Below are 56009 nucleotides of genomic sequence, written 5' to 3'. Positions count from 1 at the left end.
CAACGCTACGGCGACCACGACGCCGGCGATCCACAGCGCCCGGTGCCCGTACACGAGATCGAGCACCGCGGCCACGACCGCCACCGTGACCACAGTGGCCCCGGTGACCTTCCACCGGAACAACGTCAGTTCCCGAATGTCGGTGAACTTGTCGGCGAGCTTCTCCGACTGCTCGGCTGCCTCCCGGTAGTCCCGCACGGTGACCCACGAACGCCACCACCGGACCGCGACCACCAGACCACGCACAACCGCACCCGTGAACCGGAACGGTGAACGCACCACAGCCACCACGAGATCCTTCGCGGCCTGCACCGCGTGAACGCGATCCTTCGCCCACAACGGCACACGCGGTGAACGCCGCCACCAGTTCACCACCTGTCGACGCCACGGAGTCCTCTCGACCGGCGGCGCGTCGTTCACGAACTCGCCTTCGAGCACCGCCCGCACCGGCAGAGAGGAGTCCACACCGACGAGTTCCCGATCACGCTCGCTCATCGCCGTCACCTCCCCGCACCTCGGCGGCGAGCGTCGCAGCGAGCCGTGACGAGAGGCCGCGTGAGCAACTGGTGACCTCACGGACCCACGCCGGACTCACCACGACACCAGGCGACCAGGCTTCACGCGCGATCCTCAGGTAGTCGTGGAAGGACACTCGTCTGCTGCCGCGGTTGTCGTTACGCGGCTTGGGCTTCACGGGTTCATGAACCGTCTTGGTAGGCAAGTCCGCGGTTACCGCTGCCACGCGTGCGGACGCTTCCGTGAACGCTGCTGATACCGCTTCGGTGAGCTTGTCCCGCAAGTCCGTCACGGCCTCTGCGGCGACGAACACCACGAGGGGCGGCACGGAGTGCAGCACGACACCCGAGACCGAACCTGTAGCCCATGAATGCCAGGTGTTCATGACGTAGGTGGCGGCGAGCGTGAACCACTTCGCCCGTCGCGTCCACGCCCCCGTGCGCACCTGATACCGCGCGGTCACCTGCTCGGCTCGCAGGATCGCCAGCAACACCAACGACACCGTGGGATCAAGCAACCACGCCGCCAGCCACGGCAACGACCACGCCGGCGTGCCCGCTGCCGCAAACGACTGCACGTTGGTCATCGTGAAGCCGAGTCCCAGCACGATCCCCGCCCAGCAGAGACGATCGACTTGAGCCCGCACCTTCTCGACCCGCAACGCGATCACGTCCGGGTGCGTCGCGTACGCGCGCAGCTCGGCCGCCTCTGCCGCATCGGCGGCGAGCCGCTCGGCTGCCGGAGCGGCGGGCGGCCGCCCGAAGGCGGCCACCCCTTCCTTCACCCTCGTGAGCGTGTTCATCGCCGACCACCCCGCCGGGGCGAGTCGTCCCACGCCGTGATCGTCAGGGCACGGGTCAACGTGTACGCGGCGAACAACGCGGGCAGACCCAGCACTACGAGCAACAACACCACGTCGCCCTGGTGCGTGATCACGACCCACTGCACACTCACGATGACCGCGGCCATCACCAGCACCCGCCCGGTCAGCGAGAGCAGATGGGCACCCTTCCGTGCCGCGTCCGCGGCCGCCTTCGCCCGACGGGAACTCGCCCGCCAGACCCACACCAGCATCACGACCACGCCCAGAGCGGCGAGCAGCTGCGTAGGCGTCACGTCGATCGTCACGGCTGCTGCCCTCCGCCCTGGTCCTCGTTCATCTGGTCGCGGCGAGCCCGCCACACCGGGTACAGCGCGCGTCGGTCATCTCCTGTCAGTCCGCAGCACACGCCGAACTGGTGCTCACCAGCAAGGCGCAGCTCCCACTCAAGGCAGAGCTTCCGAACCGGGCACGACTCACACAGACGTGCCGCCAACTGCCGATCGGTGATCTCCTCGTCCTGCCACTCCGGGCCGTCCTCGCCAGCCCACAACCACATGCACGTGCAGTCGCGTGTGACGATCTCCATCAGCACGTCATCCGGGACGTTGGCGTAGCGATCGAGCTCGGCCGCGAGCAGCTCGTAGTCCTCCGGGTTCACCACGCACCCCCGGACTTCTGCTCGAACTCGCGGGCCGCGCGACGCTTCGCCGCAATCCGCGAGGGGTCGACCAGACCGCCGGTCTCCGTCGCTTCGGCGAGCAACTGGTCGAGCGCCACAGCGGGAACGACGTAGCGCGTGCGGAGCTGAACCGCGGGGAAGTCGCCTTCCCTGATCACTCGGTAGAGGGTGGAAGGCGCAACCCGCAGAATCCGGGCGGCCTCTCTGACTGTGTAGAACGCCGGGCGGGCGTTCTCGATCTTCTCGTTCATGGGATATAGGCCCTTCTGTGCAATGCTGGATGATTTCGACCAAGGATTCGGGATGCTTTCATCCCGTCCAGTTGCAAAGGGAGCCAAACTCGCAGCCACGCTGTCGTTATGCGGACCGCGGAATTGCCTCCGCGCTACGCTCGGCAGCGAGGCGGAGCGCGGAGGAATACGTGGCGGACGACTGGAGTGCGGTCGCAAGGGCGATCAACCAGCGCATGACCGAACTCGGCATGAATCAGCGAGAACTCACGGAGCGCTCGCAGGTGTCGAAGGCGATCGTTGGCGAACTCCAGAACAACACCGTTCAGCGCCGACGCAGTGAACGAACGCTCGAAGCGCTCTCCGTAGCGCTCGACTGGCACCCCAACCACTTGCAGGCTGTCCTCGGCGGCCGCATCCCGCCGCAGGTCGGAGAGCCTGTTGCCCGCGACGACGACGTTCTCGGCCGGCTCGCCGTGATCGAGCACCAGTTGCGCGAAATCGTCGCCCGACTCGGCGGAATCGATGCTTTGACCGATCAGGTTCGAGAGGTCAGCGAGAACGTCGAAAAGCTCTCCGGAAGTCTTGGGATCGACCGAAAACAACTCGGGCGGTGAGGGGTTCGAATGGCTGTTTCTCATGCCAATGAGTCAACGCTGAAAACCGCGCACCAACCATGCACGTTCACTGCAAGAGCAGTGCAAGTTCCATGCAACTCCACTGCACTTCGACAGCGAGCGGCGGTGTAGACCGTGGATCTGGTGCGCGAGTGGACCGGCCGCACAGCGACCGCGCTCCAGCGCGCACTACGCGAGTCGAACGAAAACTTCGCCGCCAAGCTCGGCATCTCCCCGCGCGCGGTCGCGAAGTGGCACGCAGAGCCGCACAGCCGGCCGCGCCATGAGACCCAGCAGCTCCTAGACCGTGTGCTTGAGCGAGCGTCGGCTACAGAACGAGCGCGCTTCGCCGTCGAGCTTCAACCGCAGGAACCGCCCCACGAGCCTCCGACCACATCAGACAGCGGCCACGTCCTACGCGTGGCGATCGCGGTGGTTGTAGATGACGGAAATGTCCTTCTCGTCCAGCGCCGAGAAGACAACGGCTCCACTTCGTGGCAGTTCCCCGCAGGAATGATCAAGCCCCGCGCGTCCGCGGAGACCACGGCCATCCGCGAAACATTCTCCGAAACTGGCGTTCATTGTCGCGTGACACGGCACATCGGTAGCCGGTTGCATCCAATCACCCAGGTGTACTGTGAGTACCTTCTCTGCGAGTACCTAGGTGGAGAGGCACAGAACATGGACGTAGTGGAGAATGTCAGCGTGATCTGGACTCCCGGCGACCGACTCACCCGGTTTATCCCCGCAGAGACCGTCTTTCCTCCGATATTGGATGCCCTGGAGGTACGAAACAGTGAGTGAACAGGCACCTGACGATCAGCGGCCACCGATTGCGGCCGCCGTGATCACCCGGGATGGTGCGGTACTACTCGTCAGGCGTCGAGTCAAGGAAGGCAGTCTATCCTGGCAGTTCCCGGCTGGCGAGGTCGAAGTAGGAGAAACGCCTGAAAAAGCGGCCGCCCGTGAAGCAAGCGAGGAGACCGGCATCCAGGTTGCCAATGGCAAATCACTGGGCGAGCGAGTTCATCCGAACACGGGGCGGACCATGATTTATGTCGCATTCGACTCTGTCGAGGGTCAGGCCAGTGTCGTCGACGACGATGAACTCGACTCCTTCGCATGGGTCAGGCACAGCGAGCTGACCAGCTATGTTCCGTACCCATTCTTTGCGCCAGTGCAAGAGCATCTGGATACTGCACTACGAGGGTGAACTCACGGCGTGAATGGCTCCGGCGTACCTACGCATCGGAGCCTTCATGTCTGTACGCGTCGAGCAGCGCTCGAAAACTCCACAATCCTACGGGGCACCGATGCCTGAGCCATACGACGGTAACGAAGATCCTTCCCGCGAGACAGAACGCACCGAACTCCTCGAAATTCACGCGAAGTACCGTGAAATGCTAGGCAGGTTTCACCACGAGTACAGCACATGGCATTTCGGTCGCGGGCGCCTTCAAATAAAGGCGGCGCTCGGCAGCCAACACTTCGCACTCATATTCACCTGCTGGCACGGGCTAACAACAGTAGCTGGCGGATTAGTTATTCTTCTCTGGGATTCCGGGCGACCACTTGGCATAGCCCTTGTCGTCGGATCGCTTTTCGGAGTAGGTAGTTTCATCTCGCAGGTCTGGGCGCAAGCGATGACCAGGGAACGCGAACTTAATAACAAGCTATGGCAAGAAGAACAGATTCAGTTCATGCGAGAGATCACAAATGAAATGATCGATATTGAGGAACGTATCGAAAAGCTAGACAAAAATCTTCACGATGGCGACTAGGCTTTATAACACACAGGCGCGGCCCTGCTATCGGCATGACTCCTGGTTGTGAATCACTGTATGTAAGTAACGAGAAGCCGCATCGGTGCGATACTCCGACATCGAAGTGAACCAGAAGGAAAGTAAATGACCAGCCCCTCGTTCGATTACGACGTTTGCCTTTCATTTGCCGGAGAACAACGGTCGTACGTCGAACGCGTAGCAATATCTCTCACGAGCAGAAATGTCCGGGTATTCTACGACCTGAACGAGCAGGCAACTCTGTGGGGACGAGATCTTTACGAACACCTAGATGATGTGTATCGCAAGAAGGCTCGTTACTGCATCATCTTCATCTCGCAGGACTACGTACGCAAGGTTTGGACCAACCATGAGCGTGTAAGCGCTCAAGCCCGTGCGATCGAGCTTGGTTCCGAGTACATACTTCCCGCTCGTTTCGATGACAGCGAAGTTCCCGGAATCCGATCTACGGTAGGCTATATCGATCTTAATGTCACCAGCCCCGAAGACCTTGCAGCACTCGCGGTACAGAAGATATCGGCGTCTACACCCGGCATTCTGCCAGCGCCAGCCCCTCACGTGCCGTATTCGACCGCGCCAGCAACGAAAGCCGAGCAAGAACATCTGATTGCACTGTCGCCCGACTGTTGGGAGTACTTTCTATTTGCGGGTACATTGATTCAAGGCAAGGAAAACCTCAGCACGAAACGGCGAGACTACGGCCTGGGGTTCGCTAGACATGTTCGGGTAATCGATGACCCCTTACAAGCAATCGCCTACATCAGCGAGAGCATGCGGAAAGCTGAGCTGATCAACGATAATCTTATGCGGATAATTTCCCCAGAGGCCCAAGAGTGGGCATTTGGCGCACCTGGGGTTCCAGGAAGCGTTGAGAACATCACTCACCTCGGCAATCGGTTTGTCGACTGCTACGGCGACTATATGGATTGGGCAGCAGACCTACGCGGAACAGTTACGCACGACGACCTCAAGCAGCTTTATCACCTCGCATCCCTCTTTGTCGATCTGCCTATCAAGCGAACCGAGGAGTTCATCGAGGGATACGCAAGCAAGGCCTCCGCCATCCCGGACATCCTAGCTACGAATGGGCGCGGCGACCTAAGCATGGAACTTGTTCTCGATATAGATCCCGAAGTGGTGCGGCAGTACAACAAGGAGTTCAAACGGGTAAAGAGGATCGTTCGCCGCTAGCGAGCTCCTTACATAGGAACCGTGGTACGGTCGCCGGCCGCAAGAATCTAGGCGAACATGGCCACGTTCACCACAGGGCCGGACGTACTTCTAGTGGCCGTACTCGGCGCGTCGGCGGTATTCTTCTTCGTACTGCTCCTCCATGATTGCATCGGCCTCATCAACAGCGTCAGCAAAAGCCTTGACAACGCCGTCATCTTCAGGAAGCTTTTTGTCGTGAAGGTGTGCCTCAAACAGTACCTCTGAGTGCCGACATAGAGCCCACACGGCAGAAGTCTCCGTATATGAAGTAAATGCCTGAATCGCAGATGTAGCACCGAGGCACCTGATTACCACCGCCATCCTCTCGCGAATGTCCTCACCTTTGACCGAACTGAGCGCCAACCTGAGTGCGTCAACCTTCCGCTCATATTCATAATCGAGCCGGACATCGCTGCCGCCGTTAACCCGGTAATCGACCGCATGCCGGATCGCATATATTGCCTCCAAGCAATTCCTTGCAGCAACACGCTCGGCAACCTTCACTTCACGGCGAGCAGTAAGCCAGGACGCCACAAACTGGCTAGCTACGGCCAGGGTACCACCGACCGCTCCGCCAATGATCGGCTCAACGTTAATAGCAGGCTCCTTCAACTTTCACATATCTGGCGCTTTTGGAATTCAGATCAATACATCAGCGAGCCTGTGTCGAACTACGCCTGAATGCAGGAGATCTGGCAACGCAACTCCGCCCAGCGTTGGTCGCGTACTGACAATCTCACTAAGGTGCTCGGACGGAAGCGAGTCAAGCAGGACAATGGCGCGATTAGCCCAAACCTTTGCCAGGTCGAAGCGTCGTCGCCCGTCGACATCCTGTTCCCTGTAACGAAACGCGAGAACATACGCAGCCTCGGCAGCCGCTCGCTTGTCTAAGCCAACCTCCCGATCGAACAAGAGTTGGAGTTCGTCAAGCGACAATCCGCCTTGTTTCGCGTCAGCCACAGCACCGACCAATCGTCAGTATGCGAATTTCTCCGCAAGCGTTTCGTACTCGAACTGTTCAGATTCCGGAAACCACAGCTCGACCTCATACTTCGCTTCCTCAGAGTTTCCTGAGGCATGCACTAGATTCATTACAGCCTTCCCACTAACCTCAGACGATGCCTTCGTTTGATGAGCGAAGTCGCCGCGAACGGTGCCGGGGGACGCCTGGTCAGGGAACGTGCTACCGATGATCTTTCGAACTTTCGCAACAACGTCAACACCTTGCAGCGCAAGGGCAATAACAGGGCCACTTTGCATGAACCTAGCCGTAGTGTTATACACATCCATCCCGGCGCGTTCCTCAAGATCGAAGTAGTGCTTGCGTGTGAACTCTTCGTCCATGAGTTTCATCTTCACGCCGACAATCTTCAGTGCAGCTTCCTCAAATCGAGTGATTACACGCCCGACCAAACCGCGCGCCAAAGCATCAGGCTTAAGCAGGACGAGCGTCTTTTCCAAGCCAAGATCTGAAGTACTCATTGCCACCCTTTCATCATGCTTGCTTGTTCACCCTATTAGCAGAGTTGCCGAGTTTTGCTGGCGACCACGGCTATCGTCCCATTGAACCGTGCACAGCGCCCGGGACGCGCTGGCGAAAGTTACAGCCATGTGGAACTTTGCTTCACCTCCCGGCGCAAGTATTTCCACGTCAGGCTCATCTGGATTTTCAGAGTTGCGCATTACGTGCCAAGTATTCTCATCGTCAAGACTGAAGTACACATTGTTGGCGGGCGCACTTCCTGTATTGTGAAGAACCAATCGCCAGTCCCGCGTCGATCGATTTCCGATCTGACGTTCGTACGATTCAATTCTCGGCCAAACCTCAGCGATAGGAGCAGGCGGAGCAGTATCTTCTTGCCGCTGCAAATCAGCACGGGCTTGATCGCGAGAGACCGCCTGAACAAGAATGTTGTTGACGTGCCGAGCAAGCTCGGCGTCGGAGGAGTACGAAAGGATTAGCGCCTGCCCCGTAATGCTGTTCAGGTAGTCATCAAGTCTTGCAGCCTGAATGTGGTCTATCGTGCCTGGTTTCACGTCTCGCCGGCATCGTAGGATGCCAACATATTTGCCAGATTCAGCAAGTCGGTGAATTTCCTCGGCCGTGCCTGATGCAGCGACTGCTGTCGGAGTGCCCATACGATTTGCGAAGATCGCGATGCAGCCATCGCAGCTATCAACGATCTGCCTATTCAGGATCGCCTGAGGTGGCTGCCCAAACTCGGCTGCCGCATGCTCGCTCCACGAGATCGGCAGCACCACGGCACCAAAGTTCTCGCCATAGACTCCGTTCCAATGGTTGATCTCTTGGCGGATGATCGCTAGATCGTGTTCAGGAACGTCGCCAGGGCACGACACAAGAATTCGGCGTACAACTGCACTAAACGACACCTATCGGCCCCCAGTCTGCGGACGGATGTGTCGCAGATTACACCGGACCGGGGCTTCCCTCTCGTCATCAACACACTCTCGCGTCGCCGTCGCGGCAGCTTCCCATGCACCACCATCGCGTGGAGCCACTCGTGGAGCCAACTGCGCGAAATCATGCCCACGGATGGACACATCGGACGCGACTCCACATCAACCATGCAGGTAGAGCCCGTAGATGATAACGATTGCGTCACTTCTAATCCCGAGGTCGCAGGTTCGAATCCTGCCAGGGGCGCTGGAACGAGGGCTGGCCGTTGCAACGGCCAGCCCTCGTCGTGTCTAGACCGCGGCCGCCTCACGCTCCCGCAGCTTCTCCTCCAGCACGGCTTGAACGCTCTGGTCAGCGGCGTACCTCAGTTCCGCATCCAGCTGCCGCTCCTCCATGGCCTCGAAGCACACGAAAGGCGCGAGCCGGAGCAGGCGCTTGAGGAAGTCGCGCAGAACGGCTCGCTCAGGAGCGCCTCTACGGTCCAGGTCGCCCCACACTCTCAGGATCGCCTTGACCAGGAACGGACTTCCGCCCAACGCTTTGCGGCGGCTGTAGATCTGGTCGAACGCGGCCTCGCCCAGAATCGCCAGTGCCGAGTACGGATCCTCCTCGGCCGGATCGTGGACGAGGTGCGCTCGCCACCACAGCCGGCCGAACACGTGGCGTGTGATGTCGGTGGCCTGCACGTTGTCCGAACCTGACTTCGGGTTGCGCCAATAGGCGACGTCCGGGAGCAGCACCAGCGAGAGGAACGCCCAGATGTCCCCCGCCGCCGCTTCCGCCGGCACCAGGCCCATCTCGCTGTGCAGCATGCCTGCCAAGGCGAGGTCGAACGTCGTTCGAGCGGCTTGGTCCGACTCGCCCGGGAAGCCTGCCTCGGTGGCCAGGACGACCACCTTCGCACGCAGCTCGGCGAGATCGGAGGGACTGACTCGATCGCCTCCTGTCGCCACGAACACGGCAGACACGTGAGTGGTGTCGTGACGAGCCGTGAGCTCAGGGAGATCCAGGTCTCGATACTCCTCGAAGAGCGCCTTGGCGTGCCAGGGCAGCAGGCGGGGGTACAGGCGGCTCATCACGCCTCCTCGAAGACGCCGACGGCGGCCTGGACCTCTGTCGCGAAGAGGTTCGGGGATTGATCGCGTCGCTGGCGCAGGTGCTGAACGGACGTGTACGGGAAGAGGTTGGCCAGCAGGCTCTGGAGCGTCGCGCCCAAGCTGTCCTCCGCGTAGTCGCTCTCCTCGTTGAAGTCCGGGTCCGCGAGCGCGTGTTCGACCATGGTTCTGGCAATGTCGGCGTATGCCGCGGACAGGTACACCTTGTCGATCGGACGGGGTGACGCCGCGTTCTGGAAAGCGGTCACCACCTGCTTCTTCCGCTCGTTGACGAGCAGGAGCAAGGCGCCCATCGTGGCCGTGTTCATCTCTCCGCTGAGCTGCACGTGCCAGGCGGACTCGGCGGGGAGCTGCGTGGACGCGAAGTCGACGACCGCGATGGGGAACTGCGGTGCGTCGCCCTGCAGGTGCAGCGTGCGCCTGTCGGTCCACAGCACCGATCCACCACGACGGGGAGCGGCGACCACACCGGTCTCCCTCGACTCCGCGAGGACCAACTGCGTGTCCAGGGTGAGCAGACCTCCCAGCTGCGTGCCCGACAGCTCGATGTCGAGCTCGACGGTGTGAGTGCCTCCCCCGGAGAGTGAGATGCGCTGCGCCGTTCCACGCAAGCCTGATCCCGTGGCCGTCCACACGACCACGAGCGACAGCTTCGCGTCGGGCGTCAGCCCGGTCGACGTGTACACGGAGTCGAGATCGACGTGAACCTCGTTCCGGAGGTGCAGACTCGTCTGGTAGTCCCAGTCCGGCAACGCGTCCGGCAGTTCGAAGCCCTGTCCGTCGACGACCAGGACCCACTGCTGGGCCTTGACGGCCTCATCGCCGGGTGTGCGGTACGGAAGCGCTCTGCGACTCACCTGGCCACCTCCGCTCGCTTCACCGCTACTCCGATTTCAGTGACCGTGTCAGGCGCGGGAACGACCAGCAGACGCCAGATGTCCGGACCGCCGGAGACGACGAGGGTGTTCGTCCGGTCGAGTGAGCCGTGCGCGTTCTCCCATCCGAAGAACTCGGGCCGCGCCGCACCGATGGGCGGATCGGTCTCACGCACTCCGTTTCCCGGCAACAGGATCGACAGTTGAGGCGAGACCTGCTGCACACCCACCACCGGGAGCCGGAACTCCTGCACCAGGACGACCTGTCCATCGCGGGACTCGTAATAGGGCTCGGAGACGTACTGCACCTTCGGGCGGGCAGCCGGCGCCTGCGGGGGACGCGCGGCAGGAAGCGTGCCGGCAAGCGATTGCCACCCAGGCCGCTCCTCCTGCGACGTCATCTCCGGTCGAGCGTCGGTCCGATCGTCAAGAACGCCGTGGTCACGAGGCTGCTGACCGCTTCCCCAAGAAGGAGTGTCAGGCATGGGGATCGGATCCCCCGACAAGGGACCGGCCGTGAACGTCTCACGTTCGTCGGCTTCCCACTCGAAGTCCTCGCCTTCATCGGGTGTCGCCTGATTGGTCCCGGACTTCGGCTTCCCGAATCGGACGCCTCCACCGATTCCCCAGGAGCCGGTCACCAGATTGGAGAACTGCCTGCTCGCAGCCCCCAGCGGCACCTCGGCCCCTGGCGACTTGACCTTGTCGTTGATCTCGACCAGTGCGTCCAGCTTTTCCTTCAGACGGGTGAAGGCGACCTTGACGAACGTCTTGTCGTGTCCTTCCAGGGATTGCCACGCCCAGGCATCGTGAGTCGGCGGCTCGGAGGCGGCGAACGTCGCGTCCATGTCCGCCGTCACCCGGAACACGCCGGCGTAGGACATGTACTCCGCAGGCGGTTTCGGACCTTGGTGGTAGGTCACGACCAGCTCGGCGGTTCGCATCAGGCAGACGTGGTGCACCGCCTTCTCGATCCCCATGCCCGTGGCCGCCGCGGTGGGCTCCAGGGGAAGGGCGAGTCGTTTCTCCAGGCCCAGTCTGCCGAGCACACGTTTCGGCTTGTAAGACTCGATCTGGTGGCCCTTGTCCGAGGAGCACATGTTCTCGTAGGCCTCGACGAAGATGTCGATCGGCCGAGTGGTTCTGGGATCGGGCACAGGAACGTCGGTGCCCTGGTGACGCACGGAGAACGTCATGGGGAGGCGCCCTGCCGCATCGGGCAGCATCTTCGGCCACAGGTTCCAGAGGATCGTGTCGGCGAGGTAGCCCGTCGCCTCGTGCGGGTCACGATCACCCAGTTCGGGATCGATCACCACGATGCTGGTTCCGGTCTCGTCCGCTTCGAACGCGCGCAGCCCGAGCCGGTGAGCCATCACCTCCGCTTCCGGCCCGGTCAGAGGTTCCACCACCTCTCCTCGGTTGTTCCCCCACCAGTGACGGCCGGTGTAGCGAATCGCTTTGGCGCCCTTGCCCTTGACGTGGCTCTGCCAAAGAGCACAACCGATGAGACGAGTCTCGAAGCCCTCCTTGACACGACAGCGGGTGTGCACCAACACCGTGCCGGACTTCGCGATCAGGTAGAAGATGCCCTTGCCGAATCCGTAGGTGCCACCACCGAGCGCGGTGTCCCGTGGCTCTCCGATGTTGCGGACGAAGGAAACGAAGTCGTGGTCCTGGGTGACGGCGCTGTCCGCCCGTGTCGGGCCGCCCAACCCGCTCGTCCCTCGATCCGAGATCGTCAGGATGGTGATCGTCGGGGCCGACACCGATGCCCTGAGCGGGAGATGTTCCGTCTGAGGTGCCTCCCGGAGGAGTTCATCACGCCAGACCGGCGCGTGAGCCGCGCTGACGGTCTGGTAGTCGATCCGGTAGTCGACCGTGCGGTTCGGCAGTCGGGCGTCCCAGCTGTTCTGCGCGGACTCCCGCACCAGAACCGTCAGGAGGTCCAGCTCCGGTCGGCCGAGCTGATTGCGGATCCCTTCGGCCGCACTCGCGCCCTCGGGCGGAAAGGACTGTGAGTACCACGCGGCGTTGTTCATCAGTTCTCCCGAAGGATCTCGGCGAGGCGATCGTCGATCTGCGACTTGTCCAGCGGCTGTGCCACGACGGTGTCCAGGTCGACTGTGTAGTGGACGTCTCGGACCGACTCCGGAACCGAGTCGGAGCGAACTCGGGGGAAGGAGTCGGTGATCTCGTACCACCGCTCTTCGTGAACGGTGAACCGCACATCGCGGTAGAGGTCGGCGTCGACCGGCCGGTAGCCGACCATGGCGAGCTTGGCGAAGAGTGTGCTTTCGTCATCGGCGAGACGCCGAATCTCGTCGAGCAGTTCCACCAATCCCAGGCCCTGGCCCTGCGATCGCGAAAGTCTGAACCAGACCAGGTGGAGGTCACCTCCCTCGGGTGCCTCCAACTGCGCGACACCGTGGACGCGGAACTTGCGTTCTTCTTGCGCGACTGAGGCTTTGACTTCGATCGCGTGCGTCCCGGCGACCAAGTCGTGCTTGAAGCCGCTGGGCCCGACCCACCAGTCCGTGGCGGTCGGCCACGACTCCAACAACCGGCGCAGCACGAGGAGCTCACCGAACAACCCGGCCAGCTGTTCGGCGCCCAGCTCGGAGGACGACTTCTGGAACAGGGCTCGCCACCGGTCGAGGACGGAGTACAACGCCTTCAACGGCCGATCCGGTGCCGCCTCGACAGCCCGGAGAACGTCCACGCACAGCCCTGTGAACACGTCGTTGAGATCGGTTCGCGCGCAGCACAAGTCGGCGTACCGCATGTACGACTCATCGTCCTCGAGTGGCCGCTCTCGTAGACGCAGAGCCGATCCTTCTCCTCGTGTCCGCACGTGTTGCGTCGAAGACAGAGGTACGAGCAGGTGACGACGTCCTTCGTGGTCCACGGCGACGTTGAGGCATCCTTCACCGGAGGTGGAGGGAAGTTCGGACGTCCGCAGCTTGTTCGACGCGGAAGCCACCTCTTTCTCCAGCTCTTTCCAATGCCCGTCCAGCAGGTCTCGGAGGTGGTCGACCATCACCTCTCCTCTTCGTCCAGGCCCGTGAGGTCCTCTTCCTCGATGTCGACCTTGGACAGGTCCGCGCTCACGTACGTCCACTTGATCGCGTTGTCCTGCCCCCTCGGCTTCGGGAACACGAGTCCGACCCCGACGGCATCCTCTTCCAGGCCCAGCGGAGCACGGTTCGTCTTGTGAGGGGTGGAGTCCTTGTCAATGGCGTAGAGGACGAGAAGGCCGGTCGAGGGCAGCTGGGCATGCCGTAGCTCTTCGATCTCTCCCTCGGAGAGATCGCTCTTGCTCACGGTTGTCCGCAGGTCGATGGCAGCGTCTCTGCGGCTCATCAACGTCTTGATGTCGACGGTTCCGTCGGTGATGGATCCAGGCAAGCGAGCGCGCGTGTTCTGCCCGACCCGAACGCCGGGTGCGAACTCGAAAGGCCTGGTGTGCGGCCTGTCCAACGGGTTCCCCACGATCGCCACGTTCCACCGCCGCAACGCGGAGGCCGCCGCCACCCGCTTCTCGATGTAGGCGGTGATCAACTCCGCGTCGCACTCCTGCGACCTCTTGTGGAACTCGTAGTTCGCCAGGAACTCCAGCACGCGCTCATGAGAGACGTCGCGGAACAGGAATCGCCCGTCGGGCACACTGGGATCCCTGGGAGCGCCGTCGGCGATCGAATCCGCGATGAGACGCCTGGCCGCCTGCTGGTTGTTCAGCAACCACTTGGGGTCCGTCTTGAAGTACCTGGTCTGGATGCGCTGCCCACCGTAGGCGAACTCCGCCTTCACCGCGTCCTTCATCTTCGCAGCGGCGGTGACCCTCAACTTCGGATGGGTCCTCAGGCGCACCGCGAACTGCAGCGGTGTCTTGTCCTCGACCATGTAGACGTCGATGTCGCGCCGCATCTCGTTCTCCACCGTGGCGAGATGGCGGAACCAGTCACGAAGCTCGTCGGTCATCCAGATCCGCGGCAGGTCGGCGTATCCGTTGCGGTACCCGAACCAGCGCCCCATCTGCAGGAGCGTGTCGTAAGCGGACACCGCGCGCACGAAGTAACTCACCGCCAGGCCTTCGAGCGTGAGGCCGCGGGACAACGTGTTCCCGCCGACCGCGATGGCGGTGACCGGACCGCTTTCGTAGTCGAGCCTGTCCTTGCTGCTCGAGTTGTCCATGACGATCCGGCAGGACCGGATGGCTTCCGCCAACATCGGCTCGAGCTCGCTGAACTCCAGCGCACGCTCGCCGAACTGCCGGGCGTCGACCTTGCCGGTCTCCTTCTCCCAGATCTCGCGGAACTCGTCGAGCAGGTCGCGGTCTCCCGCCTCGACCGCTCGCAGGCACTTCTCCCGCAGCCATTGAAGTGGCGGGCCGAAGCTGTTGTGCACCGAAGTGTTCACACTCGTGTGGATCAGCATCGTGCAGTGCGCCTTGCCCGTGCCGCGCACGCGTCGAGCCGCTGTGGTGAGCCAGAAGTACAGAATCGCTTGGCGAAGTGTCCCCGAAATGGTGGGGGTGAAGCCGTCGACCTCCGTCTTCGAGACAGGCCGGACCAGGTGCACCTCGTCATCGGGCACGTCGCGGATCATGTCGTGCCCGTCGAAGACGTCCTCGGGATCCTCTCCGTCCAACGCGTCCCGACCGAACAACACCTCGGTGCCGAAGTGTCCTTCCGGTTGGGGGAGGTTGACGATGAAGTCCTTGGGATAGAGGTCCTCGGGTACCGAGGGGTCGATCAGGAGGTTCGCGAACGGCGTGGCCGTGTAACCGACGTAGGCCGACTTCGGCAGGCGCTTCAGGATCCGGCAGATCAACGGGTTGATCGTGCCCGTGGCCACGGTGGCCTGGTCCGCCTCGTCGTCGATGATGAGCGCCGGACTGTCGCGCAGGTGGTCCTTCGCGGACGCGAGCCACTGGTCGAACTTCTCCAGCACCGTCCGGTTCTTCTTGATGACGCACAGCACGTGCTGCTTGTTGGCCGTGGCGAAGTACGCGGCGGCGTTGGCCGGCGGGTAGAAGTCCTTGTCGGGGTCGGTGAGCTGCATCCACCCCGACGGGTTGGGCCTGACCAGTTGCTGCTCGAGCCGCAACTGCGTCTGCCTGCGCAAACCGTTGTGGATACCCGCCAACACGATGAACAACTTGTATCCGCGGTCGGCCGCTTTGGCCATGACGGCGGTGAAGTTGGTGGTTTTACCTGATTGCACGTACCCGACCACCAGCCCGCGGGTGGAGAACGCCTTTTCCTTGGGGTGGCTGAGCATCGAGACGACCTTGGTCGACGCCGCGTCGAGATTCTCGATCGAGGAGTCGGACCAGCCGTCTTTCTCCAGCAAGCCCTTGATCGCGGGCCAGCTCTTGTCCTTGGGACGAGGGCCGGTGTACCAGGTGAAGCGGTTGCCGAGGACCACCGACCTCGGCTCCTCGCGCTCTTTGATCTTGATGGTCTCCCGCTCGTGTCGATCTCTGACCTGCTGCAACAGCTCCTGCCCGACGCTGAGTATCTCCATCTTCTTGATCGCCTCGTCTGGGGTCCCGGACTCCAGCAAATCCAAGAAGACGTCGTACACCTGATCGAGCTTGGACGACACAGATCCTCCACCGGTGCGGGCAGAACGCGATTCTGGCGGCACTTTCGAGCGAATTCGCTCCAGGCCCCTCATCTGCCAGGTAACACTTACGATCGCACAAGTGGAGTCATTCGTTACTCGAATGACCACTATCCGACGGAACCGGCCTCCGATGGAGTACAAGTGGACATGGCGCACGATCTGACACCGCTCCGGCGTGAGTGCTTCGAGCAGTGCGGATGGCAGGCCGACAGGTGAACACAGGTTCGATCAGCAGGTGGAACGAGGACTTCGGCACTCAGGACGCGCCTTCGAGCACCCCTGAATAATCGGGTCGTGGACAAGACGCGGTTGGGCATCGGGCTGGTCGTTGGCGTTCTCGTGCTGCAGACGGTGGCAGGTCTGGTCTGGAGCGCCGACGCCACGCTGACCGGGATCGGGCTCGCCTTCAACGCCGTGGCCGCGGTGTCGGTGGTGTTGCTGGCGCGGCGGGGCGGGCGGGCTGCCTGGGCCGTTGCCGGGTGGTGTGCCGGGTTCTTCGGGTGGCACGTGGTGGGGCTCGGTGAGCTGGCCGGCTGGTGGACGACCGGGCTGGACGCCGCGTTCCTCGTGGGTGGCGGGTACCAGGTCTCGGTCGTCTACCAGGCGGTGCTGGCGACGGCGGCGGGGTTTGCCGTGCACCTGTTGTTGCCCCGTCAGGACCAGGTTTCCGCCACGTAGGTGTCGAAGCTGGTGGCCGGGCGGCCCAGGAGGGTTTCGAGATCGGTGGTCGGGGTGGCCAGCACGCCTGCTCGCATGCCCTCGTAGAGCATGTTCAGTTCGGTGACCACCTCGTCGGGGACGCCCTGGGCGCGCAGGTGCTGCGCGTACTCGTCCGGGGTCAGGCGGGTCAGGGTGGTGGTGCGGCCGGTGGCCGCGGAGATCTTGGCCAGCGCGGTGTCGAACGTGACGGGTTCCGGGCCGCTGAGGTTGTAGGTCCGGCCGTGGTGGTCGTCGGTGGTGAGGGCCAGGGCGGCCGCCTCGGCGATGTCGGCCACGTCGACGAACGGCTCCGGGGTGTCGTCGACCGGGAGGGACAGGGTGCCGGCCTCGACCTCGGCCTGCCAGACCTCTTCGGAGAAGTTCTGGGTGAAGTTGTTGGCCCGCAGGATGGTCCACGTCGCCGTACTGGCGCGGAGCGCCGCTTCGGCGGCTCGCATGCCTTCGAAGAGGGCCGGTGGTGTCTCGTCGAGGCCCCGGCCGGAGAGCAGGACCAGGCGGCGGACGCCCGCGGTGGTGGCCAGGTCGGTGAACGGGGCCGCCGCGGCCGGGTCTTCCGGGGCGATCAGGTAGACGGCGTCGGCGCCTTCGAGGAACGGCTTCCACGTGGTGGTGTCGTTCCAGTCGAAACCGGTGGAGCGGGAGGCCTTGCGGACGGTGATGCCGCGGGTCTCCAGGCTGCGGACCACCCGGCGGCCCGTCTTGCCGGTGGCGCCCACGACCAGGATCTCTTGTGTCATGGGGACAGCCAACCTCCACGGCCGGGGCCGCGACATGGGCGAGAGTTCATCGATGATGTTCGATCGTTCAGGCCGTATCTTGAGGAGCATGGAGCCGTTCGACGAACTGCTGCGCGGGATGCGCGCGGAGGGCGCCGGGGTGCGCCGGACCGAGGTGGACGGGGCGGAGGTGTTCGGCGGGCTCACGTTGTGCGCTGTGGCTTCGGGTGAGGTCGAGGTGCGCGGTGAGGTCGCGAAGGCCGGGGATATCGTCGTGGTGCAGGGCGCTGTTGCCGTCGAGGGGCGGGCAACGGTCGTCAGTGGCACGTACGACGCCATGGGAGCGGTGGCACGGCGCCTCGTCTCGATCCTGCCCGGAGCGCTGGTGGTGCCCGGGACCGAGGAGTGCGCGGCTTTCTACGGGAACATCGGCCTGGGTGGGCCCGGTGTGGTGGCGGACCGGTTCCTCGACTGGTTGATGGTGTGCGCCCTGCGGGACTGGTTCGACCGCGAGCACGGTGACGGGTGGCCGGCCGCCCTCGCCGACGAGGTGGTCGGGCCGGTCCTCCACTCGATGCACTCCGATCCGGGACGGGCGTGGACGCTCGCCCTGCTGGCCAGGGAGGCCGGGGTGGCGCGGACGACGCTGGCCGGGCGGTTCGCCCGGCTGGTCGGGGTGCCGCCGCTGACCTACCTGACGCGGTGGCGGATGGCGTTGGCGGCCGACCTGCTGGCCGAGTCGGGGGCGACGGTGGCCTCGGTGGCGCGCAGGGTGGGGTACGCGGACGCGTTCGGGTTCAGCGCCGCTTTCAAGCGCGTGCACGGGTTCAGCCCGAGCGAGTGCCGCAGCCGGTGCGCCGCGAGCGCGTGACGTCCGGGTGCGCGGGTCGGTGAAGACGGACCTCGACCACTGCCGCACACACCGGATCACGGGTACGGCCAGCCGTTCGGCGCGCACACCTTCCCGTCCTGCGGGATGACGGCGCCCTGCGGCACGCCGCCGGTGATGCGGACGATCTCGTCGTTGGCGACGCTGAACGTCTGCTGCATCATCACCGGCGCCGGTCCGCCGGCCACGCCGCACGGCTGGTGCCCGTACCCGAACGCGTGGCCGACCTCGTGGTTGACCACGTACCTCCGGTAGGAGTCGAGGTCCGGCAGGAACGCGACCGCGCCGCGGAACCAGCGCGCGGCGCTCAGGAAGACCAAGTTGCCGTCACGGCACGAGACGTCGACCGGGATCTCGAAGCCGCACACGGCCCGCGCGGTCCGCTGCGACGTCAGCCTGATGCGCAGCGAGGCGGCTCCCGAGCCGCGTTGCACCGAACGGGCGCCGCGGGCCGTCCAGCCGCGCGGGTCGGCGAGCGTGGCGTCCACGAACGCCGAGAAGGCCTGCTCGTCCACGGTGATGCCGTTCTCCACCTCGACGGCGTAGGTGCGGAGCGGGCCCGTGCCGACGACCGGGCCGTTTCCCGGCACGACGTGGAACGTGCCCGCGCCGGCCACCGGGAACTCGGGGCCGTCGGGCAGGTCCGCGCTGGACGTGTACACACGCGGCGGCGGTGGCGGCGAAGAGGACGAGGCAACGGTGACGGGCGGGGCGGGCGACGTCGGCGCGGCCGCGGGGGACGTCACCCCGGCCGGCTGGGCCGTCGTCAGCAGGATCGCGGTCAACGCGACCGCCGCCAGCACCAGGTGCGCCTTCATGGCGGCCACGCTGGCCGGAACTGATGAAGAACCTGTTTGCGTTCCGCTTGCCTGTCGTGAAGACCTGCATACTGCGCACCGTGTGTGCCCACATCCTCGTCGCCGAGGACAACGTTCACCAGGCTGAACTCGTCCGCCGGTACCTCGAGCACGACGGGCACTCCGTGGTGGTCGTCCACGATGGACGGGCGGCGATCGACGAGACGCGGCGCCGCAACCCCGACCTGCTGGTGCTGGACGTGATGATGCCGCTGGTCGACGGCATCGACGTGCTGCGCGCGGTCCGCACCGGGTCGGACGTGCCGATCGTGCTGCTCACCGCGCGGTCCACCGAGGACGACGTGCTGCTCGGCTTCGACCTGGGCGCGGACGACTACATCACCAAGCCGTTCCGGCCGAGGCAGATGGTGGCGCGGGTGCGGACGATCCTGCGGCGCACCGGACGTGCGCGCGAGACGAATGCGACGGTGCTCAAGGTCGGCGATCTGACCGTCGACCCGATCCGGCACGAAGTGCGCATCAAGGACGAGCTGGTGAGCCTCACGCCCGCCGAGTTCCGCCTGCTGGCCAAGATGGCCGCGCAGCCGCAACGGGTGTTCACGCGCGAACAGCTGCTGGAGGACGGGTTCATCACCGCGCGCACGGTCGACGTGCACATGATGAAGCTGCGCCGCAAGATCGAGCAGGACTCGCGCCGGCCGGAACGCCTGCTGACCGTCTACGGCATAGGGTACAAGCTCGTATGAAGAGCCTGCTCGTCCGCTTCTTCCTGTTCTCGCTGGTGATCGCGGCCTGGTCGATCGCGGTCACGGCGTGGCTCGCGAGCCAGGCGACGACGGGCACGATCCGCCAGGAGCAGGGCGAGGCGCTCGTGACGGATGCGCAGATCCTGGACGAGCTGGTGCGCTACTCGGCCACGCACGAGGACTGGACGCGCTCGAAGGACGTCGTGGAGGTCATCGCGGAGAAGCACGGCCGCCGCATCGCCCTGACCGACGGCAACGGCAAGACCCTGGTGGACACGGGCCGGGAAAACGCGCCGCAGCTGCCGATCACCCCCAAGGCGCTCGTGGACCCGTTGAACGTCAACGGGAGGATCGACCCGAGAGCGGTGGGCCCGTTCAAGCTCACCGACGAGGAGCGCAGGAAGCTGCGGAGCTACGCGGACGAGCTCCTCGCGTGCACCAACAACAGGATCAACATCGTCATCGCGCCCAACGGCCGGCCGCGGTTGCCGAACCTCCGTCCCGGGGAGCTCTCGCTCTGGGAGGACTGCACGGTCGGCGACCGGCTGTACGTCCTCACCGCCACGGAGCTCACCGCGTACGCGGAGCTGCACCGGTTGTTCTCGGCGTGCGCCGACGCGCTGCCCGGGCGCCTGCGGCTCGGGTACAAGGCTCCCGCTCCGAAGTCGTTCGACTGGGAGGTGACCACCGTCAGCGGCGAGCCGCCGGAGGTCGTGGAGTGCATGGACGGCGCGCGGCGCGAGCAGCTCAGACCGCACGTCGCCGCACCGGTGCAGCTCTTCCTCACGGCGACCACCGGCGACGAGCCGCAGACGATCGACCTGTCCACGACCGGCACCACCCGGATCACGGTGGTGGCACTGGGGATTCTCACGATCGCGGGCTTCGCGTCGTGGGTCACGGCGACGCAGCTCGTGCGTCCGATCCGCGCTCTCACCGCCGCCACCAAGCGCACGGCCGAAGGCGACCGCACGGCACGTGTGGACGGTGGCGCGGGTGAGATCGGTGAGCTGGCGCGGTCGTTCAACGCCATGTCCGAGAAGCTCGCCGAGACCGAACGGCAGCGGCAGGCGATGGTGAGCGATGTCGCGCACGAGCTGCGCACGCCGTTGGGCAACATCACCGGCTGGCTGGAGGCGACGCAGGACGGGCTCGCCGACCCGGACCCGCACCTGATCGGCATGCTGCTGGAGGAATCCCTTCTGCTGCAACGACTCGTGGACGACCTGCACGACCTCGCGCAGGCCGACGCGGGCACCCTGAAGCTGCACCCCGAGCCGATCGCGCTCGACGACGTCGTGGACCAGGTCGTCAACGCCCAGCGGAACCGCGAGGTCCTGCTGCGGGCCGAGACGACGCCGGTGCACCTCACCGCGGACCCGGTGCGACTGCGGCAGGCGCTCGGCAACCTCGTGGCGAACGCCGTCCGCTACACCCCGCCCGGTGGTGAGGTGGTCGTGAGGCTCTTCCGGTCGCAGGACAGCGCGGTCCTCGAGGTCGCGGACACCGGCACCGGCATCGCTCCCGGCGACCTGCCGCACGTGTTCGACCGCTTCTGGCGAGCCGACAGGTCCCGCAGCCGCACCACGGGCGGCAGCGGACTCGGGCTCGCCATCACGCGGCACCTGGTCGAGGCGCACGGCGGCGCGGTGTCGGTGACGAGCGAGCCCGGCCGGGGTTCGACGTTCCGGATCAGCCTGCCGGCATGAGGCCCAGCAGGTCGACGTTGATCATCCCGGCCGCCTGGGCGCCCTGCGCGGCGGCGACGATCACGATGGCCGCCGGGTCCGTGACGTTGCCGGCCGCGTAGACGCCGGGAACGCTCGTGCGGCCCTTGGCGTCCGTGCGCACGAACTGGCCGGCCGGTGTTTCCACGGTTTCGGCGCCCAACGCCAGAAGGAACTCGTCGCGCGGTTTCACCGGTGCGGAGTACACCAGCGCGTCGGCCGGTACCCGCCGGTCTCCCGAGATCACCGCGACGAGCCGGTCGTCCTCGACCTCGACGCCGTCGACGGACGGGACGTGCGTGACGTCGTCCGACCACTGCCGGACCAGGGCGACCTTCATCTCCTCGCCGAAGACCACGAGCTTCTGGTCGCGGACCTCGTAGCCGTGGCAGTACGGGCAGCCGAAGACGTCACGGCCCCAGCGGTCGCGCAGGTTCTCCGGCACCTCGTCGACCAGGCCGGTCGCGAACAGCAGGCGTTGAGCCCGCACCGTGCGGCCGGTCAGTTCGACGGCGAACCCGTCATCGGTCCTGGTGACGCCGCGAACTTCGTCGTTGACGATCTCGCCGCCGTAGCCCTCGACCTCGGCACGCCCGTGCTTGAGCAGTTCCAACGGCGAGAAGCCGTCGCGAGAGAGGTAGTTGTGCATGTGCGCGGCCAGCGCGTTGCGCGGCTCGGCACCGTCGACCACGAGCACGCTGCGACGGGCCCGGGTCAGCATCAGGGCGGCGCTCAGCCCGGCCGCTCCCCCACCAATGATCACCACTTCGTAGTCCATGCTCCGAGGGTGCGGTCGACAGCCCGGTTTTGGCAAAGTAAGTTGCTGTTATGGCAACAACCTTGGGCCAGCGCCTGGCCGCCCTGCGCGCCGAGCACGACCTGACGCTGGCGGCGTTGTCCGAGATGACGGGCATTTCGAAGTCGACGCTGTCGCGGCTGGAGACCGACCAGCGCAAGCCGACGCTCGAGCTGTTGCTCCCGTTGTCGCGGACCTACCAGGTGACGCTGGACGACCTGGTCGGCGCGCCCGAGGTCGGCGATCCGCGCGTCGCGATGAAGCCGCGCCAGCTCGACCACGGCCGCGTCGGCATCCCGCTGACCCGCTCCATCGGGCCCCTGCAGGCGTGGAAGATGATCATCACGGACTCGGAGCTGCACGAACCGCGCGTGCACGAGGGTTACGAGTGGTTCTACGTGCTGAGCGGGCGGATCCGGATGCGGCTCGGCGACAAGGAGATCGTGCTGCGCGCGGGCGAGGTGGCCGAGTTCGACTGCCGGCAGCCGCACAGCTTCAGCAGCGCGGACGGCAGGCCCGCCGAGATCATCAGCCTGTTCGGCAAGCAGGGAGAACGCATCCACACCCGCGCGGCGCCGCCGGACAGGTCATAGTGGGGGCATGTGCCGAAACATCCGGGTGCTCCACAACTTCGAACCGCCGGCCACCTCCGACGAGGTGCAGGCCGCGGCGCTGCAGTACGTGCGGAAGGTGAGCGGGGCGGCCAAGCCGTCCGTGGCGAACCAGGCCGCGTTCGACCAGGCGGTCGCGGCCGTGGCGGCGGCGACGCGGGAACTGCTGGACGCGCTGGTCACGACGGCTCCGCCCAAGGACCGCGAGGTGGAGGCCGCGAAGGCGAAGGCCAGGGCGGCCGAGCGCTACGCGCGTTAACGGCGGACGCGGGTGTCGAGGTACATGCAGATCAGCTTGGCCGCGACGCCCGCGGAGCCGACGATGAAGGCCTGGTCGGGCCCGAGAGTCACGGCGATGGCCCACAACAGCAGCGCGATCAGCACGAGGATGACAGTCACCTGCGCCGCGTGCGGCCAGCTTCCCAGGTGGGCGAGCCACCTCGCCGACTGCCGCGGCTGCGGAACCTCCACGTCACCCGCTCTATCGGGTGAACGCTCCGCTTTGACCGCCATCGTGCTCCTCCGCCGTGATTCCTCCGGACGGATCCATTCTCCTGAGTTGATCTTCTACGGAGTGTCACTCCACCGGGTCATGCGGTGAGCGTTGGGTGAGCGTCGGCGAACGGCAGACGAACGGTCGTTCGCGTGATCGGTTGCCAGCCCATCACCGTCCGTTCACCGATTGCGACCCAGGTCGCAACGGTACGTATCCCCCAACCGAGTGATCCTCAACTCTGCGTAGCGGATGGGCCGTTCGGAGCAGGCCCGTTTTTGTCAGACCTCTCGGATAACGTCAGGTGAAGCTCGCGGTACGAGGGGAGAAAACGTTGCCGGACAACAACGTCAGCGTCACCGCACTGTCGTTCACCGAGTACGTCATGAGCGGTCAGCGTGGACGCATCAACATCGTGTCGGAACAGCGGGGGATGTACCTGGCCTCCGACACGCGGGTGTGCGGGTTCTACAACCCGATCCGCGACGCCATGCGCCGAGCGGTCAACTCGACCGAGCCGGAGATCGAGCTCGAGAAGGCGGTCATGAGCGCCAACCGCACGGGCCAGCCGCGGGCGTTCGAGGAGATCGCCGAAGGCTTCCTGCCCTGGCTGGCGTCGTTCAAGGCGACCGGTGTGCCGGTGGAGGGGGCCACCTACCGCGCCGGTGAGCTGACCCTGAAGGTGCGGCCGCACCTCGGGCTGCGCAAGAAGGACGGGTCGACCTACGCGGTGCTCGTGCACACCAAGGAGGCCCCGCTGACCAGGGAGGCGGCGAACGTGGCGCTGCGGATCCTGCAGCACACGGTCGCGGACACGCTGCCCGGCGCCACGCCGATGGTGCTCGACGTGCGGCGCGGCAAGGCCTACCAGATGCCGGCGCGGACGAACCTCGGCAAGCTCGACGTGCTGATCGCCGCCGAGGCCGTGGGGTACGTGACGCACTGGAAGCTGTCCGGCCTGTTCGAGTCCGTCCAGGTCGGCTAGGGAGACACCGTGTCGCGGAGCGCGGACCTCGTCGCGTTGCCGGGTGGGAGCAGCGGCGCGAGCAGGAGCTGACCTGGGCCGAGGCCGAGGACCACGTGGGGTTCGCGTTCCCGGCCGACTACAAAGAAACTCCTGTCGGCGGCGCGGTCTTCGACCACGTCGTCTCGGTGATCTCGCCGATCGCCGACGAGGACTCGCTCGACGACTTCACGACCGACGTGCACGCCGCCCCGGAAGGCCTCGTCCCGCGGGGGACGGCGGCCGAGGGCGGCTGCACCCCGCACTGGCGGGCCGACGGCCCACCCGGCCGGTGGACGATCACGTTGTGCGACAGCGAGTTCTCCGAACAGGAGGACCACGACGGGCCGGTGTCCGCGTTCCTCCACGACCTGCTCACCGGGGAGGTCGTGAGCGGGCTCGTCGCGGTCACCCCGGCCCGCAAGCCCGCTCTCTGGCCCGTGACTCCCATCTCACGGGACACGGCTCAGCAGGTCGCGAGCAACCCGGCGAGCGCGTCGTGCTCCGCCTGGTCGGCGGTGAGCTTGTAGTTGATCTTCACCGCGATCCAGTGCCGCGCGTACGTGCAGCCGTACGCGGCGACCGGAGGCTTCCACTTCGCCGGGTCCTGGTCGCCCTTGGAGCGGTTGGACTTCGCGGTCACCGCGATCAGCTGGATCCCGCCGAGGTCGTTGGCGAACGCCTTGCGCTGCTCGTCGGTCCACTTGTCGGCGCCGGAGCGCCAGGCCTCGGCGAGCGGCACGGTGTGGTCGATGTCGACCTCGCCACCGTCCTTGATCACCACGCCGTCGTAGGCGCTGGTCCAGGTTCCCGACGTGGCCTTGCAGTCCTTGTCCGACTTCACGTCGACGCCCTGGCGCTGCAGCACGATCTCCCTGGTGTCGCAGGAGTTCCCCTGCGAGGCCCAGTGCGGGAAGCGGTCGCGGCTGTAGCCGGCCATCTTGCCCTCGGGCGCGATGACCAGTGCGGCTAGGTCGGACGAACCGGTCGGGGCGGACCCCGTGGGCGCGGGGGTGGCAGGCGGGTTCTCCTGCGGGGACTGGAGTTTCGTGAGGTACCAGCCCACCGCCACGAGCAGCAGGAAGACCACCAGTGACGTCACCGCCGCGCGATTCATGCGGCAATGATTAACCATGCGAATCACGGACCGATCACCCGGCCCGTGATCCGCATGGCGCGGTCACGGGCGCGAGGTGAGGTAGCCGCCCATGTTCTTGAAGTACTCGTGCGCCCCGAGCTCCACGCCGTCGGCGGTGCGAACCTTCTTGACCAGCAACGCCTTGCTGCGGCCGCGGCGGGCCTCGGCTCCCGCGACGACCGCGACACCGTCACCCTCGCGGTAGAAGATCCGGCCGGGGGTGCCGCCGTAGACCGCGGAGGAGACGTCCGCCTCGATGATCTCCAGCCGCCGGCCGCGGTGGAAGCAGAACGCGCTCGGGTACGGCGCGCACTGCGCACGCACCAGGCGGTCCAGCTCCTCGGCCGTCCAGGTGAAGTCGATGCGCAGGTCCTCCTCCGCGCGCTTGTGGAAGAACGAGGCCTGCGAACGGTCCTGCTTGGTGAAGTCCGTGCGGCCGGAGGCGATCTCGGCGAGGCCGTCGACGGTGATCGGGCCGAAGAGCTCCAGCGTCTTCTCGAACAGGACCGCGGTCGTGTCGCGCGGGCCGACCGGGACCGAGCGCTGCAGCACGATGTCGCCGGCGTCGAGCGTGTCGTCCATCATGTGGGCCGTCACGCCGACTTCCTTCTCGTCGTTGAGAAGCGCCCAGATCAACGGCGAGAAGCCCGCGTACTTCGGCAGCAGCGAGTCGTGCACGTTCAACGTGCCGTGCTTGGGCAGGGCGAAGACCTGCGGCGGGATCCAGGTGCGCCAGTTGCACGCGACGATCACGTCCGGCTCCGCGGCCTTGAGGGCGTCGAGCAACTCCTGGTCCTCGGGACGCTCGCGGACGAGGACGTCGACACCGTTCTCGCGCGCCAGGTCCTCGACCGAATCGCTCCAGACCTTCTCGTACGCACCCTCACCCTTCGGGTGGGTCACCACCAGGACGACCTCGTGCTCGGACGCCAAAAGTGCCTGCAGGGTGCGATGACCCCAGGTCTGGAACCCGAACATGACGACCCTCATGGGGGTGTCCTCCTTCACTCCGGTGCGTTACGGTCAGGCTAACCTAACTGACGGCTTGCCAAGATAGCTTAGGCTGCCCTAAGTTCGGTGCTCATGCATCCGATCTACGACATCGTCGGTATCGGGTTCGGTCCCTCGAACCTGGCGCTCGCCATCGCGCTGACCGAGCACAACGAGCAGGCCGAAACCCCCGTCACCGCGGTGTTCCTGGAACGCCAGCAGGCGTTCGGCTGGCATCGGGGCATGCTGCTCGACGACGCCACCATGCAGGTGTCGTTCCTCAAGGACCTGGTCACGATGAGGAACCCGGCCAGCCGCTTCTCGTTCCTGTGCTACCTGCGCGACCGCGGCCGGCTGATCGACTTCGTCAACCACAAGAACCTGTTCCCGCTGCGCGTCGAGTTCCACGACTACTTCGAGTGGGCGGCCGCGCAGGTCGACGACGTGGTCTCCTACGGCACCGAAGCCGTTGGCGTGGAAGCGATCCAGGACGACCTGTTCGAGGTGACGACGGCCACGGGTGACGTGTACCACGCCCGCAACCTCGTCTTCGCCACCGGACTGCGCCCGACCGTGCCCGAAGGCGTCGCGCTGTCGGACCGCGTGTGGCACAACAGCGAGTTCCTGCACCGCGTCGGCGAGCTCACCGACCCGAAGCGCTGCGTCGTCGTGGGCGCCGGGCAGAGCGCGGCGGAGGCCGTGGCGTACCTGCACCGCGAGTTCCCGCGTACCGAGGTGTGCTCGGTGTTCTCCCGTTACGGCTACTCCCCCGCGGACGACAGCTCGTTCGCGAACCGGATCTTCGACCCCGAGGCCGTCGACCACTACTTCGACGCGCCGGACGCGGTGAAGCGGCGGCTGATGGAGTACCACCGCAACACCAACTACTCCGTCGTGGACGTCGACCTGATCGCGCAGCTCTACCGCACCACGTACCGGGAGAAGGTGCTCGGCACCGAGCGCCTGAAGATGATGAAGATGACCCGGCTCGTCGCGGTCGAGGAGACCCGGGACGGCGCCCGCGCGGTGATCCAGTCGCTGGTCACCGGCGAGCAGGAGTTCGTCGACACCGACCTCGTGCTGCTCGCGACCGGGTACGACGAGGCCATGCCGATGCTCGGCTCGCTGGACGAGATGTGCGCACGGGACGAGGCCGGCCGCCTGGTCGTGGGCCGCGACTACCGCCTCCAGTCGTCGCTCAAGGGCGGCATCTACCTGCAGGGTGGCACCGAGCACTCGCACGGCATCACGTCGTCGTTGCTGTCGAACGTCGCGGTTCGATCGGGTGAAATCCTGGCTTCGGTGCTCACCCACACCCCTGTGCCGGTCCTCGCGACCGCGTAAGACTCACCGGGTGGAACTCGACCTGAAGCTGACGGGCTGCCGGGCCATCACGATGGACCCGGCACGCCCCGCCGCGCACACCATCGGCATCTGGCAGGGCCGCATCGCCGGACTGGACGAGCAGGTCGCGGACCTGCCGGCCGCCGAGACCGTGGACCTCGGCGGCGCCGTGGTGCTCCCCGGTTTCATCGACGCCCACACGCACCTCGCGTGGAACGGCCGTCGCACGATCGACATCACCGGCCTGGCGACCGCGGCCGCCGTCCTCGACCGCCTCGCCGGCGCTCCCGGCACCGGCTGGATCGAGGCGTCCGGCTACGACCGGCGGATCATGGACTCCCCGCTCACGGCCGCCGACCTCGACCGGATCAGCGGCGACAGGCCCGTCTACGTCGCCGACCTGTCCGGGCACGCGTGCGTCGTGAACTCCGCGGTGCTGCGGCGGCTGCCGGAGATCACGAGCGACGGCTGGCTCACCGAGAACGAGCAGCTGGCCGCGCGCACGTTGCGCCTGCCGTACTCGCTCGACGAGATCACCGCCGAGCTGCACGAGAGCGCACGGCAGGTGCTCGCCGAGGGCGTCACGATGTGCGCGGAGGCGGGCATCGGCGCGGGCCTGATCGCCAGCAGCCCGCTGGAGGCCGCCGCGTACCAGCGCGCCCGGCTGCCGATCCGCGTGCAGCTCATGGTGTCCGCGCACGTCCTGCACGACGTCGCCGCCGATCCGGCCGACCGGATCCCCCGCGCGATCGACCTGGGCCTGCACACCGGGTTCGGCGACGACATGCTGTCGTTGGGCGCCATGAAGCTGTGGACCGACGGCGGCATGATCGCGCGCACGGCCGCGTTGACGGAGCCGTACGCGGGCACGGACAACTCGGGTCAGCTCGCCGAGTCCGAGGAGCTCATGCGGGCGGCGATCGTCGACGGGCACCACGCGGGCTGGCAGCTCGCGATCCACGCGATCGGCGACCGCGCCATCGACTTCACCCTGGACGCCGTGGCCGAGGCGCAACGGCAGCGGCCACGCCCGGACGCTCGGCACCGCGTCGAGCACTGCGGCCTGGTCCGTCCCGACCAGCTCGACCGGATCGCGGCCCTGGGGCTGGTTCCCGTCGTGCAGCCGACGTTCCTGCACGCGTACGGCGACGACTACAGCGAGATCATGGGCGAGGAGCGGGCGCCGTGGCTGTACCGCGGCAGGTCGTTCCTCGACCGCGGGATCACCGTCGCGGGCAGCTCGGACCGGCCGGTGGCGGACGGGGCGCCGTTGCGCGCCATCGAGTTCATGGTGCGGCGGCGGTCGTCCGGCGGCCGCGCGGTCGGGCCGGACGAGGCGATCACCGTCGAGGAGGCGATCCACGCCTACACCCTCGGCAGCGCCTACGCGTGCCGCAAGGAGCACGTGCTGGGCAGCCTCACGCCCGGCAAGCTCGCGGACCTCGTGGTGCTCGGCGACGACCCGCGCACGAGCGACGCGATCGCGGACATCCCCGTGCTGGCCACGGTGGTCGGCGGCGCCTTCAGCTTTCAGCGATCTTCTTGATGGCCGCCAGCCTCGCGTCCCACTGGGAGGCGAGGCCGGCCATCCAGGTGGCCGTGGCGTCCAGCGCGCCGGACCGGACGGAGAAGTTGTTCTCCCGGCCTGCGCGTTCGGACGCCACCAGCTCCGCCCTCTCCAGCACGGCCAGGTGCTTCACGATCGCCTGCCTGCTCACCGGCAGCTCGGTCGCGAGCGCCGACGCCGACACGGCGCCCTTCGCGGCGACCAGGTCGAGGATCCGTCGGCGCATCGGATCGGCGAGCGCGGCCAGCACGTCATCGACCTGACTCACTTCTCCAGGTGCTCCCGCAGCTCGTCGAGTTCGTGGCCCCAGCCGTCGACGTTGCCGGACGCGTACCGCTCCTGCTCCTCCGACGGCAGGTCGAGCTGCGTGAACCCGCTCTCCACGACCCGCAGCAGCGTGCCGCCGTCCTGCGGGACGAGCGTGAACTCGACCAGCGTCGCGTTGCCGGGCACCGGGTCCGGCCCGAGCGGACCCGACCAGCGCCACGAGAAGAACGTCTCGGGCTCGACCGCCTCGATGATCGCACGCCCGGTGCCGTGCTCGGTCCACGTGAGGGTGACCTCTCCGCCGGGCGCCAGCTCCGACACCGTGGCCCCCGCGTCGCCGAACCACGTGCCGAGGTGCTCGGCCGAGGTCAGCGCGTTCCAGACGCGCGCGGGCGACGCGTTGACCAGCACGTCGCGTTCGATCCGGTCCACCCGCCACCTCCTGCAACCAAGCGGTTGCAAAACAGGCTACTGCAGGTGGAACGTGGCTGCCAGCGTGGTGAGGCGGTCGGTGATGTCGGCGTGGACGTTGGTGCGGCGGACCCAGTTCTCACTGCCCGACGCCGCCGACGGTGCCGCCCCCAGAGGCGAGACGGCGTCCGTGACGCCGTACTCGAGCCGGTACGCGAGCACCGCGATCGCCGACTCCAGCCAGAACGACGGGTCCGGCGTGGGGATCTCGCCCAGGCCGACCCGGAACCACACGGGCATCCGCGCGTACTGCCCGAGCGCAGCGGAGATCCGCCGCGCCGCCGCTTCCCTGATCTCGCCCCGGGCCTTGCCGCCCGCGAGCACGGCCTCGGTGCGCCACTGCTCCCCCGTGGCGTCCTCGTCGGCCGCGAGCCGCTCGGCCGCCCGCCGCGCGCCGGCCTCGTTCGCGTTGATCAGCCACTCCATCTGGCGCACCTCGTGCGACAGCGCGTCCCGTTCGAACCGGGGCACCCGCCCACCGTCCAACCTGGACCGGGCCTCGTCCCGCCGGGCCTTGAGCCCGGCGAACTCGAGCACCTGCTGCCTCAGCTCGACCCGCGCGGGGTCGGCGAGGATCTCCTGCTCGGCGTCCCACGCCTTGCGCAACGCCTCGACCAGCGGCGCGATGTCGCCGGCCACCGCGTCGAGGTCGGCCAGCGGCCCGTCCCCGGCACCGGACAACCGCCGCTCGAGCACCGTGAGCCGGGCCGTGACGCGCTCGAGCTCCGCCGTGAGCTGACCGACGTGGCTGATCAGGGTCGCGACCTGCGGCTCGACCGCGTCGAGCCGTTCCTTCTCCGTGGGCACTCGACCAGCGAACCCGACCGCGGCGACCCCGCCAAGGCGGTGACCACCTTTTGCACGCATTAGAGACGCACTTCCGCCCGACCGAGGAACCCAGCTCTCACGCACCGTCACGACCATGCGTGAACTGGCGCAAAACGAGGTATTAATGACAAATGGCGACCTCTACGACGGAGACCGAACGCAAGTACGAGGCCCCATCGGACGCGAGTCTGCCGGACCTCACCGAGATCACCGGCGTGGCCGCCGGCCCGGAGGAGTTCGACCTCGAAGCCACGTACTTCGACACGGACGACTACCGGCTGGCCCGCGCCGGCGTCACCCTGCGCAGGCGCGTCGGCGGCCCGGACGAGGGCTGGCACCTGAAGCTCCCGGCAGGTGAGGACTCCCGCGAGGAGCTCCACGTCCCCCTGGGCCGCGCGACGAAGAAACCCCCGAAAGACCTCACCTCCCTGGTCCGCGCCCACACGAGGGGCAACGACCTCACCCCGGTCGCCGAGATCCGCACCAACCGCCGCCGCTGGCAGCTGACCAACGGCAACGGCGACATGCTCGCCGAGGTCGTCGACGACGTCGTCACCGCGCAATCCCTGGGTTCCTCGACCACCACCAGCTCGTGGCGCGAGATCGAGGTCGAACTCGGCGAGAGCGGCGACCGCGAACTCCTCGACACCGTGGAACGCCACTTGGGCGACGCGGGCATCGTCCCGTCGTCCTCGAAGTCCAAGCTCTCCCAGGTGATCGGCGTCCGGCGCGACTCCGGCCCCACCCTCGGCAAGAAGCCGACGGCGGGCGACGTGGTCCTCGCCTACCTCTACGAACAACGCGCGGCCCTGCAGAACCAGGACCCGCGAGTCCGCCGCAACGAACACGACGCCGTCCACCAGATGCGGGTGGCGACCCGCCGCATGCGCTCGGCGCTGCAGGCCTTCGGCAAGATCGTGGACCGGGAACGAACCCGAGCCCTCACCGACGAACTGAAGTGGCTCGCCGGGGTCCTCGGCACCTCCCGAGACCTGGAAGTGCTCCGCAAGCGCTTCGAAGAGGGCCTCCACGCCCTCCCGCCGGAACTGGTGCTGGGCGACGTCGCGGCCCGCCTGACGCGACACTTCGCCCCGCTGGAAGCCAAGGCGCACAACGACTCCGTGGCGGCGCTCGACAGCAAGCGCTACTTCGCGCTCCTCGCGAGCATCGACACCCTCCTGACCGAGCCACCCCTGACCGCCAAGGCCTCGGGCAAGGCCAAGGACGTCCTCCCCGGCCTGGTGGAAAAGGCCCGCCACCGCCTCGACGTCCGCGTGGAAGCGGCCCTCGCCACCACCGACAGCGACGAACCCCTGCACGAGGCCCGCAAGGCGGCCAAACGCCTCCGCTACTCGGCCGAGGTGGCCGAACCGGCCCTGGGCAAGCACGCCGAGGCCCTCCGCAAGCGGGCCAAGGACGTCACCACCCTGCTGGGCGACCACCAGGACTCGGTGGTGGCCCGCCCGGTGCTCCTGGACCTGGGCAGGGGCGACGAGAACGGCTTCACCTTCGGCCTGCTGTACGGCAAAGAGGTGGAGCTGGCACACAAGACGGAAGCAGACCTCCCGGCCTTGTGGCGCAAGCTGTCCAAGGAACATCTCTAGCCAAGAGCAGCCCCGCGATGCCGAAGGCGAGCCCAAGCGAAGGCGAAGCCGAGCAGTCTTCCCGAGGCACTCCGGTGGGGTGGCTTCGTCACGAGTCGTGACACAGCTCCTGCTGCATCTGAGAAGGGGTGTCAAACCGCCACGCTCTTCGGCGGTTTGACACCCCTTCTCAGATGTGGCCCGCTCCTGGCTCGACTCGTGACGAAGCCACCCCACCAACGCAACCACCAACGCAACAGCAAGCCGCCCAACGCACCAGGCGTGCCATCAACCCGCCAACGGCGCCGGCCCGGCTTCAGATCAGATCGGCGGGGTCCGGGGCGGAGCCCCGAGCGGTAAACAGGACCCACCAACGCAACACAACCCCAACAGGAGCGCCCAAGGTGACCGAGAACCCCCTGCAACACCTGGTCCCCCACCCGGTGAAGGTCACCCCATCCCCAGGCACCCACACGCTCACACCGGACACCACCATCCAGGCCACCGCAGCCGCCCGGGAACCGGCAGAGCGCCTGGCGGAGATCCTCCGCCGCTCAACGGGTTTCGCACTACCGGTCAACGACGCCACCGGTCGCATCCGCTTCACCGACGGCGCAGCCGAGGACCAGGGCACCGAGGGCTACCAGCTGGACGTGACCCCGGATGCAGTCACCATCAGGGCCAACTCCCCGGCCGGCCACTTCAACGCGATAGCCACCCTGCGCCAACTCTTCGATCCCAGAATCGAAGCCCAGTCACCACAGCGAGGCCCCTGGCAGATCCCCGCGGTCAGCATCCGGGACCACCCCAGGTACCACCACAGGGGCGCGATGCTGGACGTGGCAAGGCACTTCTTCACCCCCGCCGAGGTCAAGCGCTACATCGACCAGATCGCCGCCTACAAGATCAACTACTTCCACCTGCACCTGACCGACGACCAGGGCTGGCGCCTGGAGATCAAGAGCTGGCCCGACCTGACCAGGACGGGCGGCTCGACGGAGGTGGGCGGGCGAACCGGCGACCTCCACTACACGCAGGCCGAGTACGAGGACCTGGTCGAGTACGCGGCGAACCGCGGCATCACGGTGATCCCGGAGATCGACGTGCCGGGCCACACCAACGCGGCCCAGGCCAGCTACCCGGAACTGAACGACGACGACAGGGCCAAGCCCCACTACACCGGCACGGACGTGGGCTTCTCCTCCCTGGCCATCCACAAGGACGTCACCTACACCTTCGTGGAGGACGTCATCCGGGAAGTAGCCGCGCTGACCCCGGGCCCGTACCTCCACATCGGCGGCGACGAAGCTCTTTCCACCTCGGAGGAGGACTACGCGACCTTCATGACGCGAGTGCTCCCGCTGGTCAAGAAGTACGGCAAGACGGCCATCGGCTGGCACGAGTTCATCAAGACCAGCGACGACCCGGCGACGATCCCGCAGTTCTGGGGCACCACGACGACCGACGACGACGTGGCCGCGGCAGTGCGACGCGGCCACAAGGTCCTGATGTCCCCGGCCAACCACGTCTACCTGGACATCAAGTACGACGACACCACGACGCTGGGCCTCGTCTGGGCGGGCCTGGTCGACGTCAGGGACACCTACGACTGGAACCCCGGCGCCCACCTGGAGGGCGTGTCCGAGGAACACGTCCACGGCATCGAAGCTCCACTGTGGACGGAAACCGTCACCACCTCGGCGGACGTCGAGCACATGGCGTTCCCCAGGCTCGCCGCGGCGGCCGAGCTCGCCTGGGCCCCGGCCGAGGTCCACGACTGGGAGGCGTTCGCCCCGCGCCTGGCCGCCCAGGCCGAGCGCTGGCGGGTCCAGGGCGTCCGCTTCCACCCCAGTCCCCAGGTGCCCTGGCCCGGCCAGGACTAGAAGTAGCCCCGCCCGCGGTCGGAGTAGCTGACGACCAGGTGCTTGATGCGGCGGTACTCGGCGAGCGCGTTGGTGCTCGCCGGGTACGCGTAGTAGTTGTTGACCCACACCCGCTCGGCGCGCAGGTCCCTGCCCACGTTGTGCGCCAACGCGATGTCACGGCACCAGATGCCGGCGCCGAGCTGGGAGGCGGCGTCGTTGGCGATCTTCAGGGCGTCGTCGCGGTCGTCGAACCTCGTCACGGACACGACGGGGCCGAGCACGTCGTCGGCGAACACGGACGAGCGGTGGTCGCCCTCGAAGATCGTCGGCTGGACGTAGTGGCCGTCGGCCTCGCCGCCGGTCACCAGGCGGGCGCCCTCCGCCTTGCCGCGCTCGACGTACGCGAGCACCCGATCGCGCTGCGCGAGGCTCACGACGGCGCCGACCACGGTGTCCGTGTCGAGCGGGTCACCCAGCTTCAACGCCTGCGTGCGTTCGGTGGCGAGGTGCAGGAACTCCTCGTGGACGGCGGACTGGAGCAACGCGCGCGACGGGGCCGTGGCGGTCTCGCCCTGGTTGGCCGCGAACATCGCGAAGCCCTCGAGGGCCTTGTCGAGGAAGCCGTCGCGGCGCGCGGTCACGTCGGAGAAGAAGATGTTCGGGCAGCGGCCGGACGTCGCGGGGTGGTCGGCTGAGCCGGTGACGACGTTGACGACGCCGGGTGGCAGCAGGTCGGCGATCACGTCGATCAGGACGTGGACGGACGCCGGCGTCTGCAGGGCGGGTTCCAGGACGACGGCGTTGCCGGCGGCCAGGGCGGGTGCGAGGACGCGGCAGGCGTTCAGCAGCGGGAACGTCCACGAGACGCGTTCGTGGACGACGCCGAGCGGCTGGAACGAGCGGTAGTCGCAGGTGTCGCGGCCGAGCTGCTCGACCTCGCCGACCTCGGCGCGGACGACGGCGGCGTACTGGCGGAAGAGCTCGATCAGCATCGGCACGTCGGCGACCAGGGCCTCGCGCACGGGCTTGCCGTTGTCCCAGGTCTCGGCGACGGCGAGCTCGGTCGCGTGCTCCTCGATGCGGTCCGCGATCTCGCACAGCACGGTGGCGCGCTCTCGCGCCGTGGTGTTCCCCCACGCCTGTGCGGCGCCACTGGCGGCGTGCAGCGCACGGGCCCGATCCGCGTCGGTCCCGCGTGCGACCTCGGTGAACACCTCGCCGGTCACCGGCGTGACGTTCTCGACGTACTCACCGGACACGGGCGCCACGTGGTCGCCGCCGATGAAGTGGTCGTACCTCGGCCGGTACGCGACCACGCTGCCGGGCTGACCCGGTGCCGCGTACTGCGTCATTCTCAGCTCCTGCCAGAAGATGGCCCACTGCGGGACTGTCGCGGGGAAAATGAGAAAGTAGGCAGCAGTACGTTGCATGCCCGTTGCAAGCCGTGGATGGATCAGTGGCCCACGACCCTGGGCAACACGCACTGTTGCTGAGTCGCGTCAGAGATGCCGTGTTGAGTGGTACTCGCACGGTCGATTTGCCACGCTCGGTGATTTCCGCGTCGTGGCAGCGGTCACTCGCCGCGAACGTCGATCCCGACCTGCACACCGCGCCGACCGTGTTCGCCGCCGACGAGTTACCCGACCTGCGCGAACGCCACCCGCTGCACCCGACGCTGCCGCTGCTGCGCGAGACGCTGCTCGGTTTCGCCGAGGAAGCCAAGCACATCATGATCGTCGCGGACGCGCAGGGCCACATCCTGTGGTGCGAGGGCTCGAAGGACACCCGCGGCAGTGCCGAGGACGTCGGCCTGGCGGCGGGAACGCTGTGGTCGGAGGGCGCGGCGGGGACGAACGGCATGGGCACCGCGCTCGCGGTGAACTCGCCCGTCACGGTCCACTCGGCCGAGCACCTGGTGCGGACGTACCACCACTGGACGTGCGCGGCGAGCCCCATCCGCGATCCCGACACGGGGACCACGATCGGGGTCGTCGACCTGAGCGGCCCGATCGAGACCGTGCACCCCTCGATGGTCGCGCTGGTGTCGGCGTCGGCCCGGCTCGCGGAGTCGGAGATGCTCGCGCGGATGCACGCGCAGGACGAGGAGCTGCGGTCGCGCAACATGCGGCACCTGATCGCGCTGCGCGGTGAGCCGGGCGCGCTGCTCAGCCCCACCGGGCGGGTCGTCGCGGTCGAGCCGTACGGGTTGCTGCCGTCGCGCGTCGACGTCTCCGCGGACAGGGTGCGGCTGCCCGACGGCCGGGAGGCGGTCCTCGAACCGCTCGCCCAGGGCTACCTGCTGCGCATCCCCCGTCAGCGCCACGTCCGGCGCAGCGTGCTGTCGCTGTCGTTCCTGCTGCCGGAGCCGAAGGTCGTGCTGGACGGCCGCGAGGTGCCGATCTCGTTGCGGCACGCCGAGATCCTGTGCGCGCTGACGTTGCACGGCAGGCTGTCCGCCGACCAGCTCGCGCTGCGCCTGTACGGCGAGCGCGGCAACCCCACGACCGTGCGCGCCGAACTGCACCGGCTGCGCGCCCAGCTGGGCACCGACGTGCTCGCGACCAGGCCGTACCGGCTCACCGCCGACGTCGAGACGGACTTCCTGGCGGTGCGGGCCGCGTTGAAGGACGGCGACGTGCCGCTGGCCGCGAGCAGGTACCGCGGGTCGCTGCTGCGCCGCTCGGAGGCGCCCGTCGTGCTGGCCGAGCGGGACGACCTCGCGACCGGCGTGCGCACGGCGGTCCTGGCGCGTGGCGACGCGAACGCGTTGTGGACGTTCACCCAGACCGACTCGGGAGAGCACGACGTCGAGGCGCTGGAACAGCTGGTCAGGCTCTTGCCGCCGGACGACGTGCGGCTCGCCATCGCCACCGCCCGGCTGAGGAGGCTCAATCAGGACGATTGACAAGACTCTCAGCACGTGAATATCTTCCTTACTAAGATACTTAGTGAGGGGGATTCTCATGCGCGTGCTGATCATCGGAGCGGGGACCGGTGGCCTGTGCCTGGCGCACGGGCTGAAGAAGGCCGGCGTGGACGTCGCGGTGTTCGAACGCGACCGCACACCGCGCAGCATGCTGATCGGCTACCGGGTCGGGATAAGCCCGGACGGCAGCAAGGCGTTGCACAGCTGCCTGCCGCCGGAGGTGTTCGCCGAGTTCGTCCGCACCACGGCCCGGCCGCCGAAGCACATCGTCATGCGGACCGAGAAGTACCGGGAACTGCTGACCGGCGACATCGGCACGAACGCCGACGACAGCCGCAGCGAGAAGTCCGTGAGCCGGATCGCGATGCGCACGGCACTGCTGGGCGGCCTGGACGACGTCGTGCGGTTCGACAAGACGTTCCGGCACTACAGCCAGAACGACGACGGCACCGTCACCGCCTACTTCGACGACGGCACCTCCGCGACCGGTGACGTCCTGGTCGGCGCGGACGGCGCGCAGTCGAAGGTGCGCAGGCTGCGCCTGCCGCACGCTGCGGTGGTCGACACCGGCATCACGTCGATCGCGGGCAAGCTGCCGCTGACCGAGGAGAACGCGAAGCTGCTGCCACCGCTGGCCGACGGCGGGATCACCTTGGTGTTCGGGCCGCGCGGCGAGTTCGTGATCATCCACGTGATGCGCTTCGACGGCACCGGCGTCGAGGACGACTACATCATGTGGGGCTACGCGGCGGCGCACGAGAGGTTCCCGGACCTGAAGGGCATGAGCCGGGCCGAGCTCAAGCAGGTCGTGCTGAACCTGACGCCGAGGTTCCACCCGGACCTGCGCAGGCTGTTCGCGCTGGCGACGCCCGAGACCGTGTTCCAGATCAAGGTCCGCACGTCCGAGCGGCCGCGGCCCTGGGAGCCCGGCAACGTCACGATGATCGGCGACGCGGTGCACCTCATGACTCCCGGCCGCGGCATCGGCGCGAACACGGCGCTGAGGGACGCGGAACTGCTGTCCCGCAAGCTCGCCGAGGCCCACCGCGGCAAGGACGTGGTGCAGGCGATCGGCGAGTACGAACGCGAGATGGTCGAGTACGGGTTCCGGGCCGTGGAGGCGTCGCGCGAGATGATGGACGGCACCGGACTGGCCCACAAACCCGTGATCGGACGGGTCGTGGCGGCGTTCTCGCGGACGTTCCTGCGGGTGACCAACGTCGTGCCGCCGCTCAAGCGGAGGATGATGGCCGAGGACGCGGCCGAGCGTGATCACGTAAGTTCTGGCCATGAGGTTGTTCGCGCCGGGTGAGGTCGTGGTGCGGCGCGAGGTGCTGCACGGCAAGGTCTGGTCGGAGATGCCGACCAGGGTCGTCGTCGACGAGCCGGGGCTGCTCGCCGTCTTCGTGGAGCCGGGCACGAAGCTGACCTACCCGAGCCACCACCACCCGCACCCGTGGGACAGGCCGGACCGCGGCTTCTGGCGCGGTCACGGCAAGCTCATGCTGCACCGCCCGCAGGACGCCTACTCCGTCGACCTGTTCTGGAAGGGCGAGGACAGGGTCTTCGGCAACTACTACCTGAACCTGCAGGCGCCCTACCGCCGCGTCGACGACGGGTTCGAGACGCTCGACCACGCCCTGGACTACACCGTCGCCCCGGACGGCACCTGGCGGCAGCGCGACCTCGACGAGTTCGAGGAGCAGGTCGCGTCGGGCAAGTACTCCGCCCGGGAGGCGGAGGAGATCCGGGCCGAGGCCGTGAAGATCGAGGAGATGCTGGTGTCCGGTGAGGTCTGGTGGGACCCGGCCTGGGCGGACTGGCAACCGGAAGCGGTGTGGCGGTGAAGGTCCGGCCGCTGACCTTCGACACGCTCGTCGCCGAGATCGCCGGCCGGGTGTCGGAGCTCGGCGGACGGGTGCGCGTCCTGGTCGACGGCGCCCCCGCCGCCGCACCGGGCGTGCTCGCGGACGCCGTCGTCGAACCCCTGCGCGCCCTGGGCCGTGCGGTGCGGCGGGTGTCCCTGGAGGACTTCCTGCGACCGGCGTCGGTGCGGCTGGAGCACGGCCGCACCGACTCGTACTCGTACCGGCACGACTGGTTCGACTACCAGGGCCTGCGACGCGAGGTGCTCGACCCGGCGGTGGAGGGCAGGGTGCTGCCGTCGCTGTGGAACGCCGCCACCGACCGGGCGAGCCGCGCCGAGTACGTCGACCTGCCGGAGAACGGCGTCGTGCTCGTGGACGGCACCCTGATGCTCGACCGGTGGCTGCCGGCCGAGCTGACCGTGCACCTGTGGCTCTCCCCCGGCGCGTTGAAGCGCAAGACGGCCGAGGAGTGGACGCTGCCCGCGTTCGACGACTACGAGCCGGTCGCGGACCTCTTCGTGCGCTACGACCACCCCGAACGGCCCGGTCTCGTCGAGTCGTGAACCGAACACCTCCCTGCGGACATGAGCGGAGCAGAGAGGAGGGTCCGTGACCGACGAAGAACTGTGGGGACAGGTCCGGGCCGGTGCGGGCGAGGCGTTCGGGCTCCTGTTCGAACGCCACGCCCAGGCCGTGTTCGCCTACTGCCTGCGCCGCACCGGCACGTGGGCGGTCGCCGAGGACCTGGTGTCCGTGGTGTTCCTGGAGACGTGGCGCAAACGCACGTCCGTGACGGTCGAGGAGTCCCTGCTGCCGTGGCTGTACACCGTCGCCTTGGGCGCCACCCGCAACCACCAACGCGCCCGCACGCGGTACAAGGCGGCTCTTGGCAAGGTTCCGCCGCAGCACGCGGACGACGACCACGCCGATGACGTCGCACGGCGGGTGGACGCCGAGGCGAGGACGCGGGCGGTGATCGCGGAACTGGAGAAGCTGCCCGCCGGGGACCGGGAGGTGCTGGAGATGTCCGCGTGGTCGGACCTGTCCCAGGCGCAGATCGCTCAGGTGCTCGGCATCCCGGTCGGCACGGTGAAGTCCCGGCTCGCTCGCGCGCAACGCACCGTGCGTGGCGCACTGGTGGAGGAGGCGCTGTGAACATCACGCCGGACATCCCGCGGCTCGACCCGATGCGGCTGCAAGTGCGCAAGCACGCGCTGCTGAACGAGGTCAGCGCGAAACCGTCGCGCCGGTGGTGGCGCTTCGCGGTGCCCTCGACAGCTCTCGTGGCCGCCGTCGCCGTGGCGCTGGTGCTGTGGACGCCGACGAACCAGGACGCCTCCGCGTCGTGGACCGCCGAACCGAGGGCGCCCGGCGACCTGGCGCCCATGATCGCGGCGTGCGGGAAGACCTTCGACCGGATGGACGCGGAGCGCGGACTGGAGGGGCGTCCGGTCTGGCCGGCCCCGCGTGAGGTGGCGGTCACCGACCAGCGCGGCGACATGACGATGGTGGTGTTCACCGGTCCGCGGTCCGAGGCGCTGTGCTGGGGGACGCCGAAGGGCGTCGGAATGAGCGCCCACGGCGGCGTCGAGGAACGCGAGCCGCTCGGCGACCGCCTGTTCGCCGACTTCGCCCCGCAGATCGGCATGACGGAGGTGAGCAGTGGCACCAGCACGACCGTTCTGACCGGCCGGGTGAGCCCGGAGGTCGGCAAGGCGGTCATCGTCACCGAGGACGCGCTGGAGGTGACCGCGAGCCTCGGCAACGGCTGGATCGTCACGTGGTGGCCGAGCCTGGGCAAGCCGAAGGAGGTCAGGCTCTACGACGGAGCGGGCGTCCTCCTGCAGACCGCCCCCGTTCCCGTCAGGTCCAGGTAGTCTGCGAGGCATGTGGCGGCCGGAGACCAAGCAGCGGGCGATGCTCGCGCTCGCGGTCTTCCTGCCCGCCCTCTACGCCTTCACGCTGTTCTCGTCGCCCACCGAGGTCGTCGCGGCCGTGACCGCGCTCGCCCTCGCGTTGATCGTGGTCGTCGCGCTGGTGCCGCTGTCGGTGGCACCGGCGCGGTCGCTCTCGATCCGCGAACGAGCCCAGCGCACGGCACAGCTGCGCGTGCGAAACCCTGATGCCGCAGGCAGGGCCCGTCCCCGAGCACCGGGATGCCGGACGTTCTGACACGTCCGCACTTCCCGACTCAAGACGGAGAAACCTCCCTTGTTCGCTGACCTGGGCGCTGCCCTGGCGAGCTTCGGCACGCCCGCGCTCGCCATCGTCCTGTTCACCATCGTCGTGCGGCTCGCGCTGCACCCCCTCTACCGCGCGGCCGTGCGCGGCGAGAAGGCCAAGGCCAAGCTCGCACCCGAGATCCAGAAGCTGCAGAAGAAGTACGGCAAGGACCTGGTGCGGTTCTCGGAGGAGTCGCAGAAGGTCTACAAGCGCCACGGCGTCTCGATGTTCGCGGGCATGCTGCCGATGCTCGCGACCGTCCCGTTCTTCATGGTCGTCTACCAGGTGGTCACGACTCCGAACCCGTTGCTGGAGGGGACGATTTTCGGGGTCTCGCTGAGTGCTCACTTCCTGAGCAGTTTCGCGTGGGTGTTCTTCGTGCTGTTCGGGCTGCTCGCCGTCGTCGCCTGTCTGACCGTGAAGTGGCAGCAGTCGCGGATGACCGCCACGCCCCAGCCCGGGTTCATGACCGGACTGGTCAAGGTGCTGCCGTTCGGGACGATCCTGGTGGCGGCCTACCTGCCGCTGGCCGCCGGGCTGTACCTGCTCACCACGACGACGTGGACGATCGCGGAACGGGCGCTGCTCTACCGCATCCTGAGCTGAAGCTGGGCCACGAGCCGCACGAGCGGGTCGTCCAGGTCGAGGCCGCTCTCCTTGGCCCGCTTGAGCCGGTATCTCAACGTGTTCGGGTGCACGTGCAGTTTGTCCGCCGCGGCGCGCACGTCACCCAACGCGTCGAGGTAGGCCAGCAGCGACTTGGCGAGCTCCGGGTCGAGCGCGTCGATGCGCGGGTCCCTGATGCGCGGGTTGTCCTGCAGCAGCGCGAGGATCTCGCTCACGAGGACCTGGGAGCGGACGTCGGCGAGCGTCGCCACCTCGGCGTCGAGGTCGCGGGCCATCGCGTCGAGCACGCGTTCGGCCTCCTGCCGGGAGATCTGCGCGTCGTCCAGTGTGGACACCGTGGAGCCGACGGCCGCCTGCACGGACGTGTGCAGGTGCCGCCGGGCGGTGGTGACGATCTCCCGCGTCAGGTTCAGCAGCTGGGCGTTCGGGGCGAGGTCGGGCAGCAGCACGTAGGTGCGGCCACCGGACTCGCTGACCAGGGCGCTGCGCCGGTACGCGGCCGCGTGCACGGAGATCAGGCCGGTCATCTCGGCGCGGCGGAGCTCGTGCTCGCTGCGGTCGCCCTCGCCGCCCCGCAGGGCGAACACCACGACGGCGGCGGGCTTGCCGGGGTCGGCGCCGATCTGGCCCGCGACGGTGGCGGCGTCCATCCGCCCGGTGAGCAGGGCGGCGAGGAGGTTCTCGCGGAACCTCGACGTGGGCTGGTTGCGCTGCTGGATCAGGTGCGGGGCGGTGACGCGGGCGGCGCCGAGCAGTGCCCGTTCGGCCTGCTCGGTCAGCGGCTGGTCGCCCTCCTGCACCCAGATGGTGCCGAGCGGCTGGGCCCCGGCGTGGATGCCGACCGCGATGCGGCGGCGGATGCCGAGCTCCGGGCGCTCGTCGATCCGCACGACCTCCTCGCCCGAGCGGAGCAGGTTGTAGACGCCCCACTCGCGCAGCATCTTCAGGTACGGCTCGGGGCCCTGGCGGCCGAGGATCGACAACCGGCGCAGCTCGTCGACCTCGTCGGAGGAGCGGGAGTAGGCGAGGACGCGGCTCGCGGTGTCCTCGATGCTGACGATGCCGCCGGTCAGGGTGGCAATCGTTTGCGCGAGCGCGAACAGGTCGCCGAGGACCTCGCCGTCGTCGGTCGTGGTCGTGAGGACGCTCCGGGCGAGCGACTCCAGGTGACCCCAGCGGACCTCGGGCCGGACCCCGAGCAACGCCACGCCCGCGTCCGTCGCGGCCTGTTCGAGCGCCGGCGAGCTCTCCTTGACCGCCACGGCGGCCGCCTTCGCCCGTCCGGCGGCCCTGATCAGCGGCAGCGCTGCCCGGCCCCGTGCGCCGATGACCAGCGCGAGATCACCGGCCGCCACGTCCGGCGGGTCGTCCGGATCCATGATCACGACGTCGCGGACCTCGACCTCCAGGCCGTGGGGCGCGACCTGGAGTTCCACGAGCGGATCGCCGAGCGCGATCAGGAGATGGCGGAGGCTCATCGCCCAGAGGCCTTCAACACTGTTCGATCGTACATCTGACCTGGTGAATCTTGGTCAGTCGGACAACCGTGGCCCGGTCGCGCGGACTTACGGTGTGCGTACCGACGCTGATTCGAAGAGGAGTTGCGAGTGGACGCGGTCACCCAGGTTCCCGCCCCGGTCAACGAGCCGGTCCTGCAGTACGGCCCCGGCACCCCGGAGCGCGCTGAGCTGCAGGCCAAGCTGGCCGAGCTGCAGAAGGAGCCGCTCGAGCTGACGCTGACCATCGGTGGCGAGCAGCGCATGGGTGGCGGCGAGCGGTTCGACGTCGTCCAGCCGCACAACCACCGCTCCGTCCTCGGCACGCTGGCCGGCGCGACCCAGCAGGACACCACCGACGCCCTGCGCGCGGCCCGCGAGGCCGCCCCGGCGTGGCGGGCGATGTCGTTCGACGACCGCGCGGCGATCCTGCTGCGCGCCGCCGACCTGCTCGCCGGCCCGTGGCGCCAGACGCTGAACGCCGCCACGATGCTCGGCCAGTCGAAGACCGCGATCCAGGCGGAGATCGACTCGGCGTGCGAGCTGATCGACTTCTGGCGCTTCAACGTGCAGTTCGCCCGCACTCTGCTGAGCGAGCAGCCGATCTCCTCCCCCGGCGTGTGGAACCGCACCGACCACCGCCCGCTCGAGGGCTTCGTCTACGCGATCACGCCGTTCAACTTCACCGCCATCGCCGGCAACCTGCCGACGGCGCCCGCGCTGATGGGCAACGTCGTGCTGTGGAAGCCGTCGCCCACCCAGTCGTTCGCCGCGCACCTCACCATGCGGCTGCTGGAAGAGGCGGGCATGCCGCCCGGCGTCATCAACCTGCTGCCCGGTGACGGCCTGGCCGTGTCCGAGGTCGCGCTCAACTCCCCCGACCTCGCGGGCATCCACTTCACCGGCTCCACCGCGACGTTCCAGAAGCTGTGGGCGCAGGTCGGCGCGAACATCGCGAACTACCGCTCGTACCCGCGGATCGTCGGCGAGACCGGCGGCAAGGACTTCATCCTCGCGCACCCGTCGGCGGACCCGGACGTGCTGCGCGTCGCGATGATCCGCGGTGCTTTCGAGTACCAGGGCCAGAAGTGCTCCGCCGCGTCGCGCGCCTACGTGCCGCGCTCGGTGTGGAACAAGATCTCCGAGCGGTTCCTGAGCGAGGTCGAGGCGCTGACCTACGGCGACGTCACCGACTTCTCGAACTTCGGCGGCGCGGTGATCGACCGCCGCTCGTTCGACAAGCTGTCGGGCGTGCTGCAGGCCGCTCGCGCGGACTCGTCGCTCGAGATCGCCGCCGGTGGCACCGCGGACGACTCGGACGGCTTCTTCGTCCGGCCGACCGTGCTGCTCGGCTCCGACCCGGCGAACTCCGTGTTCACCACCGAGTTCTTCGGCCCGGTGCTCGCGGTCCACGTCTTCGAGGACGCCGACTACCCGACCGTGCTCAAGCAGATGGAGAGCGCGGCGCCGTACGGCCTGACCGGGTCGATCATCGCCCGTGACCGCGCCGCCGTGGCGCACGCGCAGGAGGAGCTGCGGTTCGCCGCCGGCAACTTCTACGTCAACGACAAGCCCACCGGTGCCGTCGTGGGCCAGCAGCCGTTCGGCGGCGGCCGCGCGTCCGGCACGAACGACAAGGCGGGGTCGGTCCACAACCTGCTCCGCTGGGTCAGCCCGCGCTCCATCAAGGAGACCTTCGTGGCGCCCACCTCCCACCTCCACCCGCACCAGGGCTAGACCAGGCCCTCCTGGATGAGGGGAACGTCGTTGCGCCACAAGCACTTCGACGTTCCCCTCACCTCTCACACCCCGAGGACGTGAACCAATGTTGCGCTCCAGCCTCCTCCTGGCGTCCCGCAGCGCGGGTGCCCGCAAGCTCGTCGAGTCGACGCCGCTGACCCGTCCGGTCGTCGAGCGGTTCGTCGCCGGTGCCGACGTCACCTCCGCGATCCACGCGACCGCCGAGGTGCTCGCGGACGGTCGTCTGGTCACGCTGGACCACCTCGGTGAGGACACCGTCGAGGAGTCGCAGGCCACCGGCACGGTCGAGGCGTACCTGACCCTGCTGTCCCGGCTGGAGTCGCACGGGCTCACCGAGGGCGCCGAGGTGTCGGTCAAGCTTTCGGCCGTGGGCCAGTCGCTGCCGGTGGACGGCGAGAAGATCGCGCTGGAGAACGCGCGTCGCATCTGTGCCGCCGCCGCTGTCGTCGGCACGACCGTGACGCTCGACATGGAGGACCACACCACCACGGACTCCACGTTGAGCATCCTGCGCGAGCTGCGCGTGGACTTCCCGTGGGTCGGCGCGGTGCTGCAGGCCTACTTGAAGCGCACCGAGCAGGACTGCCGCGACCTCGCCTACGCCGGATCGCGCGTGCGGCTGTGCAAGGGCGCCTACCAGGAGCCCGCTTCCGTCGCGTACCAGGACAAGCACGACGTCGACCTGTCGTACGTCCGCTGCCTGAAGGTCCTCGTGGAGGGCCGGGGCTACCCGATGGTCGCCTCGCACGACCCCCGCCTGATCGCGATCGCGGCCGACCTGGCCTCGGGGCGTTCGAAGGACTCGTACGAGTTCCAGATGCTGTACGGCATCCGGCCCGAGGAGCAGCGCCGCATCGCGTCCGAGGGCAACCGCATGCGCGTCTACGTCCCGTACGGCGACGAGTGGTACGGCTACTTCATGCGCCGTCTCGCGGAGCGTCCGGCCAACGTGGCGTTCTTCGTGCGCTCGCTGCTCACGACGAGCTGAGCGCCTCGACCGTCTCGAGGGCGAACCCCAGTTTCACCGGCTCACCCGCCTCGCGGAGGATCTCGACCGCGCGGTGGGTGAGCCGCAGTGCTTTGCCCACCTCGAACCCCGTCTCCGCGCAGAGCGCCCCGTAGATCGTGAGCGCGTCCGCGTAGCCGGGGTGCCGGTCGAGGTCGAGCCCGGTCAGGTGCCACAGCACCACGGCCGTGTGCGCCGTGTTCCTCGCTTCTTCCTTCCGTTCCGCGGCACGAAGCCGGCACACGTGCTGCTGCACAGCCGAGAGGTAGACCGTGGGCGGCGTCTTCGCCGTGATGGCGCGGCAGACGCCGACGGCGAACTCGGACATCCGCAGGGCACGCACGTGGTGGTCCGATTCGGACAGCCGGCGTGCCGTGTTCTGCAACGCCGGAGCCAGTTCGTCGCCGAAGAACTCGACGAGCTGCGACGGCAGGCGGTGGCAGACGTCGAGGCACTCGTCGGCGGTGTGCAGCGCCTCTCCGTCCTGACCGCGCAGGAGCCGCTGCTCGACGAGCACGGCGAGGGCGACGACGAGGCCGGCCTGGTTGCGGACGAGGTCCTCGGCGACCAGCTCCCGGTACACCTCGACGGCTTCCTCGGCCGCTCCGGCGTCACCGACGACCTGGGCCACGGTGAGCAGGGCCGCGCCCACGCCCCTGCGGTCGCCCGTCTCCCGCCAGAGCATCACGGCCTCGCGCGCGGTCAGCGCCGCCTCGACGTCGTCGGCCAGCTCCCGCAACGCCCGGCTGCGCCGCACCAGCGCGTCGGCGAGGCCGGTGCGGAACGTCCCGGGGTTCGCGACGGCCAGGCGCCGGAACAGGCCGACGGCCTCCTTGAGCGTCTCGCTCGCCGCCTCGGCCCTGCCGAGGTCGACGAACACGGTGCCGGCGGTGACGAGATTGCGGGCGAGCTCGGGTTCGAACCGCGGGTCCTCCTGGGCGAGCACCCGCCAGTTCGCGATCGAGAGCTGCATCGAGTCGGCGGCGTGCTGCTTCTGCCCCTCGACGTGGAAGCGGCGGGCCATCGCGGCGGCGACCCGCGCGAAGTCCGCGCGGAAGAGCGCCGGGTGGTTCGTGGCGAGCTCCTGGAAGAGCAGCGTGGCGCGGCTGATGGCGGTCATCGCGGCCTCGTCGCGGCCGAGCGCCTGGTAGCGGTAGCTGATCTGCTCCAGGGCGGAGGCGAGCTGCGGCACGGTCTCCGGGTCGTCGAGGGCGATCTCGTGCCAGAGCGCGATCGCCTCCTCGGAGACGGCGAGCACCTCGTCGCCCCGCTGGGCGTTGATCAGCCGCAGGCCCAGGTCGCCCAGCGCGTCCGCGAGCAGCGGCCGGTTCTCGCGGTCCTGCTCGACGAGCTCGCGGTAGCACCGCACCTCGGCGCGCGAGGCGTCGACGGACTCCTGGCGCAGGCCGCACAGCATCGTGCGGGCGCTGAGCATCCCGTACATCTCGGCGCGTTCGAGGGTGCCGCCGGCGCGCTCGACCAGCCGACGGGTGAGGATCGACGGGATCGCGTCGGTGGCGAAGCGCTCGTCGCGGAAGACCTGGCGGGCGATGGCCTCGACGGTGGCGGGCGACCCGATCTCGGCGGCGATCCGGAGGCTGTCGCGGGCCATGTCGCGCACGACCTCCGGCGTTCCGGTGAGGAGCTCGTCGAGCCCGGGCCTCAGGGCGGGCCAGCGCAGGGCCGCGCGGGCGAGCAGGTCGGGATCCGGGCGGTCCGGCGTCGTCACCGCCAGGTGGTCCTCGGCGAGGCGCCCGGTCCTCGGACCGTCGTCGTGCTGGAGCAGCCGGCGGACGAGCTGGGTGCGGTTCACGTCGCACGGGTCGCCGCGGACGGCGGTCAGCGCGGCCAGGTGCAGGTCGAGGACGGTCTCGTGCGCGATGTTCGGCGGCGGCTCGTCCGGCGCGGTCACGTCGAGCTGCTTGGCGAAGTGCTGGCAGGCCAGCGTGAACGACTCGGTGCGGTCGCTCATCGTCGGGGCGAGCTCGAGGTCGGTCACCTCGTGGTCGAAGTCGGCGATGCGCTGGCGGGTGGAGGACCACCACCAGCCCGTGGTCCGCGCGGCCAGCAGCACCCGCGTGCGCACCGGACCGTACCGGAGGGTGTCCTGCAGCTGCGCGAAGACGTCGTTCCACGTCAGGCGGTCGGCGTCGTCGACCACCAGCAGCCGGCCGTGCGCCTCCTCGTCCCAGTGCTCGGCGAAGTGCCGCAGGAGCCTGGTCTTGCCCGCGCCAGCCGGGGCGTGCAGCAGCAGGGACGCCTGGGCGGCGGGGCTGTCGCGCCAGAGCGCGAGCGCGTCCAGTTCTGGTTCTCTGCCGTGGAAGGGGACCACCTGACGGGTGGGATCCAGCAACGCGGCGACGCTGAGTGCTCGGTCCACGCACCCATAGTCGGTCGCGGTTCCGGGGAGGGGTAGGAAGACCACTCCATCGTGGCCTCTTCCCGTTTTTCTCTCACTCCATCGCCCCCTGGCTTGGAGGTGGTCCACCGGCTGGCGGCGTTCGGGTTTCAGCCTGGACTGAAACTGTCGGGGGTCGGTTGCACAATCGGGGTGTGCTGATCGCCCTCGTCCCGGAAGCGGACGGCGCGGGCCGGTGGCAGGAGCTGCACGACGACGGGACGCCCGCCGGTCCGCCGATGCAGGCTCCGTCGCTGGCCTCCGCCGTCGCGTCGCTGGAGCGCGCCCACCGGCCGCGCTGGGTGTGGGCGGACACCTCCGAGGTCTACCCCGCGCTGCTGCGGGCCGGGGTGCGGGTCGACCGGTGCTGGGACCTGCACCTGACGGAGGCGTTGCTGCTCGGCGCCGAGGGCAGGCACCGGGAGCCCCGTGAGCTGCCGGGGGCGCTGGCACGCGTGCTCGGGCTGCCCGCGCCCGCCGACGTGGGGCCGCCCAAGAAGGACGACGAGCTGACGTTGTTCGGGCCGGAGCCGGTGTCGCTGCCCGGCGACACGGACCCGCTGGCCGCGCTGCCGCTGGTTTTCCGCGCACAGCAACGGAATCCGGCGCTGGGGCTGCTGATCGCGGCGGAGTCGGCGTCGGCTCTGGTGGCGGCGGAGATGACGCACCACGGGTTGCCGTGGCGGGAGGACGTGCACGCGAGGCTGCTGGAGGAGGTGCTCGGGCCGCGTCCGGCGCCGGGCGCCCGGCCGAAGCTGCTGCAGGCGCTGGCGGACCAGATCCAGGAGGCGTTCGGCGGCAGGGAGATCAACCCGGACGCGCCGGCCAGCATCGTCCGGGCGTTCTCGCGGGCGGGTGTCGAGGTGCCGTCCGCGCGGCGGTGGGTGCTGAAGAACGTCGACCACCCCGCGGTGGCGCCGTTGCTGGACTACAAGGAGCGCGCCCGGCTGTGGGTGGCGCACGGCTGGTCGTGGCTCGACACCTGGGTTTCGGACGGGCGGTTCCGGCCGGACTACGTCGTCGGGGGCGTGGTCACCGGGCGGTGGGCGTCGCGAGGCGGGGCGGCGCTGCAGATCCCACGGCTGATGCGGCAGGCCGTGATCGCGGACGACGGCTGGTGCCTCGTGGCGGCCGACGCCTCGCAGCTCGAGCCGCGGATCCTGGCTGCCCTGTCGGGGGACGCGCGGTTGGTGGAGGTCTGCGGCGACGACGACCTCTACGCGGCGCTGGCGGAGGACTCGTTCCAGGGCGAGCGGTCGCGCGCGAAGATCGCGATGCTGTCCGCGATGTACGGCGGCACGGCCGGTGAGGCCGGGTCGTTGCTCGCCGTGCTGCGCAAGAGGTTTCCGATCGCCGTCGGGTACGTGGAGGCGGCGGCGCAGGCCGGCGAGCAGGGCCGGATGGTGCGCACGAGGCTCGGCCGCACCTCGCCCACGCCGTCCGCGGCCTGGCAGGAGCTGACCGGCGGCGCGGACGACTCGGGGGACGTGTCGCGGTCGTCGCGGCAGGCGGCGCGGAACTGGGGGCGGTTCACCCGCAACTTCGTGGTGCAGGGCAGCGCGGCGGACTGGACGGCGGCGTTGCTGGGCGTGCTGCGCACCCGGCTGCCCGCCGACGCGCACCTGGTGTTCTTCCAGCACGACGAGGTGCTCGTGCACTGCCCCCGCGAGGACGCGGACGCCGTGGTGGAGGCGATCGCCCAGGCGGGCCGCGAGGCGACGCGGCTGCTGTTCGGCGGGACATCGGTGCGCTTCCCGATGAAGGCGGTGCCCGTGACCTGCTACGCCGACGCGAAGTGAGTCCGAACGAGACTGTGCCGATTTGCACCGTTGGTCCGAACGGGCGCTTGTTCTTACGCCGTGAGAGCGCTCTCATAAGTGGACTGCACCCGTGACAAGGAGGTCACTCGCGCATGAGACGACGCCGTAGCATCCTCGCGGCCACGACAGCTCTTATTGCCGCGGTACCCCTGGCTATCGCCGCCATGTCCGCCAACGCTTCGATCCCACCCCCTGCATCGGGATGGACGCAGGTGTGGGGTGACGACTTCAACGGTCCCGGCGGGACCTTGCCGTCCAGCTCCAACTGGATCTTCGACCTCGGCCACGGCTACCCCGGCGGACCTGCCAACTGGGGTACGGGGGAGATCCAGAACTACACGAACAGCACGAACAACATCAAGCTCGACGGCAACGGCAACCTGCGCATCACCGCGCTCAAGGACGGCGCCGGCAACTGGACGTCGGCGCGCATCGAGACCCAGCGCTCCAACTTCAAGCCCCCCGCCGGCGGCAAGCTCGCCATCGAGGGCCGCATCCAGATGCCGAACGTCACCGGCGAGGCGGCATTGGGCTACTGGCCCGCGTTCTGGACCCTGGGCGCGCCGTACCGGGGCAACTACTGGAACTGGCCGGGCATCGGCGAGTTCGACATCATGGAGAACGTCAACGGCATCAACTCCGTGTGGGGCGTCCTGCACTGCGACGTCGCCCCCGGCGGCGCCTGCGGCGAGTTCACCGGCATCGGCAACTCGCGGACGTGCCCCGGCGCGTCCTGCCAGACCGCCTTCCACACGTACCGCTTCGAGTGGGACGACGCCGCGAAGACGTTCACGTGGTTCGTCGACGGCCAGTCGTTCCACCAGGTGACGCAGGCACGTGTGGGCGTCAACGTGTGGAACGCGATGACGTCGCACGCGGGCCACTTCATCCTGCTCAACCTCGCGATGGGCGGCGCGTTCCCGAACGCGCTGAACAACAACCAGCCGACCCCTGTCGCGGCCACCCAGTCCGGGCACTCGATGGTCGTGGACTACGTGGCCGTCTACTCGTCTGGTGGCGGGACGACCACTCCTCCGACGACCACGACCACCACGTCGAACCCCGGCGGTGGGGGTTCCGCGTACAGCGAGCTGCAGGCGGAGAACGCCTCGGAGCGGTCGGGCGGCTCGGTCGCGCCCGGTGACGGCGGTTCCGGTGTGCACCAGATCGGCAACGGCGGCTACCTGAAGTTCTCCGGCGTCAACTTCGGCACCGGGCCCGCGCGGCAGTTCTACGCCCGCGTCGCCTCCGGGGCGGGCGGTGGCGTGAGCGGTCTGGTCGAAGTTCGGCTCGGGTCGCGCACAGCCGCACCGGTCGGGTCGTTCGCGGTGGGCAGCACCGGCGGGTGGGACTCGTGGAGAACCATCCCCGCGAACATCTCGAACATCACCGGCACGCACGACGTCTACATCACCTTCACGAGCGGGCAGCCTTCGCCGTACGTGAGCGTGAACTGGGTGAAGTTCGGAACCTGACCCCGCTCGTGTGCCGGGGTGCGTCCGTCCGCTAGTATTCCGTCCGTTCGCCGCGGACGATTAGCTCAGCGGGAGAGCACTACCTTGACACGGTAGGGGTCACTGGTTCAATCCCAGTATCGTCCACGATTCTCGGGGCGGGGTGTGTCGACGGAAAGCGCCGACCTCCTCGCCCCGTTGTGTTTTCCGGGGGCCGAGCCCCCAGACCCCCAGCCGTGGTTGCGTTGAGCGACCAGGGTTGGAGCAAGCCATGGCAAGGCCCACCACCTGGCGCCGCGTCCTCCTCGGATGCGGCGCCGTTTGCTTTGATGGACCCGTGTACGCCGAACGTCCCGCTCCCGCGGGCCTGGCCTGCCTCTGGACGCGCACGGTCTCGTCGCCGACCGTGCAGCGCGTCGTGCCGGACGGCTGCACCGATCTCATGTGGACACCGGCGACCGGGGCGTTGTTCGTGGCCGGGCCGGACACCGAGGCGCAGCTCGCTTCCGTCGCGCCCGGGACGTTGTACGGCGTCCGGCTGCCACCGGGGGCCTTCCCGTCCGTCTTCGGGGTGCCCGCGCACGCCGTCCGGGACCAGCGGGTGGCGTTGCCGGAGCTGGTCCCCTCCGCGCGGCTGACCTCGTTCACGGAGATGGTGGAGTTCTGCGCTTCGCGGGTCGTCGTGGACCCGGCGCTGGCCGCCACGGCGTCGTTGCTGCGCCGCGCCGACGTCGCCACGGCGGCGTGGGAGATCGGGCTGAGCGCACGCCAGCTGCGGCGGCGGTGCCTCGACGCGTTCGGGTATCCGCCCAAGGTGCTGCAGCGGGTGCTGCGGTTCGACACGGCGCTACGCCTGGCGTGGAACGGGATGCCGTTCGCGTCGGTCGCCGCCGAGGCCGGCTACGCGGACCAGGCGCACCTGGCCCGCGAGGTTCGCGCACTGGCCGGCGTGCCGCTCGGTCAGCTGATCCGGCCGTAGCGGCGCAGCGTCAGCAACGCGTCGACGGTGGCGATCGAGCGCCATTCGAAGTGCGCGATCGGGGTGAAGGCGGGGAAGCCGAACGTCCAGCCGCCGTCCTCCTGCTGGCCCTGTTCGAGCGCGTCGAGGTCCCGGGCGAGTTCGTCGTCGGTGAACCAGGCCCTGGCGAGGCTGGTGGGCTTCTGCGCGAACTCGTGCGGGTCCAGGCCCTCGCCCTCCGCATAGCCCTCGGTGCTCTGCGTGAGGTGCTTGAGCTTCTCCGCGGCGAGTTCCGCGCGAGCCCGGTCCGGGACCTCGTCGAGGAACATCGCCGCGCCCCGCAGCTCGTACGGGTGGGTCCGCTCCAGCCGGTCGATCCGCAGCCAGCAGTACTCGGTGGCCCGGTCGAGCCACGGGTGGGCGATCTTCATCGCGTGCAGGGCGGCGGCGATCTGGGAGGTGAGGAGCAGCCCGCCCTGGTCGTCGGCCGCGACCCACGGCGCCCTGGGGTGGTCGCGGGAGGTGGAGAAGCCGAACGGCACGCTGCCGTCCGGACACGTGTCCCGCAGCCAGGCCAGAACCGGTTCGGCGTGCTCAGGGGCACCGACCGCGCCGAAGAGCTGCAGCGCGCGCAGGGCGTGCAGCGGCTGGCTGGTGGGCCCGCGGTGGTCGGGTTCGAGACCGTGGCCGAAGCCGCCGTCGTCGTTGCGGTAGGCCAGCACCGCCCGGACCACCGCCTCGGCGCTGCCGCCGTCGAAAACGTGCTCGAACCAGCGTTGTTCCAGCGTGCGGGCGTTGAGCCAGAGGAAGTTCCTCGCCTGTCCGATCATGCCCCGAACCTAGGCCGGTGACCGCGCGGGGTCTTGGACGAATCGGCCACGTGACCTGATCAGCTGATTCGATCGCCTCCGCGGGGAACCGGTCCTATGCGAAAATCCTCTAACCGGGGTGTGGAGTTCTGAGGGGAGCTGGCTGAAATGCTGATGTTCGACGCACTCGTACCCGTCAAGGCCGCCGCCGCGGGCGCGGCTGTCGGTGCCGCTGCTGCGGGCGCGGCCGCTGGAGCGGGCGGCGGTGGTGTCGCGAAGTTCAGCGTCGACCCGGACCAGGCGCAGAAGATGATCGACGGCCTCAAGCTGGCCCTCGAGAAGCTGATGGACCTGGAGGACAAGGGTTCCGAAATCCAGTACCACGGAGCTCCCGGCCCCGATCCCTACAGCGGCTACGCGACGTTCGCCCAGCGGGACACGGCCGGAGGCAAGCCCGGTGGTTACATCTGGGCGAACCGCGAGGCGCGGAAGGCCCTGGAGCAGACGATCAAGAACATCGAGAAGGCTCTGGCCGAGTACCGGGCCACCGACGACGCGGCGAAGACCGCGATGAAGGGCTGACACGATCTTGAAGCGCATGACCGCTCTGCTGACCGCTCTACTCGCCTTCGGCGCACTGGCGGGCTGCACGAGCTCCCAGACCGGCGGGAACCCCACCACGGCCCCGACCACCGGCGGTGGGCAGACCAGCAGCGAGCCGACCAGCGACGGGTCCGGTGCCAGCCTCGACCTCTCGAAGTTCGTGGGCGCCCCCTGCAGCGTCCTGACCGCTGACCAGGTGGCGACGCTCGGTTCCGTGCGCGCACCGGAACCCGGCACCGGCACGCTCGGTCCCAACTGCGTCTGGCGGGGCCAGGACGTCATCAAGAACTCGAAGTACACGGTGCACGTGACCAAGGACCAGAACTTCGACAACCAGGTCAACGAGGTCAAGAACAACGCTGTGTTCACCGACAAGAAGATCGACGGAGTGCGGGTCATCTCCACCGATCGGCTCGACGGTGAAGTCACCTGCCTCGTCTCGCTCCAGGCCTCCAAGACGGACTCGGTCACGATTCAGGTCAACGTCGCCTCGGACGAGCAGGCCAGCAAGAAAGCATGTCCTGAGGGCGAGCGGTTGGCCCAGTTGATCATCGGCAACCTGAAGGGGTAGCGAGATGGCTGGGGATGAGCCGAACATCGGCGGTTTCGCGATTCTGCCTCTCGCAGGTGGCGAAACGATCTACAAGTGGTTCGAGAACGGCAGCGGACCGGGTCAGAGCACCTCGGTCACCGCGCAGTCCTGGCGCGACCTCTCGAACGGCCACGGGGAAGTCGCCCGGCTGATCGAGAAGGCCGTGAGCGACTCCGGCGCTGTCTGGGAGGGTGCGGCGGGTGACGCTGCCCGGGGCGGAACGTCGCCGCTCGCGAGCTGGGCCACCGTCACCGGCGACTCGGCGACGCAGGCGGGCGACAGCGCGGACGCCGTCGGCGACGCGTACGTCAACGCCAGGAACGCGATGGACAAGCCGCCGAGCGTTCCGGACAAGCCGTTCCTGAACGACCTCGCCTTCTGGGAGACGGACTACGACGAGGCCGTCAAGGCGAACCAAAAGGTCAACGAGCAGAACATGCGGGCGTTCACCGAGTACGGGAACGCCGTCACCGCGAGCATGAACAACCAGCCGACCTTCATCGCGCCGACCGCCACCGACGGCAACGTCGCGGAGCAGCCGAACAACGGTGAGCGCAGCATCTCCGAGGTCGGCTCGCACAACCAGACGCCGCCCAACGTCGGCACGGGCACGAACACGGGCACGAACACCGGCACCGGTGGCGGCGACCAGACGAACACCTCCGGCTGGAAGCCGCCGACGGACAGCACGAACCCGTCCGGTGTCGACCCGAGGTTCCCACCGCCCCCGCCGATCGACGACGGCCGTCCGCGGCCGCCCGGCAACATCGGCGACCCCGGTCTGCCGCCCGGTGGCAGGTGGGACCCGAACGACCCGCGTCGTCCCGGTGGTCCGCTCGACCCGAACAACCCGCGCAACCGTCCCGGTGGGCCGGGCGGCCCCGGTGGTCCCGGCGCGGGCCGCGGCATCGGCGGGCCCGGCGGGCCCGGTGGTGGTGCCGGCGGCGGTCGTGGTGGTGGCGGCGGTGGCGGCCTCGGTG

At 68.1% G+C, this 56009-nt stretch carries 59 protein-coding genes and 1 tRNA gene (1 of these 60 running past the window's edge); 34 read left to right on the top strand and 26 right to left on the bottom strand.

Going from position 1 to position 56009, the window contains the following annotated elements; all coding sequences use genetic code 11:
• The 5 genes in view from L6E10_RS27515 to L6E10_RS27495 are tightly spaced (each overlapping or abutting the next) and all read right to left on the bottom strand, a layout consistent with a single transcriptional unit that may run on beyond the window.
• A protein-coding gene (locus L6E10_RS27515) for an FtsK/SpoIIIE domain-containing protein (protein WP_236222803.1) crosses the window boundary here: on the bottom strand, positions 1–495 show its beginning. It extends 1674 nt beyond the left edge of the window; the window shows 495 of its 2169 coding nt (coding positions 1–495); its start codon is at positions 493–495; the stop codon falls past the left edge of the window.
• Complete coding sequence (locus L6E10_RS27510) at positions 482–1318, bottom strand: hypothetical protein (RefSeq protein ID WP_236222802.1); 837 nt, start codon at positions 1316–1318, stop codon at positions 482–484. Before L6E10_RS27510 ends, L6E10_RS27515 begins: the two co-directional genes overlap by 14 nt.
• Positions 1315–1644, bottom strand: coding sequence for a hypothetical protein (locus L6E10_RS27505; RefSeq protein ID WP_236222800.1), 330 nt, complete (start codon positions 1642–1644; stop codon positions 1315–1317). The genes L6E10_RS27510 and L6E10_RS27505 overlap by 4 nt, the downstream gene beginning before the upstream one ends.
• Complete coding sequence (locus L6E10_RS27500; RefSeq protein WP_236222798.1) at positions 1641–2000, bottom strand: WhiB family transcriptional regulator; 360 nt, start codon at positions 1998–2000, stop codon at positions 1641–1643. Before L6E10_RS27500 ends, L6E10_RS27505 begins: the two co-directional genes overlap by 4 nt.
• The gene (locus L6E10_RS27495) at positions 1994–2269 is read right to left on the bottom strand and encodes a helix-turn-helix domain-containing protein (RefSeq protein ID WP_236222796.1); all 276 of its coding nucleotides are present in this window, start codon (positions 2267–2269) and stop codon (positions 1994–1996) included. Before L6E10_RS27495 ends, L6E10_RS27500 begins: the two co-directional genes overlap by 7 nt.
• 170 nt (positions 2270–2439) lie before the next feature.
• Between L6E10_RS27495 and L6E10_RS27490 the strand changes: the two genes are divergently transcribed.
• The 5 genes from L6E10_RS27490 (at position 2440) to L6E10_RS27470 (ending at position 5858) form a co-directional block, all read left to right on the top strand.
• Positions 2440–2865, top strand: coding sequence for a helix-turn-helix transcriptional regulator (locus L6E10_RS27490; RefSeq protein WP_236222794.1), 426 nt, complete (start codon positions 2440–2442; stop codon positions 2863–2865).
• Between the two features lie 135 nt (positions 2866–3000).
• Positions 3001–3669 carry an NUDIX hydrolase gene (locus L6E10_RS27485; protein WP_236222793.1) on the top strand — a complete coding sequence of 223 codons (669 nt, stop codon included), beginning with the start codon at positions 3001–3003 and terminating at the stop codon, positions 3667–3669.
• Positions 3662–4078: an NUDIX hydrolase gene (locus tag L6E10_RS27480; RefSeq protein ID WP_236222791.1), complete on the top strand. Its 417-nt coding sequence runs from the start codon at positions 3662–3664 to the stop codon at positions 4076–4078. The genes L6E10_RS27485 and L6E10_RS27480 overlap by 8 nt, the downstream gene beginning before the upstream one ends.
• Positions 4079–4124: 46 nt before the next feature.
• Complete coding sequence (locus tag L6E10_RS27475) at positions 4125–4646, top strand: hypothetical protein (protein WP_236222789.1); 522 nt, start codon at positions 4125–4127, stop codon at positions 4644–4646.
• Between the two features lie 126 nt (positions 4647–4772).
• Positions 4773–5858, top strand: a complete 1086-nt coding sequence (locus tag L6E10_RS27470) for a toll/interleukin-1 receptor domain-containing protein (RefSeq protein ID WP_236222788.1) — start codon at positions 4773–4775, stop codon at positions 5856–5858.
• 90 nt (positions 5859–5948) lie between these two features.
• On the opposite strand, the gene L6E10_RS27465 is transcribed toward L6E10_RS27470, so the two are convergent.
• The 8 genes from L6E10_RS27465 to L6E10_RS27430 form a co-directional block, all read right to left on the bottom strand.
• Complete coding sequence (locus tag L6E10_RS27465; protein ID WP_236222787.1) at positions 5949–6491, bottom strand: hypothetical protein; 543 nt, start codon at positions 6489–6491, stop codon at positions 5949–5951.
• A gap of 363 nt (positions 6492–6854) precedes the next feature.
• Complete coding sequence (locus L6E10_RS27460; RefSeq protein ID WP_236222785.1) at positions 6855–7340, bottom strand: nucleoside-diphosphate kinase; 486 nt, start codon at positions 7338–7340, stop codon at positions 6855–6857.
• Positions 7341–7388: 48 nt separating this feature from the next.
• Positions 7389–8141, bottom strand: coding sequence for a DUF4062 domain-containing protein (locus tag L6E10_RS27455; protein WP_236222784.1), 753 nt, complete (start codon positions 8139–8141; stop codon positions 7389–7391).
• Positions 8142–8588: 447 nt separating this feature from the next.
• On the bottom strand, positions 8589–9374 hold the full coding sequence (locus L6E10_RS27450) for a DUF6339 family protein (RefSeq protein ID WP_236222782.1): 786 nt from the start codon (positions 9372–9374) through the stop codon (positions 8589–8591).
• Positions 9374–10270 carry a hypothetical protein gene (locus tag L6E10_RS27445; protein WP_236222780.1) on the bottom strand — a complete coding sequence of 299 codons (897 nt, stop codon included), beginning with the start codon at positions 10268–10270 and terminating at the stop codon, positions 9374–9376. The genes L6E10_RS27450 and L6E10_RS27445 overlap by 1 nt, the downstream gene beginning before the upstream one ends.
• Entirely contained in the window at positions 10267–12327 is a 2061-nt protein-coding gene (locus L6E10_RS27440; RefSeq protein ID WP_236222779.1) for a hypothetical protein, read from the bottom strand. The genes L6E10_RS27445 and L6E10_RS27440 overlap by 4 nt, the downstream gene beginning before the upstream one ends.
• Entirely contained in the window at positions 12327–13325 is a 999-nt protein-coding gene (locus L6E10_RS27435) for a PD-(D/E)XK motif protein (protein WP_236222777.1), read from the bottom strand. Before L6E10_RS27435 ends, L6E10_RS27440 begins: the two co-directional genes overlap by 1 nt.
• Positions 13325–15895 carry a Z1 domain-containing protein gene (locus tag L6E10_RS27430; RefSeq protein WP_236222775.1) on the bottom strand — a complete coding sequence of 857 codons (2571 nt, stop codon included), beginning with the start codon at positions 15893–15895 and terminating at the stop codon, positions 13325–13327. Before L6E10_RS27430 ends, L6E10_RS27435 begins: the two co-directional genes overlap by 1 nt.
• Positions 15896–16210: 315 nt before the next feature.
• On the opposite strand from L6E10_RS27430, the gene L6E10_RS27425 reads away from it, so the two are divergent.
• On the top strand, positions 16211–16594 hold the full coding sequence (locus L6E10_RS27425; RefSeq protein WP_236222774.1) for a hypothetical protein: 384 nt from the start codon (positions 16211–16213) through the stop codon (positions 16592–16594).
• On the opposite strand, the gene L6E10_RS27420 is transcribed toward L6E10_RS27425, so the two are convergent.
• Entirely contained in the window at positions 16570–17373 is an 804-nt protein-coding gene (locus L6E10_RS27420; RefSeq protein ID WP_236222773.1) for an NAD(P)H-binding protein, read from the bottom strand. The two genes, L6E10_RS27425 and L6E10_RS27420, sit on opposite strands and share 25 nt — an antisense overlap.
• 88 nt (positions 17374–17461) lie before the next feature.
• Between L6E10_RS27420 and L6E10_RS27415 the strand changes: the two genes are divergently transcribed.
• Positions 17462–18223, top strand: a complete 762-nt coding sequence (locus tag L6E10_RS27415) for an AraC family transcriptional regulator (protein ID WP_236222771.1) — start codon at positions 17462–17464, stop codon at positions 18221–18223.
• A gap of 56 nt (positions 18224–18279) precedes the next feature.
• Here the strand turns inward: L6E10_RS27415 and L6E10_RS27410 are convergent, their stop codons facing one another.
• Positions 18280–19059 carry a DUF3152 domain-containing protein gene (locus tag L6E10_RS27410; RefSeq protein ID WP_236222769.1) on the bottom strand — a complete coding sequence of 260 codons (780 nt, stop codon included), beginning with the start codon at positions 19057–19059 and terminating at the stop codon, positions 18280–18282.
• 80 nt (positions 19060–19139) lie between these two features.
• On the opposite strand from L6E10_RS27410, the gene L6E10_RS27405 reads away from it, so the two are divergent.
• Together L6E10_RS27405 and L6E10_RS27400 are read left to right on the top strand one after the other, a co-directional pair.
• Positions 19140–19805, top strand: a complete 666-nt coding sequence (locus L6E10_RS27405; protein WP_236222767.1) for a response regulator transcription factor — start codon at positions 19140–19142, stop codon at positions 19803–19805.
• Entirely contained in the window at positions 19802–21514 is a 1713-nt protein-coding gene (locus L6E10_RS27400) for a cell wall metabolism sensor histidine kinase WalK (RefSeq protein WP_236222765.1), read from the top strand. The genes L6E10_RS27405 and L6E10_RS27400 overlap by 4 nt, the downstream gene beginning before the upstream one ends.
• Here the strand turns inward: L6E10_RS27400 and L6E10_RS27395 are convergent.
• The gene (locus tag L6E10_RS27395) at positions 21498–22310 is read right to left on the bottom strand and encodes an NAD(P)/FAD-dependent oxidoreductase (RefSeq protein ID WP_236222764.1); all 813 of its coding nucleotides are present in this window, start codon (positions 22308–22310) and stop codon (positions 21498–21500) included. The two genes, L6E10_RS27400 and L6E10_RS27395, sit on opposite strands and share 17 nt — an antisense overlap.
• A gap of 50 nt (positions 22311–22360) precedes the next feature.
• Between L6E10_RS27395 and L6E10_RS27390 the strand changes: the two genes are divergently transcribed.
• Positions 22361–22921 (top strand): helix-turn-helix domain-containing protein, encoded by a 561-nt coding sequence (locus tag L6E10_RS27390; RefSeq protein WP_236222762.1) that lies wholly within the window; start codon positions 22361–22363, stop codon positions 22919–22921.
• Between the two features lie 7 nt (positions 22922–22928).
• Positions 22929–23198 carry a DUF2277 domain-containing protein gene (locus L6E10_RS27385; RefSeq protein WP_236222760.1) on the top strand — a complete coding sequence of 90 codons (270 nt, stop codon included), beginning with the start codon at positions 22929–22931 and terminating at the stop codon, positions 23196–23198.
• Here the strand turns inward: L6E10_RS27385 and L6E10_RS27380 are convergent.
• A complete protein-coding gene (locus L6E10_RS27380; protein ID WP_236222758.1) occupies positions 23195–23410 on the bottom strand; it encodes a hypothetical protein in 216 nt (71 codons plus the stop codon). The genes L6E10_RS27385 and L6E10_RS27380 overlap by 4 nt on opposite strands.
• A 356-nt stretch (positions 23411–23766) precedes the next feature.
• Between L6E10_RS27380 and L6E10_RS27375 the strand changes: the two genes are divergently transcribed.
• Together L6E10_RS27375 and L6E10_RS27370 are read left to right on the top strand one after the other, a co-directional pair.
• Positions 23767–24417 carry a hypothetical protein gene (locus tag L6E10_RS27375; RefSeq protein ID WP_236222757.1) on the top strand — a complete coding sequence of 217 codons (651 nt, stop codon included), beginning with the start codon at positions 23767–23769 and terminating at the stop codon, positions 24415–24417.
• Between the two features lie 95 nt (positions 24418–24512).
• On the top strand, positions 24513–24965 hold the full coding sequence (locus tag L6E10_RS27370) for a hypothetical protein (RefSeq protein WP_236222755.1): 453 nt from the start codon (positions 24513–24515) through the stop codon (positions 24963–24965).
• On the opposite strand, the gene L6E10_RS27365 is transcribed toward L6E10_RS27370, so the two are convergent.
• A complete protein-coding gene (locus L6E10_RS27365) occupies positions 24902–25552 on the bottom strand; it encodes an HNH endonuclease family protein (RefSeq protein WP_236222754.1) in 651 nt (216 codons plus the stop codon). The two genes, L6E10_RS27370 and L6E10_RS27365, sit on opposite strands and share 64 nt — an antisense overlap.
• Positions 25553–25615: 63 nt before the next feature.
• A complete protein-coding gene (locus L6E10_RS27360; protein WP_236222753.1) occupies positions 25616–26563 on the bottom strand; it encodes a methionyl-tRNA formyltransferase in 948 nt (315 codons plus the stop codon).
• Between the two features lie 93 nt (positions 26564–26656).
• On the opposite strand from L6E10_RS27360, the gene L6E10_RS27355 reads away from it, so the two are divergent.
• On the top strand, positions 26657–27907 hold the full coding sequence (locus tag L6E10_RS27355) for a lysine N(6)-hydroxylase/L-ornithine N(5)-oxygenase family protein (protein ID WP_236223010.1): 1251 nt from the start codon (positions 26657–26659) through the stop codon (positions 27905–27907).
• Positions 27908–27917: 10 nt separating this feature from the next.
• Complete coding sequence (locus L6E10_RS27350) at positions 27918–29453, top strand: amidohydrolase (RefSeq protein ID WP_236222751.1); 1536 nt, start codon at positions 27918–27920, stop codon at positions 29451–29453.
• On the opposite strand, the gene L6E10_RS27345 is transcribed toward L6E10_RS27350, so the two are convergent.
• From L6E10_RS27345 to L6E10_RS27335, 3 genes are read right to left on the bottom strand one after another with little or no spacing between them, the layout of a single operon-like run.
• The gene (locus L6E10_RS27345) at positions 29431–29742 is read right to left on the bottom strand and encodes a helix-turn-helix transcriptional regulator (protein ID WP_090100231.1); all 312 of its coding nucleotides are present in this window, start codon (positions 29740–29742) and stop codon (positions 29431–29433) included. The two genes, L6E10_RS27350 and L6E10_RS27345, sit on opposite strands and share 23 nt — an antisense overlap.
• On the bottom strand, positions 29739–30173 hold the full coding sequence (locus L6E10_RS27340; RefSeq protein WP_236222749.1) for an SRPBCC family protein: 435 nt from the start codon (positions 30171–30173) through the stop codon (positions 29739–29741). Before L6E10_RS27340 ends, L6E10_RS27345 begins: the two co-directional genes overlap by 4 nt.
• Positions 30174–30209: 36 nt before the next feature.
• Entirely contained in the window at positions 30210–31019 is an 810-nt protein-coding gene (locus L6E10_RS27335) for a hypothetical protein (protein ID WP_236222748.1), read from the bottom strand.
• Positions 31020–31171: 152 nt separating this feature from the next.
• Here L6E10_RS27335 and L6E10_RS27330 point away from each other — a divergent pair, with 152 nt between their 5' ends.
• Together L6E10_RS27330 and L6E10_RS27325 are read left to right on the top strand one after the other, a co-directional pair.
• Positions 31172–32644: a CYTH and CHAD domain-containing protein gene (locus L6E10_RS27330; RefSeq protein WP_236222746.1), complete on the top strand. Its 1473-nt coding sequence runs from the start codon at positions 31172–31174 to the stop codon at positions 32642–32644.
• 383 nt (positions 32645–33027) lie between these two features.
• Entirely contained in the window at positions 33028–34506 is a 1479-nt protein-coding gene (locus L6E10_RS27325) for a beta-N-acetylhexosaminidase (protein ID WP_236222744.1), read from the top strand.
• Here L6E10_RS27325 and L6E10_RS27320 read toward each other — a convergent pair.
• A complete protein-coding gene (locus L6E10_RS27320; RefSeq protein WP_236222742.1) occupies positions 34503–35840 on the bottom strand; it encodes an aldehyde dehydrogenase family protein in 1338 nt (445 codons plus the stop codon). The genes L6E10_RS27325 and L6E10_RS27320 overlap by 4 nt on opposite strands.
• A 197-nt stretch (positions 35841–36037) precedes the next feature.
• Here L6E10_RS27320 and L6E10_RS27315 point away from each other — a divergent pair, with 197 nt between their 5' ends.
• From L6E10_RS27315 to L6E10_RS27280, 8 genes are read left to right on the top strand one after another with little or no spacing between them, the layout of a single operon-like run.
• On the top strand, positions 36038–37393 hold the full coding sequence (locus L6E10_RS27315) for a GAF domain-containing protein (RefSeq protein WP_236222741.1): 1356 nt from the start codon (positions 36038–36040) through the stop codon (positions 37391–37393).
• A gap of 58 nt (positions 37394–37451) precedes the next feature.
• Positions 37452–38726, top strand: coding sequence for an NAD(P)/FAD-dependent oxidoreductase (locus tag L6E10_RS27310; protein ID WP_236222739.1), 1275 nt, complete (start codon positions 37452–37454; stop codon positions 38724–38726).
• On the top strand, positions 38704–39261 hold the full coding sequence (locus L6E10_RS27305) for a DUF402 domain-containing protein (RefSeq protein WP_236222738.1): 558 nt from the start codon (positions 38704–38706) through the stop codon (positions 39259–39261). The genes L6E10_RS27310 and L6E10_RS27305 overlap by 23 nt, the downstream gene beginning before the upstream one ends.
• Positions 39258–39845, top strand: coding sequence for a uridine kinase (locus L6E10_RS27300; protein WP_236222736.1), 588 nt, complete (start codon positions 39258–39260; stop codon positions 39843–39845). Before L6E10_RS27305 ends, L6E10_RS27300 begins: the two co-directional genes overlap by 4 nt.
• A gap of 46 nt (positions 39846–39891) precedes the next feature.
• The gene (locus tag L6E10_RS27295; RefSeq protein ID WP_236222734.1) at positions 39892–40437 is read left to right on the top strand and encodes an RNA polymerase sigma factor; all 546 of its coding nucleotides are present in this window, start codon (positions 39892–39894) and stop codon (positions 40435–40437) included.
• Entirely contained in the window at positions 40434–41159 is a 726-nt protein-coding gene (locus tag L6E10_RS27290; RefSeq protein ID WP_236222732.1) for a hypothetical protein, read from the top strand. The genes L6E10_RS27295 and L6E10_RS27290 overlap by 4 nt, the downstream gene beginning before the upstream one ends.
• A 10-nt stretch (positions 41160–41169) precedes the next feature.
• On the top strand, positions 41170–41454 hold the full coding sequence (locus L6E10_RS27285) for a DUF6412 domain-containing protein (RefSeq protein ID WP_236222731.1): 285 nt from the start codon (positions 41170–41172) through the stop codon (positions 41452–41454).
• A gap of 39 nt (positions 41455–41493) precedes the next feature.
• Positions 41494–42111 carry a membrane protein insertase YidC gene (locus L6E10_RS27280; RefSeq protein ID WP_236222729.1) on the top strand — a complete coding sequence of 206 codons (618 nt, stop codon included), beginning with the start codon at positions 41494–41496 and terminating at the stop codon, positions 42109–42111.
• Here L6E10_RS27280 and L6E10_RS27275 read toward each other — a convergent pair.
• Positions 42093–43610, bottom strand: a complete 1518-nt coding sequence (locus tag L6E10_RS27275) for a CdaR family transcriptional regulator (protein WP_236222727.1) — start codon at positions 43608–43610, stop codon at positions 42093–42095. The genes L6E10_RS27280 and L6E10_RS27275 overlap by 19 nt on opposite strands.
• Before the next feature lie 129 nt (positions 43611–43739).
• Here L6E10_RS27275 and pruA point away from each other — a divergent pair, with 129 nt between their 5' ends.
• Both pruA and L6E10_RS27265 read left to right on the top strand, forming a co-directional pair.
• A complete protein-coding gene (pruA, locus tag L6E10_RS27270; RefSeq protein ID WP_236222725.1) occupies positions 43740–45365 on the top strand; it encodes an L-glutamate gamma-semialdehyde dehydrogenase in 1626 nt (541 codons plus the stop codon).
• Positions 45366–45453: 88 nt separating this feature from the next.
• A complete protein-coding gene (locus tag L6E10_RS27265) occupies positions 45454–46377 on the top strand; it encodes a proline dehydrogenase family protein (protein ID WP_236222723.1) in 924 nt (307 codons plus the stop codon).
• On the opposite strand, the gene L6E10_RS27260 is transcribed toward L6E10_RS27265, so the two are convergent.
• A complete protein-coding gene (locus tag L6E10_RS27260) occupies positions 46364–48775 on the bottom strand; it encodes an ATP-binding protein (protein WP_236222722.1) in 2412 nt (803 codons plus the stop codon). The two genes, L6E10_RS27265 and L6E10_RS27260, sit on opposite strands and share 14 nt — an antisense overlap.
• A gap of 179 nt (positions 48776–48954) precedes the next feature.
• Between L6E10_RS27260 and L6E10_RS27255 the strand changes: the two genes are divergently transcribed.
• From L6E10_RS27255 to L6E10_RS27240, 4 genes are all read left to right on the top strand, one after another.
• The gene (locus tag L6E10_RS27255) at positions 48955–50592 is read left to right on the top strand and encodes a bifunctional 3'-5' exonuclease/DNA polymerase (RefSeq protein WP_374237567.1); all 1638 of its coding nucleotides are present in this window, start codon (positions 48955–48957) and stop codon (positions 50590–50592) included.
• A gap of 113 nt (positions 50593–50705) precedes the next feature.
• Positions 50706–52088, top strand: a complete 1383-nt coding sequence (locus tag L6E10_RS27250; protein WP_236222718.1) for a carbohydrate-binding protein — start codon at positions 50706–50708, stop codon at positions 52086–52088.
• 54 nt (positions 52089–52142) lie between these two features.
• Positions 52143–52214 (top strand) — tRNA-Val (locus L6E10_RS27245).
• Positions 52215–52404: 190 nt separating this feature from the next.
• The gene (locus L6E10_RS27240; RefSeq protein ID WP_236222716.1) at positions 52405–53046 is read left to right on the top strand and encodes a helix-turn-helix domain-containing protein; all 642 of its coding nucleotides are present in this window, start codon (positions 52405–52407) and stop codon (positions 53044–53046) included.
• Here the strand turns inward: L6E10_RS27240 and L6E10_RS27235 are convergent.
• Complete coding sequence (locus L6E10_RS27235) at positions 53028–53855, bottom strand: hypothetical protein (protein ID WP_236222714.1); 828 nt, start codon at positions 53853–53855, stop codon at positions 53028–53030. The two genes, L6E10_RS27240 and L6E10_RS27235, sit on opposite strands and share 19 nt — an antisense overlap.
• A 147-nt stretch (positions 53856–54002) precedes the next feature.
• Between L6E10_RS27235 and L6E10_RS27230 the strand changes: the two genes are divergently transcribed.
• The 3 genes from L6E10_RS27230 to L6E10_RS40450 all read left to right on the top strand — a co-directional run.
• The gene (locus L6E10_RS27230) at positions 54003–54416 is read left to right on the top strand and encodes a hypothetical protein (protein WP_236222713.1); all 414 of its coding nucleotides are present in this window, start codon (positions 54003–54005) and stop codon (positions 54414–54416) included.
• A 16-nt stretch (positions 54417–54432) separates the two neighbouring features.
• Positions 54433–55008 (top strand): DUF3558 domain-containing protein, encoded by a 576-nt coding sequence (locus L6E10_RS27225; protein ID WP_236222711.1) that lies wholly within the window; start codon positions 54433–54435, stop codon positions 55006–55008.
• A 4-nt stretch (positions 55009–55012) separates the two neighbouring features.
• The coding region (locus L6E10_RS40450) for a PPE domain-containing protein (RefSeq protein WP_275677119.1) at positions 55013–56009 on the top strand (997 nt) is incomplete at its 3' end.

The organism is Lentzea sp. CC55, assembly GCF_021056325.1.
Lineage (GTDB): Bacteria > Actinomycetota > Actinomycetes > Mycobacteriales > Pseudonocardiaceae > Lentzea > Lentzea jiangxiensis.
This window is presented reverse-complemented; position numbering and strand designations above follow the sequence as displayed.

Excerpts from the sequence above, each read along its gene's own strand:
- L6E10_RS27510 (WP_236222802.1), bottom strand. The coding sequence starts at position 1,318 with ATGAACACGCTCACGAGGGTGAAGGAAGGGGTGGCCGCCTTCGGGCGG.
- L6E10_RS27495 (WP_236222796.1), bottom strand. The coding sequence starts at position 2,269 with ATGAACGAGAAGATCGAGAACGCCCGCCCGGCGTTCTACACAGTCAGA.
- L6E10_RS27475 (WP_236222789.1), top strand. The coding sequence starts at position 4,125 with ATGTCTGTACGCGTCGAGCAGCGCTCGAAAACTCCACAATCCTACGGG.
- L6E10_RS27470 (WP_236222788.1), top strand. The coding sequence starts at position 4,773 with ATGACCAGCCCCTCGTTCGATTACGACGTTTGCCTTTCATTTGCCGGA.
- L6E10_RS27450 (WP_236222782.1), bottom strand. The coding sequence starts at position 9,374 with ATGAGCCGCCTGTACCCCCGCCTGCTGCCCTGGCACGCCAAGGCGCTC.
- L6E10_RS27440 (WP_236222779.1), bottom strand. The coding sequence starts at position 12,327 with ATGAACAACGCCGCGTGGTACTCACAGTCCTTTCCGCCCGAGGGCGCG.
- L6E10_RS27435 (WP_236222777.1), bottom strand. The coding sequence starts at position 13,325 with ATGGTCGACCACCTCCGAGACCTGCTGGACGGGCATTGGAAAGAGCTG.
- L6E10_RS27420 (WP_236222773.1), bottom strand. The coding sequence starts at position 17,373 with ATGACACAAGAGATCCTGGTCGTGGGCGCCACCGGCAAGACGGGCCGC.
- L6E10_RS27415 (WP_236222771.1), top strand. The coding sequence starts at position 17,462 with ATGGAGCCGTTCGACGAACTGCTGCGCGGGATGCGCGCGGAGGGCGCC.
- L6E10_RS27410 (WP_236222769.1), bottom strand. The coding sequence starts at position 19,059 with ATGAAGGCGCACCTGGTGCTGGCGGCGGTCGCGTTGACCGCGATCCTG.
- L6E10_RS27400 (WP_236222765.1), top strand. The coding sequence starts at position 19,802 with ATGAAGAGCCTGCTCGTCCGCTTCTTCCTGTTCTCGCTGGTGATCGCG.
- L6E10_RS27395 (WP_236222764.1), bottom strand. The coding sequence starts at position 22,310 with ATGGACTACGAAGTGGTGATCATTGGTGGGGGAGCGGCCGGGCTGAGC.
- L6E10_RS27390 (WP_236222762.1), top strand. The coding sequence starts at position 22,361 with ATGGCAACAACCTTGGGCCAGCGCCTGGCCGCCCTGCGCGCCGAGCAC.
- L6E10_RS27385 (WP_236222760.1), top strand. The coding sequence starts at position 22,929 with ATGTGCCGAAACATCCGGGTGCTCCACAACTTCGAACCGCCGGCCACC.
- L6E10_RS27365 (WP_236222754.1), bottom strand. The coding sequence starts at position 25,552 with ATGAATCGCGCGGCGGTGACGTCACTGGTGGTCTTCCTGCTGCTCGTG.
- L6E10_RS27360 (WP_236222753.1), bottom strand. The coding sequence starts at position 26,563 with ATGAGGGTCGTCATGTTCGGGTTCCAGACCTGGGGTCATCGCACCCTG.
- L6E10_RS27355 (WP_236223010.1), top strand. The coding sequence starts at position 26,657 with ATGCATCCGATCTACGACATCGTCGGTATCGGGTTCGGTCCCTCGAAC.
- L6E10_RS27330 (WP_236222746.1), top strand. The coding sequence starts at position 31,172 with ATGGCGACCTCTACGACGGAGACCGAACGCAAGTACGAGGCCCCATCG.
- L6E10_RS27320 (WP_236222742.1), bottom strand. The coding sequence starts at position 35,840 with ATGACGCAGTACGCGGCACCGGGTCAGCCCGGCAGCGTGGTCGCGTAC.
- L6E10_RS27310 (WP_236222739.1), top strand. The coding sequence starts at position 37,452 with ATGCGCGTGCTGATCATCGGAGCGGGGACCGGTGGCCTGTGCCTGGCG.
- L6E10_RS27305 (WP_236222738.1), top strand. The coding sequence starts at position 38,704 with ATGAGGTTGTTCGCGCCGGGTGAGGTCGTGGTGCGGCGCGAGGTGCTG.
- L6E10_RS27285 (WP_236222731.1), top strand. The coding sequence starts at position 41,170 with ATGTGGCGGCCGGAGACCAAGCAGCGGGCGATGCTCGCGCTCGCGGTC.
- L6E10_RS27275 (WP_236222727.1), bottom strand. The coding sequence starts at position 43,610 with ATGAGCCTCCGCCATCTCCTGATCGCGCTCGGCGATCCGCTCGTGGAA.
- L6E10_RS27265 (WP_236222723.1), top strand. The coding sequence starts at position 45,454 with ATGTTGCGCTCCAGCCTCCTCCTGGCGTCCCGCAGCGCGGGTGCCCGC.
- L6E10_RS27250 (WP_236222718.1), top strand. The coding sequence starts at position 50,706 with ATGAGACGACGCCGTAGCATCCTCGCGGCCACGACAGCTCTTATTGCC.
- L6E10_RS27235 (WP_236222714.1), bottom strand. The coding sequence starts at position 53,855 with ATGATCGGACAGGCGAGGAACTTCCTCTGGCTCAACGCCCGCACGCTG.
- L6E10_RS27230 (WP_236222713.1), top strand. The coding sequence starts at position 54,003 with ATGCTGATGTTCGACGCACTCGTACCCGTCAAGGCCGCCGCCGCGGGC.
- L6E10_RS27225 (WP_236222711.1), top strand. The coding sequence starts at position 54,433 with ATGACCGCTCTGCTGACCGCTCTACTCGCCTTCGGCGCACTGGCGGGC.